Source organism: Allobosea sp., assembly GCF_036675845.1.
Taxonomy (GTDB): domain Bacteria; phylum Pseudomonadota; class Alphaproteobacteria; order Rhizobiales; family Beijerinckiaceae; genus Allobosea.
In genome coordinates, this window is the sequence record NZ_JAKFED010000087.1 from 1 (window position 1) to 44,028 (window position 44,028).

Below are 44,028 nucleotides of genomic sequence, written 5' to 3' on the forward strand. Positions count from 1 at the left end.
AGCGAGGCGAGATGCTCGACCGGCTGGTGCGTCGGCCCGTCCTCGCCGAGGCCGATCGAATCATGGGTCATGACATAGACGACCGGCACGCCCATCAGCGCCGCGAGCCGCATCGCCGGCCGGGCATAGTCGGCGAAGACCAGGAAGGTGCCGCCGGCGGTGCGGAAGCCGCCATGCAGGGTGATGCCGTTCATCGCCGCCGCCATGGCGTGCTCGCGGATGCCGTAGCGGACATAGCGCCCCTTCGGCGTCTTCGGCGTGAAGTCCTCGAGGCCCTTCGCCTTGGTGTTGTTCGAGGGCGTCAGGTCGGCCGAGCCGGAGACCAGCTCCGGCATCACCGGCACGATCGCGTCGAGCGCGAGCTCCGAGGCCTTGCGGGTCGCGACCGCCTGCGGATTGGCGGCGAGCGCCTTCTTGTGCGCGGCGATCGCCTTGCCGAGCCTGGCCGGCGGGGTCAGGCCGAGACGGCGCTCGAATTCGCCGCGCTTGCGCTCCGATAGGCTGGCGAGCAGGCCCTGCCAGTCCTTGCGCGCTGCCGCGCCGGCAGCGCCGAAGCCGCGCCAGGCCTTGAGCACCTCGGGCGCGACCTCGAACGGGCCGCCGGTGATGCCGAGCGCCTTCTTGGCAGCGGCAAGCTCCTCGGCGCCGAGCGGCTCGCCATGCGCCTTGGAGGTGCCGGCCTTCTTCGGCGCGCCGAAGCCGATCACCGTCTTGCAGGCGATCATGGTCGGCTTGTTCGACTTCTGGGCCCGGCGGATCGCGGCCTCGATCGCGTCGGGGTCATGCCCGTCGACGCGCTCGGCCTTCCAGCCGCAGGCCTTGAAGCGGGCGACCTGGTCGACCGAATCGGAGATCGAGAGCGGCCCGTCGATCGAGATGCCGTTATCGTCCCAGAGCACGATCAGCTTGCTGAGCTTGTGATGGCCGGCGAGCGCGATCGCCTCCTGGCTGATGCCTTCCATCAGGTCGCCATCGGAGGCGAGCACATAGGTCCTGTGGTCGACCAGCTTCCTGCCGAACTCGGCGGCGAGCATGCGCTCGGCCATCGCCATGCCGACCGCGGTGGCGAGTCCCTGGCCGAGCGGGCCGGTGGTGGTCTCGACGCCGAGGGTCATGAAGTTCTCGGGGTGGCCCGGCGTCTTCGATTCGAGCTGGCGGAACTTCTTCAGGTCGTCGAGCGCCATGCCGGGCGCACCGGTGAGATAGAGCAGCGCGTAGATCAGCATCGAGCCATGGCCGGCCGAGAGCACGAAGCGGTCGCGGTCGGGCCAGCGCGGCTCGGCCGCGTCGTATTTCATGATGCGCGAGAACAGCACGGCGGCGATGTCGGCCGCGCCCATCGGCAGGCCGGGATGGCCGGACTTGGCCTGCTCGACGCCGTCCATGGCGAGCGAGCGGATGGCGTTGGCCAGTCGCTCGTGCTGGGCGCGGTCGATCGCTTGCGTCGTCATGGGTAGGTTCACTCCGGCGGACGGGATGTTCGCTCATGCGCGGAAGCTGGCCGGCGAACGGGATCGGTTGCAGAAAAAGGCGCGCGTTCGATAGGCCGCCGCCGCGAGCGGAGTCAATTCGACCCGGCCGGAGCTCCTCGGTGCCATCCGCCGCCGCCGGCCTGGCTTGCGCGGGCCGGGCGCCGGACGATTCCTGTGAATCGCCCAACCGTTCAGGACCTTAGGGAGGATTACCTGCGAGAGCCGATCTTTCGGGGTGCGGCGACATGCTCTAGGCTTGCGAATCGATTGAGCCGGCTTGCCCGGCCTGAGAAGGAAGAAACGTGGCGTCTCCGGTACTGGATCACGCCTTGTCGCGCCTCGAAGGCGCGCTCGGCCAGCTCGAAGCGGCCGCCCGCCGGCGGCTCGAAGCCGAGCGCGGCCGCGCCAATCTCGAGACCGAGCTGACGCTGATGCAGGACGACCGCGCCCGCCTCGCCGTCGAGCTCGACGGCACCATGGCGCAGCTCGGCCACGTCCAGGGCGCCGCCGAGGAGGTCGACAAGCGGCTCGACAAGGCGATGGCGGCGCTGAACGAGATGATCGCGCGCGCCGAGACGCCGACGGAAGCCGAAAGCTGAGAAAGAGAAGAGATGCCGCAGGTGAACGTCACCATTGCCGGCAAGGCCTACCGGATGGCCTGCGGCGAGGGCGAGGAGCCCCATCTCGAGGGTCTCGCCCGCCTCTATGACGGCAAGATCGAGGAGATGCGCCAGGCCTTCGGCGAGATCGGCGACATGCGCCTCCACGTCATGGCCGCGCTGATGGTGGCCGACGAGGTCTCCGAGCTGAAACGGCAGATCGAGAAGCTGGAGGGCCGGCTCGAATCGCTGCAGGGCGATGCCGGTTCCGCCGGCCAGCGCGCCGGCGAGCTCGAACAGCGCGCCGCCGCCGCCCTCGAAGCTGCGGCCGAGCGCATCGAGGGCGTGGCGAAGAGCCTGCTGCCGACAGCGACGGGATAAGGACAAGCGCGGGGAACCCTCTCCCGAATGGGAGAGGGGCAGGGGTGAGGGACCGCCGCTGATCATTGGAACGCGGCGTCGCCGCTGCCATCGCTCCGCATCGCGTCTTCTCCCGCCCGCCTTTGCAATTCCTCAATCATGGCCGACTGACGCTCGCAGCTGAACCGAATCGATGAAGGCGGCGACGATGAGCGACAGAGTGCGGGTGGCGGTTCTCCTCGGCGGCAAATCCGCCGAGCACGAGGTTTCGCTGATGTCCGCCGCCAATGTGGTGAAGGCGATCGACAAGGCGAAGTACGACGTCGTCCCGATCCTGATCACCAAGGCCGGGCAATGGCGCGAACTCGAATTGCAGAACGGTGTCCTGCCCGATCCCGTGCCGCAGGACGGCGCCGAGATCTGCCTGCTGCCCGGCGGCGGCGGGCGCCTCCTGCGGCTGCAGGACGGGGCCGCGCCCCAGCCGCTTGCGAAGATCGACGTGCTCTTCCCGGTCCTGCACGGGCTGAACGGCGAGGACGGCTCGGTCCAGGGGCTCGCGGCGGTCGCGGGCGTCCCGCTCGCCGGCTGCGGCATCCTCGGCTCGGCCAATGCTCTCGACAAGGACATCGCCAAGCGCCTGCTGCGCGAGGCCGGCGTGCCGGTCGCGCGCTCGATCACCCTGCGGCAGGGCCAGTCCCTGTCCTTCGAGGAGGCGAGCGCGGCGCTCGGCCTGCCGCTCTTCGTCAAGCCGGCGCGGCAGGGCTCGTCGGTCGGCGTCAGCAAGGCGGCGACGCAGGACCAGTTCGCCGCTGCCCTGGCTACGGGCTTCGCCCATGACCGCAAGCTGCTCGTCGAGGAATTCGTCCAGGGCCGCGAGATCGAATTCAGCGTGCTCGAACAGGCCGGGGGCGAAACCATCGTCTCGCTGCCCGGCGAGATCGTCACGGCGGCAAGCCACGGCTTCTACACCTACGAGGCCAAGTATCTCGACGAGGACGGCGCCACCGTGGTTGTGCCGGCCGATCTGCCTGCCGAGGTCACCGCGCAGCTCCAGGCGCTGGCCAGGCGCGCCTTCGACGCCATGGGCTGCGATGCGATGGCCCGCGTCGACTTCTTCCTGCGGCCGGACATGAGCGCGCTGGTCAACGAGATCAACACGATCCCGGGCTTCACCGACATCAGCATGTATCCGAAGGCGCTGGCGGCCAGCGGCATCCCCTATCCGGACCTGATCGACCGGGTGATCCGCCACGGCCTGGCGCGGGGCGTGTGAGAGCGAGGCGCGCACGAAATCGTCGTGCGTTCGCGCGAACCCGCTGGCGCTTTGCCGGCGCCGGCCCTACATTGTCCAGGCGGGGCTGCCTGGTGCGTGCGAGTTATGTATTCCCGGGCCCATACGACTCCCTAGGGAGCTGTCCCTGACCGGGTCCCTGGACCCGGACACACGGCGCCCACCTACTTTGTAGGTGTCCCGGGATCGAAATCTCCACGGCCAAGGTGGCTCCGCACTCTCATCATGACCGACGCCGCCTTCCCCGCCCCCTCCCCCCGCAAGGCCGCGCTGCGCGCGCAGGCGCTGGCCCGCCGCGACGCCCTCGATCTCGACGACCGGCTGCTCTGGGACGAAGCCATCACCGAGCGGGCGCTGGCACTGCCCGCCTTCCCGCAGGGCCCGGTCTCGGCCTATTGGCCGATGCGCTCGGAGGCCGATCCGCGCCCGATCCTCGAAGCGCTGCATGCGCGCGGCCTGCCGCTCTGCCTGCCGGCGATCGTCGCCGGGCGCATGCTGTTCCGGCGCTGGGCGCCCTGGGAGCCGATCGTCCCGGGCGGCTTCGGCACGCTGGTGCCGCGCGTGGACGAGCCCGAGGTCCGCCCCGCCGTGCTGATCGTCCCGCTCGCCGCCTTCGACCGGCGCGGCTACCGCATCGGCTACGGCAAGGGCTATTACGACCGGGCGCTCACCGAATTGCAGCCGCTCGCCACGGTCGGCATCGGCTATGGCGCCCAGGAGATCGCGGCCGTGCCCGACGAGCCGCATGACCGCAGCCTCGACTGGATCGTCACCGAGAAGGAAACCATCCGCTGCGGTTGATCGGCGCTGCGGTTGATTTGGCGGCGCAATCGCGCCACTGAAGGCGATTGCTGCTGCTACAGAGACCCCGACAATGCGTCTACTCTTCCTCGGCGACATCGTCGGGCGCGCCGGCCGCCTCGCCGTGCAGGATCGCCTGCCGGGCCTGCGCCAGCGCTGGAATCTCGACTGCGTCGTCATCAACGGCGAGAACGCCGCCGGCGGCTTCGGCATCACCGAGGCGATCTGCGACGAGATTCTGGCCGCCGGCGCCGATGTCATCACGCTCGGCAACCATTCCTGGGACCAGCGCGAGGCGCTGGTCTTCATCGAGCGCCAGCCCCGCCTGATCCGCCCCGCCAACTACCCGCCGGGCACGCCCGGGCGCGGCGCCGCCGTGGTCGAGGCCAGGAACGGCGCCCGCGTCCTCGTCGTCAACGTCATGGGCCGCCTGTTCATGGACCCGCTCGACGATCCCTTCGCCGCGGTCGAGCGCGAGCTTTCCGCCTGCCCGCTGCGCGACGTCGCCGATGCCGTCGTGGTCGACTTCCACGCCGAGGCGACCAGCGAAAAGCTCGCCATGGGCTATTTCCTCGACGGCCGGGCGAGCCTCGTCGTCGGCACCCACACCCATGTCCCGACCGCCGACACGCGCCGCCTGCCGGCCGGCACCGCCTACCAATCCGATGCCGGCATGTGCGGCGACTATGATTCGATCCTCGGCATGCAGAAGGACGAATCGATCCGCCGCTTCCTGCAGAAGACGCCGGGCTCGCGGCTGGAAGCCGCCCTCGGCCAGGGCACGCTCTCCGGCGTCGCCGTCGAGACCGACGATGTCAGCGGCCTCGCCAAGGCGGTCTGGGCGGTGCGGATCGGCCCCGATCTCGATCAGGCCTGGCCGACCGCCTGGGATTCGTGAGGGCCCGCCGATGTCGCAGCTGTTCTCGGCGCTCGTTGCGGCTTTCGTCGGCTTTGCAGCCTCGGTCGCGGTGGTGCTGGCGGCGGCGCAGGCGATGGGCGCCACCCCCGGGCAGGCCGTCTCCTGGGTGGCGGGCCTCGCCATCGCCCAGGCGGTCGCCGGCCTGTTCCTGTCCTGGCGCCATCGCATGCCGATCATCTGCGCCTGGTCCACGCCGGGCGCGGCGCTGATCGCCGCGACAAGCGGCATCGACATCGCTGCGGCGGTCGGTGCGTTCCTCGCCGCCGCGGCGCTGATGATGGCGACCGCCGCCTTCCGCCCGCTCGGCGCGCTGGTCGAGCGCATCCCGATGAGCATCGCCTCGGCCATGCTCGCCGGCGTGATCTTCCGCTTCGTCGTCGCGGTCTTCGACGAGATGCGCGTGCAGCCCGTAATGGTGCTGACCCTGCTCGCGGCCTTCCTGCTGGCGCGGCTGTGGAACCCGTTCCTCGGCGTCATCGCGGCCCTGGCCGCCGGCCTCGCGCTCGCCTTCGGCACGGGCGTCGCGACCTTGCCGGCCGGTGCGATGGCGCTGACCGAGCTGACCCTGATCTGGCCGCGCATCGACCTGACGACCATCGTCGGCGTCGGCATCCCGCTCTACCTCGTCACCATGGCGGCGCAGAACCTGCCGGGCTTCGCCGTGCTGCGCGCCTCCGGCTACCAGCCGCCGACGGCGTCCTGCCTGTTCGTCACCGGGCTGATGTCGTTCCTCACCGCGCCGACCGGCGCCCACATGGTCAACATGGCGGCGATCAGCGCCTCGATCTGCACCGGCGCCGACACCCATCCCGACCCCGCCCAGCGCTGGAAGGCCGGGATCTGGTATGCGCTGTTCTACTTCGCCATCGCCGCCACCGCCGGCATGCTGCTGGCGCTGATCGTCGCGATGCCGAAGGCGCTGATCGTCGCGGTCGCAGGGCTCGGCCTCGTCGGCTCGCTCACCGGCGCGCTCGGCCAGGCGATGAGCTCCGACCGCGACCGCTTCGCCGCGGTCGTCACCTTCGCCGTCGCCGCCTCCAGCCTGTCGCTGTTCGGCATCGGCTCGGCCTTCTGGAGCCTGGTCGCCGGGCTTGCGGTCTTGACATTGGACCACGCCACGGGCCGTTTGCGCAGCCGATCATGAGCACGCACCCGCCCCGCACCCGCCTGATGCTGGTCACGCCGCCGATCCTCGATCCCGGCGCGATCTCCTTTCGCCTGATGCAGGCCTTCGCCGGCGGCGATGTCGCAGCCGTGCTGCTGCGGCTCGCCCCGGGCGACGAACGCAGCCTGACCGAGCGCGTCAAGGCGCTGGCCGCGCCGGTGCAGGCGCAGAATGTCGCGCTCGTGGTCGAGGCCTCGGCCCTGGTCGCCAGCCGCGGCGGCGCCGACGGCGTCCATCTGACGCAAGGGCCCGAGGCGATCGCCGAGGCGCGCTCCAGCCTGCGCCAGGAACGGATCATCGGCGTCGGCGGCCTGCGCTCGCGCCACGACGCCATGGACGCTGGCGAGGCCGGCATCGACTATGTCATGTTCGGCGAACCGCGCCCCGACGGCTCGCTGCCGCCTTTGCCGGCCGTGATCGAGCGCGCCTCATGGTGGGCCGAGATCTTCGAGACGCCCTGCATCGCCTATGCGCCGGACAGTGCATCGGTGCCGGCGCTGGTCGAGACCGGTGCCGAATTCCTCGCTCTGGGCGAATGGCTCTTCGCCGAGGACATCGACATCCGCGCCGAGGTCGCCGCCGCCGACGCCGCAATCGCCGAACACGCGGCGCGCAAGGGCGCACGATGAGGCTGCGCGTCGCCGCGTTGGCGCTGCTGGGCTTTGCCTGGGCCCTGCCGGCCCACGCCGCGGAGCCGGACCTCGCCTATGGCGCCTATCAGGCCGGGCACTATCGCCGTGCCCAGTCGGAAGCGCTGAAGCGGCTCGAGGCCGATCCGAACGACGCGGCCGCGATGACCCTGCTCGGCGAGATCTACCGCCAGGGCCTCGGCGTGCGCGGCGACCCCGCAGCCGCCGCCGACTGGTACCGGCTCGCCGCCGAGAAGGGCGACATCAACGCCGTCTTCGCCCTCGGCATGGCGACCCTGGAGGGACAGGGCGTGCCGCGCGACCCGGCCAAGGCGGGCACTCTGCTGGAGAAGGCCGCCGCCGCCGGCCATCCGGCCGCGAACTACAATCTCGCCCTCGCTCTGCTCGCCACCGGCAAGCCCCAGGACGACAAGCGCGCGCTCGCCAGCCTCGAGATCGCGGCCGGCGCCGGGCTCGGCGACGCGATGCACGCCCTCGCGGTCCTCCACAAGATCGGCCGCGGCGTTCCCGACGATGCGCAGAAGGCGGCACAGTGGATGGCGAAGGCCGCCGCCAGCGGCAACCTCGCCGGCCAGGTCGAATACGCCATCATGCTGTTCAACGGCGACGGCGTCGCCAGGGACGAGCGTGCCGCCTCGCAGCTCTTCATCCGCGCCGCCAACAAGGGCAACGCCATCGCCCAGAACCGGCTGGCCAAGCTCTACCAGTTCGGCCGCACCGTCCCGCCCGACCTCGCCGAGGCCGCTGCCTGGCATCTGGCGGCACGCAGCCAGGGCCTCGCCGACGCGACGCTGGACGAGATGCTGGAGCGGCTCTCGCCGGAGCAGCTTGCCCGCGCCGCCCGCCTCGCCGCCGACCGGATCGAGGCCACGGCCTTGACGACGCCGAGCCAACCGAGCAAGTGACGGACTGAATTTCGACCGGCGCCGCAGGCAGCCGGCACTGCGCGGCTCGCCGCCCGAGCCCGTCGCCATGAGGTTTCAAGATGATCCGCTCCCCCCTGATGACCGTGATGACCGACGCCGTGATGAAGGCGTCGCGCTCGCTGAAGCGTGATTTCGGCGAGGTCGAGAACCTGCAGGTCCTCGCCAAGGGACCGGGCGACTTCGTCTCCAAGGCCGACCACAAGGCCGAGCAGATCCTGCGCGAGGCGCTGGAGAAGGCCCGCCCCGGCTACGGTTTCGTCATGGAGGAGAGCGGCGTCGTCGCCGGCACCGACGAGAGCAACCGCTGGCATATCGATCCGCTCGACGGCACCCACAACTTCCTGCGCGGCATTCCGCACTGGAACATCTCGGTCGCGCTGGAGCGCGACAACCAGTTCATCGCCGGCGTGGTCTACGACGCGGCCAAGGACGAGCTCTTCGTCGCCGAGAAGGGCAAGGGCGCCTATGTCAACAACCGCCGCATGCGCGTCTCGGGCCGTCGCGAGCCGGCCGACATGCTGATCGGCATGGGCGTTCCGCATATCGGCAAGGGCGGCCACCCGCTCTTCCTGAGGGAGCTGGCGTCGGTGATGCCGCGCTTCGCCAATGTCCGGCGCATGGGCTCGGCCGCGCTCGACATCGCCTATGTCGCGGCCGGGCGCATGGACGCCTATTGGGAGCGCGGCCTCAACACCTGGGATTTCGGTGCCGCCGCGGTGATGGTCCGCGAGGCCGGCGGCACCTTCGGCACGCTCGACGGCAAGCAGCCGACGGCTGCCAAGGACATCATCTGCGGCAACGAGGCCGGCGAGCCTGCGCTGCGCGCCGCCTTGAAAACGGTGGCCTGAAGCGGGCCATGCCGCTTTCGCGCTTGATCCCGGCGTGGCGGGAGGCGACATTGCCCGGCGCGGAGAAATCGGAACGGAATACCACGCATGGCCAATGACGAAGCGGCCCGGGAGGCCGCGGCGCGGGAGAATCCGGCGGCGCCGCCGATGTCGGCGACGAATTCCGAAGCGCTCCGCTTCTCGCGGCCCTTGCGCTATTTCATTCGCGCGCTGGTCTTCCTGGCGCTGATCGGCTTCCTGATCTTCATCCTCCAGGGCGGCCTGCGCAGCGCCTTCATGACTAATCCGGGCCTGAACGGCCTGATCGTCGGGGCGCTTGCGGTCGGCATCCTGATCGCGCTGCGCGAGCTCTGGCGCGTCGACAGCGAGGCGCGGGCCGCAACGCGGCTTGTCGTCAGCCCGGCCGACGCCGTCATCCGCCGCTCCCAGGTGATCAGCCCGCTCGCCGCGGTGCTGCCGGCGCTGGAGCGGCGCAGCCTCGCCTCCGACCAGGCGGCGACCCTGCTCGAATCGATCGCGGTCAGGCTCGACGACGGCCGCGAGGTCCTGCGCTACCTCGCCGGCCTGCTCGTCTTCCTCGGCCTGCTCGGCACCTTCTGGGGCCTGCTCGACACGGTTTCCTCGGTCGGCAACGTCATCAAGACCCTGCGCACCGGGGCCGAGGCCGGCGTGCTGTTCGACGAGCTCAAGGCCGGCCTCGCCGCCCCGCTCGCCGGCATGGGCCTGTCCTTCTCGTCCTCGCTCTTCGGCATCGCCGGCTCGCTTGTCCTCGGTTTCCTCGAGCTTCAGGTGGCGCAGGCGCAGCGTCGCTTCCGCAACGAGCTCGAGAGCTATCTCGGCACCAGCACCGCCGCGAGCCAGGCGGCCAACCTCGACGGCCTCGGCGAGCGCTTCGACAAGCTCCACGCCGCGATGCAGGATGGCGCCAACAGCCGCGCCGCGGCCCAGGCCATGGCCAATCTTGCCGAGGGCGTCCAAGGCCTGGTCCAGCATATGCGCTCCGAGCAGCAACTGATCCGCGACTGGGTCGAGGCGCAGGCGGCGCGCGAGAAGGACCTGAAGCGCCTGATCGAGCGCCTCACCGCCGACAAGGTGATGGAGCCATGAGCGCGCCGCAGACGTCCGGCATCGACGAGAACTGATCCCAAGGAGCGCTGAGCATGGCCCTGTCCCGCGCCCATCGCCGCGAAGACGTCAATTTCTGGCCGGGCTTCGTCGATGCCCTCTCGACGATGCTGATCGGCATCGTCTTCCTGCTTTCGGTCTTCGTCCTCGGCCAGTTCTTCCTGTCCCAGGAGATCTCCGGCAAGGACACGGTGCTCGACCGGCTGAACCGCCAGCTCTCCGAGCTGACCGACCTGCTGGCGCTCGAACGGGCCGCCGGCAAGGAGGCCAAGGATTCGCTCGCCTTGCTGCAATCGACCCTCACCACCGAGCAGGCCGAGCGCAGCCGCGTCCAGGGCATGCTCGACAGTGTCAACGGCAGCGCTCCCGCCCAGCTCGCCGAGAGCCAGAAGGCGCTCGAGGCCGAGAAACAGCTCTCCGCCCGGGCGCAGGCGACGATCGAGATGGTCAACCAGCAGATCCTCGCCATGCGCCGCCAGCTTGCGGCCCTGGAGGAGGCGATCGGCGCCGCCGAGGCCAAGGACAAGGAATCGCAGGCGCGCATCTCCGATCTCGGCTCGCGCCTCAATGTCGCGCTGGCCCAGCGCGTGCAGGAGCTGGCGCGCTATCGCTCCGACTTCTTCGGCCGGCTGCGCCAGGTGCTCGGCACCAGGCCCGACATCCGCGTCGTCGGCGATCGCTTCGTCTTCCAGTCCGAGGTCTTCTTCGATGCCGGCCAGGCGGTGCTGAAGCCGGAAGGCCGCGGCGAGCTCGACAAGCTGGGAGCGATCATCGCCGATCTCGGCCGCGAGATGCCGCCGGACATCCCCTGGATCCTGCGCGTCGACGGCCACACCGACAACCGGCCGATCCGCTCGGCCCAGTTCCCCTCGAACTGGCACCTCTCGACCGCCCGCGCCGTCGCCGTGGTCGAATACCTGGTCAGCAAGGGCATCCCCGCCGACCGCATCGCCGCCACCGGCTTCGGCGAGTTCCAGCCGCTCGACGTCGCCAACAACGACGAGGCCTGGCGCCGCAACCGCCGCATCGAGTTCAAGATCACCGAGCGGTGACGCGAGCCTGGTGCGTTCGCCGCGCGCCGGGCCGACCGAGTCCGGCGGTTTCGTCTCCGGCGAGGCGCTGGAGATGCCGGACACGGCGATGATGGTGCGGACGCGCGATGGCAATATCTCGATGACGGACGGCCCGTTCATGGAGGCGCCCGAAATGCCCGGCGGTATCGTCACGATTAAGGCGGGGAAGAACCATAGCGACAGGCGCCGCGGCCACCGCCTGCGTTCGATCCGCCTCGCACTGCTATGCCGGTGAGCGGGACCGGCATGCCGATGCTGCCGGATGCCTTCGCCGGCGGATGTGCTAGACCTCGCCGGGCCATTCGCGGCGCGCGAGGCGCCGAAGCTTCAGGGGCACGCAGCATGAAAGATATCCGTATCCTGTCCGACAAGCAGGAGCTCGGCCGCCAGGCCGCCGCGCTCGGCGCGGACGCGATCCGCGCCGCCATCGCCCGCCATGGCGAGGCGACGATCATCGTCGCCACCGGCGCCAGCCAGTTCGAGATGCTGCAGAACCTCGTTACCGCCAAGGATATCGACTGGTCGAAGGTCACCGCCTTCCATCTCGACGAATATGTCGGGCTGAGCGAAGCGCATCCGGCGAGCTTCCGGCGCTATCTGCGTGAGCGCTTCGTCGCGCCGCTCGACGGCAAGGTGACTTTCGTCCCGGTCGATGGCGAGGGCGATCCGCAGGCTGAAGTCGAGCGCCTGAACGCGCTGATCGGCGGGCGGCGCATCGATCTCTGCTTCGCCGGCATCGGCGAGAACTGCCATCTCGCCTTCAACGACCCGCCAGCCGATTTCGAGACGAAGAAGCCCTATATCGTCGTCACGCTCGACGAGGCCTGCCGTAACCAGCAATTCGGCGAGGGCTGGTTCGAGAGTCTTGAAGCCGTGCCCGAGCGGGCGATCTCGATGAGCGTCCAGCAGATCCTGAAGAGCGAGCTGATCATCCTGTCGGTGCCCGATGCCCGCAAGGCGAAGGCGGTCCGCGACGCGCTGGAAGGCGAGGTCTCGCCGCTGCACCCGGCCTCGATCCTGCAGCGCCACCCCAATACGGTGATGTTCCTCGATCCGCCGGCGGCCTCGCTGCTGAAGAAGGGCTGAGCCGGCCATGCCGCGCTCGCCCGGCCTCGTCGACCTCCAGGTCAACGGCTTCGGCGGCGTCGACTTCAACGATCCCGCGATCACCGCCGCCGATCTCGACCGGGCGCTGGAGGCGATGCTGGCGACCGGCGTCACCACCTGCCTGCCGACCCTGATCACCGCCCACCCGCACCAACTGCACGAGCGCTTCCGGGCGCTCGATGCCGCGGTTTCGCAAAGCCGCCTCGGCGCCCTGATGTGCCCGGGCTACCATCTCGAAGGTCCCTTCCTCAATCGGGCGCCGGGCTATCATGGCTGCCATCCGCCCGAGGCGATGACGGCGGCAACGCCGGACCTCGTCACCGAATTGGAGCGCGGGCTCGCCCGCCCGATCCTGATGGTGACGCTCGCGCCCGAACGCGACGGCGCGCTCGCCCTGACGAAGGCGCTTGCCGCAGCCGGCAAGATCGTCGCCATCGGCCATTCGGCGGCCGATTTCGATCAGGTCGCGGCCGCCGCCGATGCCGGCCTGTCGCTCTCGACCCATCTCGGCAACGGCCTCCCGCAGAGCCTGCACAAGCTCGCCAACCCGATCTTCGCCCAGCTCGCCGAGGACCGGCTGATGGCCGGCTTCATCGCCGACGGCATCCATCTTCATCCCAAGGCATTGAAGGCGCTGATCCGCGCCAAGGGGCTGGGCCGCTCGATCCTGGTCACCGATGCCGTGGTCGCCGCCGCCGCGCCCATCGGCCGCTATCATTTCGCCGGCATGGCGGTCGATCTGATGGCCGACGGCTCGGTCCGGCAAGGCGAGGGCCTGCTCGCCGGCTCGGCGCTCTGCCTCGACCAGGCGGTGCGGAACGTCGTCGCCTGGGGCATCGCCACCGCCGAGGAGGCGCTCGCCATGGCCTCGCGCCATCCGCTCGCCGCAATCCGGCCCGCGCTGCAGGCGCATGGCCTGGCCCTTGCGGAGACGCAGGTGGAGTGGTCCGATGATCTCTTCGCCGAGCGGGTCCGGATCGGGCATCTGGAGCGCCGCTACGAACGAGGGCGGTAACCGGCCTCGACGCCATAACAAGACGACAAAGCATAAAGGGGAACACGATGACCGACGATCTCAACGCCATCAGCCGCCGCACCGTGCTCGGCGGCCTCGCGGCTGTCGCCGCCGGCGGTCCGGCTTTCGCCGCTTCGCCGCCGCTGCCGACGAGCCCGGTCGTGATCAGCGTCATGGATGTCGGCGGTGCGCTCGCCTTGATGCAGAAGGCGTTCGAGGATTACCGCGCCGCCAATCCCAAGCTGGTCTCGCGCATCGCCTTCGTGAAGGCGCCGGCGCCCGAGCTCGCCAGCAAGCTCAAGGCGCAGCAGGATGCCGGCAAGGTCGATCTCGACCTGATCCTGACGGGCAGCGACGGTCTTGCCGCCGGGCTCGACCAGAAGCTCTGGCAGAAGATCCTGCCCGACTTCGCCGACAAGTTCCCGAACCTCGAGGCGAACTACGAGCCGGCCGCGCTCAACCTGCACAAGGTCCAGGGCGATGGCTTCGGCGTCGTCGTCAACTACTACCCCTCCGGCCCGCTGCTCGAATACATGCCGGACCGGGTCAAGACCCCGCCGACCACAGCCGAGGAGCTGCTCGCCTGGGCCAAGGCCAACCCGAACCGCTTCATGTATGCCCGCCCGACCAATTCCGGACCCGGCCGCACCTTCATGATGGGCCTGCCCTATATCCTCGGCGACAAGGACCCGCAGGACCCGGTCGGCGGCTGGGACAAGACCTGGGCCTATCTCCAGGAGCTCGGCCAGTACATCGAGTACTATCCGGCCGGCACCGGCGCGACGATGAAGGAGTTCGGCGAAGGCTCGCGCGACATCATTATCTCGACCACCGGCTGGGACATCAACCCGCGCGCGCTCGGCATCGTCCCGAAGGAGGCGAAGATCCAGACGCTGAAGGGCTTCCACTGGGTCTCCGACGCCTTCTTCATGTGCGTGCCCAAGGGTCTGCCCAATGACCGGCTCGCCGTGGTGCTCGACATCATGGCGCATGTCCTGACGCCGAAGATGCAGGCCTATTCCTATGACGAGGGCTATCTCTATCCGGGCCCGGCGGTGAAGAACGTACCGCTCTCGCTGGCGCCGGAGGCGAGCCAGAAGGTCATCGCCGAGTTCGGCCGGCCGGAATATGCCGACCTCATCGCCAACAACCCGATCGAGCTGCCGCTGAAGCCCGACAAGATGGTCGTCGCCTTCCGCAAATGGGACGAGCTCGTCGGCGCCAAGCGGGCCAAGTGAACCGAGGCGTCATTCTCGGGCGGCGCAAAGCGCCGACCCGGGAATCCCAGGACGAGAAGGCGTCGACAGGTGCTCCGGTCGGCCTGAGATGCTCGGGTCAAGCCCGAGCATGACGGCGCAGCAGCGGCGCATTGACTTCCCCTTCGCCTTGCGCTTTTCATCGCCATAGAGCGCATGGGGCGCCACCTGTCCGCGGCAAGGGAGCCTGCTCCCACCCATACCGACTGAAGAAGTCGCGACATCGCTTTCTTCCGGCCTGCTGAGCGGACATCAGGCGCATCTCGGAAGGAAGACCCATGTCCGCTCCCACCCGCGAACTCACGTCCCGCTCCAGCCTCGAAGCCACCCGCCGCCAGGCCAAGCGCTGGCTCAAGGAGATCGAGGCCGGCGACGCCCCGGCGCTCGCCCGTTTGCGCAGCCTCATCCCCAACCATGCCGGCGCGCCGAAGCTCCGCGAAGTCCAGCACGCGCTCGCCCGCGAATACGGTCTCGCCAGTTGGGCGGCACTGAAGCAGGAGCTGGCCACCCGCGCGCTCGCCGCGCGTGGCCAGGCCGCCATCGTCGCGCTCTTCCTGGAAAAATCGGCGCTGCGCTATGGCGTCAGACCGGGCACCGAAGAATGGGGGCAGTACGAGGCCGACCGGCCCGCCCGCGGCGCAATGGCGCAGCGCCTGCTCGAACGCCATCCGGAAATCGCCAGCGACAGCATCGACACCGCCGTTGCGGCGCATGACCTTGGCGCCGTCCGAGACCTCCTCGCCGCCGACTCCAGCCTCGCCGGCAAGCCGAGCGCGTTCGACGGCTGGACGCCGCTGCTGCGCCTCGCCTTCACGCGACTTCCAAGCGATGCCGTGCCCGGCAACGCCGTCCCGATCGCGCAGCTCCTGCTCGACCATGGCGCCGCGGCCAACGCCTTCTGGAGCGACGGCAGCAACCATTTCACCGCGCTGACCGGCGTGATCGGCGGCGGCGAGAACGGCCAGCCGGCGCATCCGCAGGCCGAGGCGCTGGCGCAGCTGCTGATCGCCCGCGGCGCCGATCCGCTCGATGGCCAGGCACTCTACAACAGCTCGCTCGGCGCCGACGAGACCTTCTGGCTCGATCTGCTCTGGGACGAGACGCTGAAGCGCGGTCAAGCTGCGCGCTGGCACGAGCGGTTGCGTGAACTGCCGGCGCCGCCGCTCGACTACCTGCTCGGCAATGCGGTGCCGCGCCAGCCGAGGCGCGCCGCCTGGCTGCTCGCCCATGGCGCCCGCGCCGACGCGGTCAACGCCCATTCGAAGCGCAGCCTGGTCCGGCAGGCCCTGCTCGACGGCCGCGACGACCTTGCCGCCCTGCTGCTCGACCATGGCGCGACACCGGTCGAACTCGGCGAGCGCGAGGCCTTCGTCGCCGCGATCGCCCGCGGCGACGAAGCGGAGGCGGCCCGGCGGCTCCGGTCCCATCCGGAGTTCCGCCTCGATCCCGGCCCGCTCCAGGTCGCGATCCGCCAGGACCGCCCGAAGATCGCGGCGCTGGGGCTGCGCCTCGGCATCTCGCCGGATGCCGAGGCGCGTGACGGCGTGCGCGCCTTGCACGAGGCGGCAGGCGCCGATGCGGCCGCCATCGTCGCCCTGCTGCTCGAGGCCGGCGCCGAGATCGACCCGGTCGAGCGCCGCTTCGGCGCGACACCGCTCGGCTGGGCCCATCACCAGGGAGCAGTTGCGGCGCAGGCCCTCCTCGCCGCGCGCAGCCGCGATATCGGCGCGCTCTGCCGCGCCGGCGAAGGCGAGCGGCTGGAAGCGCTGTTCGCCGGCGACCCGTCGCTGGCCAATGCACCGACGCGCTCCGGCGAGCCGCCCCTGTTCTGCCTGCCGGGCGATGATGCGAGCGCCGCCGACCTCGCCGAATTCCTGCTGACGGCCGGCGCCGACCGGCAGGCGCGCAATGCCGAGGGCCTGACGCCGGCCGAGGCCGCGCGCCGCCAGGGCCTGCTCGACACCGCCACCCTGCTGGAAGCTCCGGCGGAAACCTGAGCCAGTCTCGATCAGGCCGGATCCTCCGGTCCGGTCACGCCACTGAAAATTCATGCCAACGGCCTTTGGATTTGACGCTTGCGCGGGTCTGGCCGTCATTGCGAGGAGCGAAGCGACGAAGCAATCCAGGGGGACGTCGAGCGAGCCCTTCTGGATTGCTTCGCTTACGCTCGCAATGACGGAAAGGGTACCGCACCGGTCAAACGCGACAGCCGTTGTTTCACTCCTCGGCCGCGACCGCCCGCACCTTGCGGAAGGAGGGCAGCAGGATCAGCGCCAGCAGCACCACGGCGACGATGAGCAATGTAATGCTGATCGGGCTGAGGAAGATCGCCGCATTGCCGTTCGAGAGCAGCATGGCGCGGCGCAGATTCTCCTCCATCAGCGGGCCGAGGATGAAGGCGAGGACCAGCGGCGCCAGCGGGCATTTCAGCAGCGAGAAGACGACGCCCGCGAGCCCGAACAGAGCGAGCAGCGTCACTTCGAACACGCTGCTGTTCACCGTGTAGATGCCGATGCAGCAGAACAGCAGGATCGCCGGGAAGAGCAGCCGGTAGGGCACGGCCAGCAGCCGGACCCAGAGCCCGATCAGCGGCAGGTTGATCACCAGCAGCATTAGGTTGCCGATCCACATCGAGGCGATCAGCCCCCAGAACAGCTTGGGCTGGGCGCTGGCGAGGTTCGGGCTCGGCGCGATGCCGTGGATCAGCATGGCGCCGGCCATCATCGCCATCACCGAATTGCTCGGGATGCCGAGCGCCAGCATCGGGATGAAGGAAGCCTGGGCGCCGGCATTGTTCGCCGCCTCCGGCCCGGCGATGCCCTCGATCGCGCCCTCGCCGAAGCGCTCCGGCGTCTTCGATATCTTCTTCTCGATCGAATAGGCGGCGAAGGAGCCCATCATCGCGCTGCCGCCGGGCAGGATGCCGAGCAGCGCGCCGAGCCCGGTGCCGCGCAGCGCCGCCGGCCAGGCCGCGCGGAAATCCGCCCGCGTCAGGCGCAGCGCCGAGACCGCCTGGCGCTGTGCGCCCTCGGCCTGCGGCTTGCCGAGATTGAGCACGATCTCGGCGATGCCGAACACGCCCATCGACAGCGCTGCGATGCCGATGCCGTCGCGCAGTTCGGGATAGCCGAAGGTGAAGCGGTCGAGCCCGGTGTTGACGTCGGCACCGACCAGCCCGAGCAGCAATCCGAGCAGGATCATGCCGAAGGAGCGCAGCAGCGAGCCCTGGGCGAAGACGACGGCGGCGATCAGCCCGAGCACCATCAGGGCGAAATACTCGGCCGGCCCGAATTTCTGGGCGACGGCGGTGAGCGGCGGGCTGAAGAAGGCGATCAGCAGCGTCGTCACCGTGCCGGCGAAGAAGGAGGCCAGCGCCGCCGTCGCCAGCGCCGTGCCGGCCCGGCCGCGCTGCGCCATCTCATAGCCGTCGAGGCAGGTCACCACGGAGGAGGATTCGCCCGGCACCCGCATCAGGATGGCGGTGGTCGAGCCGCCATATTGCGCGCCGTAATAGATGCCGGCGAGCATGATCAGCGCCGCCGTCGGCTCGAGGTAATAGGTCAAGGGCAAGAGCATCGCCATCGTCGCGATCGGCCCGAGCCCGGGCAGCACGCCGATCAGCGTCCCGATCAGCGCGCCGAGAAAGCAGTACCAGAGATTGCCCGGCGTCGCCGCCACCGACAGACCCAGCCCGAGCGACTGCAGCATCTCGCTCATGACGGCCAGACCGGCATCGGCAGCCCCAGCGCGTAGCCGAAGAGCAGCGCGCAGAAGCCGGCGAGCAGCAGGGCGATCACCGGCACCTCGCGCCAGCGGCGCTGCATCTCGGCACCGGAGGCGAGGAAGACCGCGACGAGGCAGGTGACGAAGAGCCCGGCTCGCTCGATCAGCAGCGCGAACGCCACCACCGCCACGCCGATCCAGAACCCGGCGCGCAAGGGAAAGCCCGGCAGGCCGCGCTCGCCGCTCAGCCAGCCGCGCAGGGCGCAGGCGGACCCGACCAGGACGAGCCCGATGGCGACGAGGCGCGGCAGGTAGCCCGGCCCCATATCGCCGGCGCTGCCGGCCGGATAGCCGCGTCCGAGATAGAGCGCGAAGGTGCCGACCGCCATGAACAGGATGCCGGAGAGCAGCTGCGACATGCCCTCGCTCGCCTCGCCCTCCCGCACGGCCGGGCAATCCGGCTCCGTTTTCGTTGGTCGCTCGCTTCCGGCCGCCACGCTGCCTCCTCCCGTCCCATTTTTGGGTGTCGTTACACCGCCGGAGCTGGCCGGCACGGTCATTACCCTATAGGTCAGCTTTATATACTATTGACGCGGCCGCAAGAGGAATGCGATGGCAGTTCCAGGCTTCGGCAGTCCGGGACCACGCCATGACCATCGCCCAGATTCGGACCGTCGCCATTGACCAGGCCCTGACCGATCCGGAATGGCGCTTCGCGCAAGGGCCGCTGACCCGGATCCAGGGCTTCGCCGTCGTCCTGACCAGTGGCGAGGGCCTGTCCGGCCATGGCTATGTCCGCGCCATGCCGCCCTGGACCGAGCCGCTGGCGGCGATGAGGGCGAGCTTCGATCATCTCGCCGAGGCGCTGCCGGGGCAGGACGAGACCGCGATCGGCGAGATCATGGACGGGCTCGACCGGCGGCTCCATGGCGTCCCGACCGTCAAGGGCGGCATCGAATGCGCGCTCTACGATCTCAGGGCGCGGGCGCTCGGCGTGCCGCTGCACGATCTCTATGGCGGCAAGCGGCAGGACAGCTTTGCCAATACCCGCATCATCCCGCTGAAATCCGCGGCGCAGATGGCGGAGGTCGCCGAGACGCTGGTCGCCGCCGGCTTCAGGCATCTCAAGGTCAAGGTTTCCGGCGAGCCCGCGCTCGACATCGACCGTGTGCGCGCGGTCCGCGCCGCGGTCGGCCCCGAGATCCGGCTGATGATCGACGCCAACGAATCCTACACCCCGAAGCTCGCGGTCAGCACGATCAACGCCATGGCCCGCTTCGGGCTCGACCTGGCCGAGCAGCCGACTGCAGCAGCGGATTTCAGGAGCTTCATCGCGGTCGCCCGCGCGCTCGACGTACCGGTGGAGGCCGATGAGAGCGCCCAGGACCTGCCGTCGATCCTGCGCATCGCCGAGGCCGGCACCGTCGAATCGATCAATCTGCGCCTCCTCAATCTCGGCGGGCCGACGAAGACGCGCGAGGCTGTCGCGATCTGCCGGGCTGCCGGGATGGGCTTCCGCTTCGGTGCCGTGTTCGGCTCGAGCATCGTCCATGCCCACACCGTCCACCTCGCAGCGAGCCTGCCGCACCCGCGTTTCCCGCATGAGTTCTCGGAGATGGCGCTGCTGACCGGCGACCGTTTTTCCGGGATCGCCGTGGAGGGCGGCAGGGTCGCGGTGCCGGCCGGAGCCGGCACCGGGCTGGTTCTGGAAGGCTGACGAGCAAGCGCAAGGACAGCACCGCTTATACTCGGAAACACACCGTCATCCCGGACAAGCGGCTTTAGCCGCGCCGCTCCGGGATCCATCGTAAGATGCCGGCGCTCTACGATGGATCCCGGGTCAAGCCCGGGATGACGAGGTGTTTCCGAGCCAAGACCAAATGGGTTTCTACTCGAACTTCAGCCCCGCCTTGGCGATGATCTCGGCATAGATGCCGACATCGGTCTGGACCTGCTTGCCGAAGCCGTCGGCCGCCAGATAGGCCGGCTCGCCGCCGAGCCCGCGCAGTTTCTCCTGCGTCGCCGGATCGGCCATGACGCGGGCCAGCGTCTGGTTGAGCTTGTCGGCGATGGCCTTGTCCATCCCCGCCGGGCCGACGAGGCCGATCCAGGAATGGGCGACGAACTGCGGGAAGCCGCTTTCCTTCATCGTCGGCACGTCCGGGAATTCCGGCGAGCGCTTCTCGTTGGTGGTGGCGAGGATCCTGATCTTGCCGGCCTTGGCGAGTTCGCCGAGCTCGCCGCCGATCATCAGCGCGACATGGCCGGCGGCGATGTCGTTCAGCGCCGGGCCGCTGCCGCGATAGGGGATGTGCTTGATCGGCGCGCCCGAGGCGATCTTCAGGAGCTCGCCGGCGAGATGGCTGTAGGTGCCGATGCCGGAGGAGGCATAGCCCAGCGTGTCGGGCTTCTGCTTGGCGAGCGCGGTGAGTTCGGCGATCGACTTCACCGGCAGGCCGGGATAGGCGCCGATGAAGGTGAAGCCCTCGATCAGCCGCGCCACCGGCGTGAAATCCTTGACCGAGTCATAGGGCAGCTTCTTGTCGACATTCGGCAGGATCGCGAGCACGCCGGCCGAGCAGAGCAGCAGCGTATGGCCGTCCGGGGCCGCCTTGGCGACGAAGTCGGCGCCGATCGCCCCGCCTGCCCCGGCCCGGCTCTCGACCAGGAAGGGCTGGCCGAGATCCTTGCTCAGCGCATCGGCGATCAGCCGCGCCACCGCCTCGACCCGGCCGCCGGGCGCGAACGGAACGATCATCTTGACCGGCTTGGTCGGATAGCTCTGGGCGATCGCGCCGCCCAAGCCCGCCGTCATGCCCGCCGCCATGGCGGCGACGGTCGCCGCCAGCAGCGTCCACTTCCTGAATCCCATCACATCCTCCCCTTCTGCCACTTACCGCCGGGCTCAACATCCATTAGGCTAGCAATATATACTTTAGCGATCAAGCCGCACTCGAAAGCCGGGTCAGGCGTCAAACCGGTGGATTCCGGCGGGGCGTCGGCGAGCGGCGCATCCTGGGCCAATAGGATATGTTATTGGCTTTGAGATTCTCGGGGCTGGCGCCCCGCAACACGGAGCACCCGATGAGCGAGACGGTCGGCGTTCAAAAGAAGGCGGTGGATTTCAGCCGCAGCGCCGTGTCGCGCTATCTCCAGCTCACCACCCTGTTCCGCCGGCGGATCGAGTCCGGGCAATGGCCGGTGGGGCAGCAGATTCCCACCGTCGACGAGCTCGCCCTCGAATGCGGCGTGGCGCGCGCCACCATCCGCCAGGCGCTCGGCGTGCTCGAAGGCGAGCGCCTGATCGAGCGCTTCCGCGCCAAGGGCACCTTCGTCATCCGGCGGCCGCAGGAGGAACTCTGGTGCGAGGTCGGCACCGACTGGTCGGGCCTGCTGACCGCGACGCCGGGCGCGCTGATCGAGATCCTCTCCGACGAGACCGGCGCCTCGCCCCGCAGCCGGATGCACCCGATCGGCGACATCGCCCCGTCCTATCGCCATCTGCGGCGCCGGCACTGGCGCCATGAAGCGCCCTATCTGCTGGCCGACGTCTTCATCGACGAGCGCCTGACCGGCCGCATCCCGGCCGAGGCCTATCGGACCAAATCCGCCTTACGGCTGGTCCATGACATCCCCGGGCTGGAAATCGTCGACGCGCGCCAGACGCTGACCATCGGCACGGCCGACATGGAGACCGCCGAACTGCTCAGGACGCCGATCAACGCGCCGGTCGCCATCGTCCATCGCTCGGCCGTGGACCGCGACGGCAACCTCGTCTTCGTCGGCGAGGGCATCTATCGCGGCGACGTCGTCCGGGTCGACATCAAGCTGAAATAGCGCCGGCTGCTTTTCCCCTCGACAAGCCTGCCGCCGCTCGATAAAGGTCATATACCTAGTTCATTGCATAATAGAGATCGCCTGCCATGAAGCTGCACTGGTCGCCGCGCTCGCCCTTCGTCCGCAAGGTCGTGATCGCAGCCCGCGAGACCGGGCTTTTCGACCGGATCGAATGCGTCCGGACCCGGGTGGCGATGACGGCGCCGAACCGCGATCTCCTGCCCGATAATCCGCTCGGCAAGATCCCGACCCTGGTGCTCGACGACGGCAGCGTGATCTACGATTCGCGGGTGATCTGCGGATATCTCGACACGCAGCATGGCGGGGCCCGCCTGCTCCCCGAGGATGCCGGGGCGCGCCTTCGCGTGCTCTGCCGCGAGGCGCTGGCCGACGGTTTCCTCGACGCGCTGCTGCTCTGGCGCAATGAGCGCGACCGCCCGGCGGAAGCCCGCTCGCAGCCGCATCTCGACGCCTTCAGGCTCAAGAAGGGCGTGATCCTCGACCGGCTGGAGCGCGAGACCCCGACTTTCGCGGCGCTGCCCTTCGACCTCGCCCATATCGCGACGGGCTGCGCCCTCTCCTATCTCGATTTCCGCTTCGCCGACGAGAACTGGCGTGACGGGCACCCTGCGCTCGCCGCCTGGCATGAAGGCTTCGAGGCCCGCGCCTCGGTGCTGGCGACGCCGATCGTCGATGGCTGAGCAAACCATGCCGAGGAGCGCCTGACCATGGCCGGCCCACTCTCCCATATCCGCGTGCTCGATCTCAGCCGCATCATGGCCGGTCCCTGGGCCGGGCAGATCCTGGCCGATCTCGGCGCCGACGTGATCAAGGTCGAGCGGCCGGGCGCCGGCGACGATACCAGGAGCTGGGGCCCCCCCTTCCTCAAGGACCGCGACGGCAACGAGACCAGGGACGCCGGCTATTTCCTCGCCGTCAACCGCGGCAAGCGCTCGATCACGCTCGATCTCGACAAGCTCGAGGGCCAGGCGGTGGTGCGGGCGCTGGCGGCGCAGAGCGACATCGTGCTGGAGAACTTCAAGGTCGGCACGCTCGCCAAGTTCGGCCTGGACTACGACAGCCTGAAGGCGGTCAACGACCGGCTGATCTACTGCTCGGTCACCGGCTTCGGCCAGACCGGGCCGAAGCGCGATCTTGCCGCCTATGACTTCATGATCCAGGCGATGGGCGGGCTGATGAGCGTCACCGGCGAGCCCGACGGCAAGCCGGGCGGCGGCCCGGAGAAGGTCGGCGTGCCGATCGTCGACATCATGAGCGGCATGTATGCGGCGATCGCCGTGCTCGGCGCGCTCGCCCGCCGTTCGCAGACCGGCAAGGGCGACTATGTCGACATCGCCATGCTCGACGTCCAGGTCGGCTTCCTCGCCAACCAGGCGATGAACTACCTGATCTCCGGCAAGCCGCCGCGCCGCACCGGCAATGCCCATCCCAACATCCAGCCGCAGGACGTCTTCGCCTGCCGCGACGGCCATGTCGTGCTCGTCGTCGGCAATGACGGCCAGTTCGGCGCTTTTTGCGAAGCGATCGGGAGACCTGCATGGATCGCGGACGAGCGCTTCGCCCGCAATGGCGGCCGCGTCCGCAACATCGCCGTGCTGCGCCCGCTGATCGCCGAGATCTTCGCGACGCGCGACATGGCCGAGTGGATCGCGCTGCTCGAGCCGGCCGGCGTGCCCTGCGGGCCGATCAACACCGTGCCGATGGCGCTCGACGACCCGCAGGTGAAGCATCGCGGCATGCGCGTCGACATTCCCCATCCGGTCGCCGGCAGCGTGCCGCAGATCGCGAGCCCGATGCGCTTTCGCGAAGCCGGGCTGAGCTTCGAGCGCGCCCCGCCTCTGCTCGGCCAGCATACCGACGAGATCCTCCGCGAACTCGGGCTGGACGGCCCGGCCGACACCGCAATTCCTGCAGGAGCCTGACCTTGGCGCGCATCCCGCTTCCGACGCCGGCGACCATGACCCCCGAGCAGAGGCGGGTCTACGACACCGTCGTCTCCGGGCCGCGCGGCGTCCTGCGCGGGCCTCTGCTCGCGGCGCTGCACCGGCCGGAGCTCGCCGACAAATGGCAGCAGTTCGGTGAATTGCTGCGCTATCGCACCAGCCTGCCACCGCGCCTGAGCGAGCTCGCCATCCTGGTCACGGCGCGGCGCTGGAACTGCCAGCTCGAATGGTACCTGCACGAGAGCGTGGCGCGCGAGGCCGGGCTTTCCGGCGCGATCATCGCCGCCATCGCGCAAGGCCGGCGGCCGGAGGCGGCCGAGCCGGAGGAATACGAGATCCACGACTATTGCGCCGAGCTGCAGGAAACGCGCACGGTCGGCGAGGAGGCCTATCAGCGCGTCCTCAAGCGCTGGGGCACGGTCGGCGTGGTCGAGCTCACCGCGCTGGTCGGCTACTACACCATGGTGGCGATGACGCTGAACGTGCACGAGATCCCGCTGCCCGAGGGAGCGACGCCGCCCTTGTCGCCCTGCGCCGCATGAACGCCGTCGCCCCGCCGCCGCCGCGCCAACCCTCAGGCCCGCGTCATCCGCCGCCGGCCGGCGCGGTCGATGCCCATACCCATATCTTCGGGCCCATCGAGCACTTCGCACCGGTCGGGACGCAGAGCTACCCGCCGCCGCATGCGCCCTATGAAGCGCACGCCGCCATGCTGGCCACGGCCGGGCTCGCCCGCGGCATCGTCGTGCAGCCGGGCGTCTACGGCCAGGATTGCAGCGCGATCCTCGACGCGCTCGCCCGCAGCGAAGGCGCCCTGCGCGGCATCGGCGTCGCCGATGCCGCGCAGCCCGATGCGACGCTGGAAAGCTGGAACCGGGCCGGCATTCGCGGCCTGCGCTTCGTCGAGGTGCCCGACCCACGGACCGGCGGCCGCTGGGCCGGCAGCGTCGGCTTCGACGATCTCGAGCGCATGGCGCCGCGCCTGCGCGCACTCGGCTGGCAAGCCCAGCTCTGGGCCGATTGCGAGACGATCCTCAAAGCCGCGCCGATGCTGCGCCGGCTCGGCATTCCCGTGGTGATCGACCACATGGCCCGGCTGCAGACCGCCCGGGGCGTTGCCGATCCCGGCTTCCAGAACCTGCTGCGCCTGCTCGCCGACGGCGAAATCTGGGTCAAGCTCTCGCTCTGCCGGGTCTCGACGCGAAGGCCGGGCTATGACGATCTGCGCCCCTTCCACGACGCGCTGGTCGCGGCCAATCCGGAGCGGCTGCTCTGGGGTTCCGACTGGCCGCATGTCAACATGGGCGATGCCGCCCCCGATGTCGGCCATCTCATCGACCTGCTCGATGACTGGCTCGGCGACGACGGGGTGCGGCGGGCCATCCTCGTCGACAATCCCACGCGCCTGTTCGGCTTTGGGCGCGACTGAGATGCGCCGGCGCCACGCATTCGAAAGGACATCTCTGTGAGCGAAATCCTGGTCGAAACCCATGGCGAGGTCGTCCGCGTCACCTTGAACCGGCCGCCGGTCAACGCGCTGACCCTCGCGCTCTATGCCGAGATCGCCGACATCTTCGAGGAGATCGGCCAGCGCATGGACGTGCATTGCGCGATCCTGGGTGCAACCGGCGCCAAGGCCTTCTGCGCCGGGCTGGACCTCAACGAGTTCATGGCCGCCAAGGTCGAGGATGACGAGGCGCGCGCCGCGGTCGTCCGCCGCACCTTCAGCGCCATCCGCCACTGCGCCATTCCGGTGATCGCCGCGGTCAACGGCCCGGCGCTCGGCGCCGGCTGCGTCATCGCCTCGGTCTGCGACATCCGCCTGGCTTCCGAGAACGCCACCTTCGGCTTGCCCGAGATCAATGTCGGGCGCTGCGGCGGCACCGCGCATATGGGCCGGCACATTCCGCAGGGCCTGCTGCGGCGGATGTTCTTCACCGGCAAGCCGATCGGCGCCCAGGAGGCCTGGCGCGCCGGCTTCGTCGACAGCGTCTTCCCGCTCTCCGACCTCGGCGACGCCGCCCGGACGCTCGCCGACGTCATCGCCTCGAAGGCGCCGCTCGGACTGCGCCTGGGCAAGGAGGCGCTCAACCGGGTCGAGTTCATGCCGGTCGAGGACGGCTATGCGCTGGAGCAGACCTACAGCACCCGCCTCCTGCACACCGAGGATGCGCGCGAGGCCTCCCGCGCCGCGATCGAGAAGCGCCAACCTGTCTTCAAGGGACGTTGAGACCATGCTGAACCAGCGCATCGAGGGTTTGCGCGACTATCCCTTTCGCCGCCTGGCCGAGTTGATCGCCGGCGCGACGCCCGCCTCCAACCGCCCGCCGATCGACCTCTCGGTCGGCGAGCCGCGGCACCAGCCGCCCGGCTTCGTCAACGAGTTGATCGCCTCGCGCAGCGACAGCTGGAACCGCTACCCGCCGATCAACGGCACGCCGGAATTCCGCGCCGCCTGCGCCGCCTGGCTGACCCGGCGCTACAGGCTGCCGGCCGGCATGATCGACGCCGAGACGATGATCGCGCCCTGCGCCGGCACCCGCGAGGCGCTCTACATGGCCGCGACGGTCGCGATCAATCCGGACGGAGGCGGCCCCAGGCCGCTCGCTTTGATGCCGAACCCGTTCTACCAGGTCTATGTCGGGGCTGCCGTCCTCGCCGGCGCCGAGCCGGTCTTCCTCGCGGCGACCAAGGCCTCGAACTTCCTGCCCGATCTCGATGCGCTGACGCCCGAGACGCTCGACCGGACGCAGATCATGTATCTCTGCACCCCGGCCAACCCGCAGGGTGCCGTCGCCGACTTCGCCTATCTCGAGCGGGCCTTGCTGCTGGCGCGCAAGCACGACTTCCTGCTGGTCGCCGACGAGTGCTATTCGGAGATCTATTCGACCGACACCCCGCCGACCGGGGCGCTCGAGGTCGCAGCCGCGCTCGGCGGCTCGCTCGACAATCTGATGGTCTGCCACACCTTGTCGAAGCGCTCGAGCGCGCCCGGCCTGCGCTCCGGCTTCAGCGCCGGCTCGCCCCAGGCGATCGCCCTCCTGAATCGGCTGCGCACCTATTCCTGCGCCGCGACGCCCTTCGCCACCATGGAGGCGGCGACCGCGCTCTGGCGCGACGAGGCCCATGTCGACGAGACCAGGGCGCTCTACCGCGCCAAGTTCGACATCGCCGAGCGGCTGCTCGCCGGCCGCTTCGATTTCTACCGGCCGCAAGGTGGCTTCTACCTCTGGCTCAATGTCGGCGATGGCGAGGCCGCGACCCGCAGGCTCTGGGCCGAGGGCGGCGTCAAGGTCCTGCCCGGGGCCTATCTGACCAAGCATGGCGACGGCCCCAATCCGAGCCAGGGCTATATCCGCATCGCGCTGGTCTCCGATTTGGCGTCGACCGAGGAAGCGCTGACCCGGGTCGCCGCCTTGCTCTAAATCTTAAAGGTCAGTCTATTGACCTTTCAAGCTTGCGGCGGTAGCCTCCGCTGCCGATGGAACGAGGCCGGCGACGATGCGCCGCCGGCCTCCCCTGTCGAAGATCTCCGAAAGACCGCCGATGGCCATCACCTATGATCTCGTGAAGTCGGTCGCGGCGCAGCTCTACGAGGCGGCGCTGAAGAAGGTGCCGGAGGACACCAAGGACGCGCTGCGGCGCGCCTATGAGGCCGAGACCAAGGAGGTCTCGAAGAAGACCCTGGCCTTCATGCTGAAGAGCGCGATCAAGTCCGAGGAGAAGGACCATCTGGTCTGCTCGGATGCCGGCATCCCGGTCTATTTCGTCAAGCTCGGCAGCAATGCCCGGCTCGGCTTCGACATCAAGCAGGCGATCTCCGACGGCTTCGACCATCTCGTCGCGACGATCCAGCCGCCGATCCTGAAGCACGTCACCAACCCCCTGACCCTGGAGCGCGGCTACAAGGGCAAGGAGATGCCGATCACCACCTTCGACGTGATAGCCGGCGCCGACCATATCGACATCATGTGCTCGCCCAAGGCGCTCGGCTCCGGCCGCTGGGCGGCGCTCGAGATCTTCAGCTTTCCCTCGCTGGAGACGATCGAGACCTATGTCATGGATTGCGTGATGAAGGCCGGCTCGCAGCATTGCCCGCCGGTGGTCATCGGCATCGGCATCGGCGGCACCTTCGACTACGCCGCCAAGCTCGCCAAGGAGGCGACTTTGCGCCCGCTCGGCTCGCTCAATGCCGAGCCGATCCTCAAGGACATGGAGGAGCGCCTGACCAAGGCGGTCAACGCCACCGGCTTTGGGCCGATGGGCACCGGCGGCGACACCACCGCGCTCGCCGTCCACGTCAACTACGCGGCGAGCCACGGCTTCGTGCCGGTCGCTGTCTGCTTCAACTGCTGGATCAATCGGCGCATGGGCGCGCGCATCGGGGCTGACGGCTCCGTCAGCCTCTACGAGTAGCCGTCATGGGACAGACCTACACGCTGACCTTCCCGGTCGAGGAAGCCGATATCCGCAAGCTCGCGCTCGGCGACATGGTCTATCTCGACGGCGAGATCGTCATGACCGCCGGGCTGCCGACGCATCAGCGCATCATGAAATGCCTGGAGGGCGGCACCGAGCTGCCGACCGACCTGACCAATGCCGGCTTCTTTCATCTCGGCAGCTACAACACCGAGGAGAACGGCGCCTTCGACGTGCTCTACCTCAACCCGACGACGAGCACCCGGTTCAACCCCTATATGCCGACGTTGATCCGCGCCTTCGGCCTGCGCGCCGTCGGCGGCAAGGGCGGGCTCGACAGCGCCTGCGCGCAGGCGATGAAGGAGGTCGGCTGCGTCTATCTCTCCTTCCTCGGCGGCGGCTGCACCGTGCTCTCCGAAGCGATCCGCGAGGTCGTCTCGGTGAGCTGGAACGACATGATCTCGCATTACCGCATCGTGAAGCTGCGCGTGGAGCAGCTCGGGCCGCTGACGGTCGCGATCGATGCCCATGGCAACAGCCTCTACGACACGCTCCAGGCGAAGGCCGAGCAGGCGATGCCGGGGATTCTCGACGATTTGCGCGCGGCCCGCGCCGCCTCCGCCAGCACGGACAAGCCATGACCTCTGCCGCCGACACCGTCCTCGTCGTCACCCCGGTGCCGAAGGATCTGCGCGACGCGCTTTCCGCCGACTACCCGTTGCGCGACCATGTCCGCGGCGTTGACGGCGTCTGGCCGCCCGCGCCCGGCATCCGCGTCGCGCTGACGACCAGCATGGCCGGCGCCGACGCTGCCCTGATGGACGCCCTGCCCGATCTCGCGCTGATCGCCTGCCAGGGCGTCGGCCTCGACAAGATCGACCTTGAGGCAGCGAAAGCCCGCGGCATCACGGTCGCGCATACGCCCGACGTGCTGACGCAGGACACCGCCGACTTCGCCATCGCGCTGATCTACGCGACCTCGCGCAACATCGTCCGCGCCGACCGTTTCATGCGCGCCGGGCGCTGGGCGAGCGAGCGCATGGTCCCGTCGCGCCGGGTCTCCGGCAAGAGCTGCGGCATCGTCGGGCTCGGCCGCATCGGCGAGACGGTCGCGAAACAGGCAGCCGGCATCGGCCTGACCGTGCGCTATTCCGGGCCGCGCCCGAAGCCGGGCGCGCCCTATCCCTTCATCGCCGATATCGCCGAACTGGCGCGGCAATCCGACTATCTCGTCCTGACCTGCCCGGGCGGCCCGGCGACGCAGCACTTGGTCGACGCCAGCGTGCTCGGTGCGCTCGGCCCGGACGGCATCCTGATCAACATCTCGCGCGGCTCCGTCGTCGACGAGGCGGCGCTGATCGCGGCGCTGAAGGACGGGCGGATCGCCGGCGCCGGCCTCGACGTCTTCGCGGTCGAGCCGCAATTCGACCAGGCCCTGCTCGCCTTCGACAACGTGGTGCTGCAGCCGCACTACGCCAGCATCACCTTCGAGACGCGCAAGGCGATCATCGGAATGCTGCAGGCCGCGATCGCCGGCACTTTCGGGAACGGGATCTCCAAAGACTAGGCCTTCAACGACAAGAACGGGAGGACAACATGACATCGGCTTTCAAGGTCGCCGCGCTGGCACTCGCGGCGACGCTGCCGGCGCTCGCCGTCTCGGCGGGTACGCTCGAAGACACCAAGGCGCGCGGCTCGGTCAATTGCGGCGTCAGCCCCGGCGTGCCCGGCTTCTCGCTGCCGGACGCGCAGGGCAAATGGAACGGGCTCGACGTCGATATCTGCCGGGCGGTCGCCGCCGCGATCTTCAACGACGCCTCCAAGGTCAGCTTCACCCCGCTGAACCCGAAGGACCGCTTCGCCGCGCTCTCCTCCAGGCAGATCGACATCCTGGCGCGCCAGACGACCTGGACGCTGTCGCGCGAGACCACGGTCGCGCTCGATTTCGGCGCGGTGAACTACTATGACGGCCAGGGCCTGCTGGTCCGCAAGGCGCTGAACGTGAAATCGGCCAAGGATCTGGGCGGCGCCTCGGTCTGCGTCCAGACCGGCAGCACCAGCGAGCTCAACCTCGCCGACTTCTTCCGGGCCAACAGCATCAAATACGAGCCGGTCGCCTTCAATGCCGGCGACGAGGCGGTGAAGGCCTTCGAGGCCGGGCGCTGCGACGTGTTCTCGACCGACGCCTCGGCGCTGTTCGCCTACCGGCTGAAGCTCGCCGACCCGGCCGCCTTCGTCGTGCTGCCGGAGATCATCTCCAAGGAGCCGCTCGGCCCGGCGACCCGCAAGGGCGACGAGCAGTGGTCCGACCTGGTGAAATGGGCGCATTTCGCCATGGTCAACGCCGAGGAGCTCGGCCTCTCCTCGCAGAATGTCGACGAGCAGCTCAAATCGGCCAATCCCGAGATCAAGCGCTTCCTCGGCGTCGACGGCAATCTCGGCGAGGGGCTGGGCCTGAGCAAGGACTGGGCCTACCGGATCGTCAAGCTGGTCGGCAATTACGGTCAGTCCTACGAGGCCAATTTCGGTGCGAAATCGCGCCTCGCCATCCCGCGCGGCCTGAACAACCTCTGGACCAAGGGCGGCCTGCAATATGCCCCGCCAGTGCGCTGAGCCCCGAGGCGCCGCCCTTCTATGTAGCGACCGCCGGCTGGGCGGGCGCGCCCGCCCATTGGGTATGGGGCGGGATCGCCTCGCCCTTCATCACGATGGTGAGGCAGCCGAGCCTCGCATAGTCGCCGATGCTCGTGTCGTAGAGCACCGTGGTCAGCGCCGAGATCGCGCTGCCCTGGCCGATCTCGATGCGCCCGACCTTCATCACCCGGTCCTCGAACAGATGGGTCTGGAGATTGGAGGTCGCGTTGATCGCGGCATGGTTGCCGACGCGGACGCAGTCGAATTCGGTGATGTCGGTGCTGTCGAGGAAGACGCCCTTGCCGACCTTCGCGCCGAACAGCCGCATCGCCCAGGGCAGCATCGGCGTGCCGCGCAGGGCGTTGAGCAGCAGCGCCCCGGCGGTGCCCCAGTAGAGCGTCGTCATCGCCTCGGTGCGCAGCGCCCACCACGACCACAGGCCGTGATTGCCGGGCCGGTAGACCCCCATCATCAGCCATTTCACCGCCAGCACCACGCCGGCCAGGATGAAGGAGCAGGCGACGCAGGTGGCGATGAAGAGCGGCGCGAACTGCGCCCAGCTCTCTGCCTTCCCGAGAGCCGGGAACAGCACGTATTCGGCGGCGAAGGTGCCGAGCGTGATGAACATCATCGTCGGCATCGAGGCGCTGAACAGCTCGAATACCGCCCGCAGCGCGCGCCGCCAGGCCGGCGGCCTGAAGGTCTTGGCGATGTCGGCATCGTCGAAGCGCTGGCGGCCCGGCAGCAGGATCGGCGGGCTGCCGAAGCGCGTCTCGCCCGGCAGCATCGGCTGGCCGGCGGGCGGCTTCGACTTGATGCCGATCAGGGCGCCGTCGGGAATGACGACGCCGGACGGCAGCACGGCATCATTGCCGATGAACACCCGCGAGCCGGTGCGGACATGGCCGGATGTCATCCAGCCGCGGCGGACATCCTCGTCGCCCAGCACCACCTCGTCGGCGATAAAGCAGTGGTCGCCGATCTCGATCGTGTCGTAGCGCCCGGCGAAATTGGTGGCGATCTCGGTGTCCTTGCCGATCCTGGCGCCCATCAGCCGGTACCAGACCCGCATGTAGATGGTCGAGAATAGCGAGCTCAGGCTGTCCAGCATGACATCCGAGGCGAGCGCCACCGTCCATTTGCGCAGGGCGAAGCCGGAATGGATCGATTTCGTCCCGGCCGGCGCGCTCGGCAGCACGATCCAGCGGATCGCCGCCACCAGCAGCACCGTGCCGAGCATCATGATCATCGCCGTCGGCCAGGTCAGCACCGGCAGGAACCAGTGATAATCGACGCCGATCAACGCCTGCAGCACCGTGTCGTAGCGGTCGAACAGATAGAAGGCCGGGAAGATCGGCAGCAGGCCGAGCGCCGGCATCAGCAGCACCATCAGGCCGTAATAGGCGCTCTGCCCCGCCTGGGTGAGCGCCGAGGGCGCCGGCGCCTGCTGCGGCCAAGTAGCGGGGTCGACCGTGCCGACCTGGCGGCCGGGCGAACCGTCCCAGTGCTCGAAGGCGCCGACCCGCGTTCCGGGCGGCAGCGCGGTGAGGTCGGCGAGTTCCGCGCCCTCGCCGATGACGCTGTCATGGCCGAGCGCACAGGAGGTGCCGATATAGGCATCCCGGCCGATCGAGACCGTACCGATGACGAGCTCATCGCCGATCACCTCGGCATTGGCGATGCTGAGCTTGCCGCCGAGCGTGACGTCGTCGCCGATCTCGACGAGGTCGACGGCGCCGGCGTCGAAGCCGCTGAAATAGACCCGGCTTCCGACCTTCGCCCCGAGCAGGCGCAGGACGAACGGCGCCAGCGGCGTGCCCTGCATGCGGTTGAGATGGATGAAGGCGGTGAGCTGCCGCGCCAGCCACCAGCGGAAGAAATACACGCCCCAGACCGGATAGCGCCCCGGCCTGGTGCGCCACAGCACCAGCCGCTTGCCGACGATGCCGGCGACGACCACCGCCAGCGTCACCAGCATGTAGACGCCCATCAGCATCAGGATTTCGTGGAACTCGATCTTCTCGTCGCTCGAGATCAGCTCATAGGTCACGAAGATGGTGAGCCAGGGCCCGGTCAGCGCCAGCAGCAGCAGCGGCAGGCAGGCGAGCTGCGCCAGGCCACAGAGCATCCGGCGCAGCAGCGGCGCCGGCGTGAAGCTGAGGTCGAGCCGCTTGCGCTTCCCGGAAGCCTGCTCGCGCTCGTCGAGGCGGCTGGCGATCGCCCTGAGGCTGCGCAGGCTGTAGATGTCCTCCAGCGTGATGGCCGGCAGGTCCGGATTGCCGCGCACCGCCGCCAGGAAGGTCGCGGCGAGCAGCGAATGGCCGCCGAGATCGGCGAAGAAATCCGCGTCGAAGCCGATGTTCTGGCCCGGGAACAGCGGCTTTGCCGCCGCCAGCAGCGCCGCCTCCGTCGGCGTAAGCGGCTCCTCCTGCTCCTCGCTCTCGGCCGGCGCGCTGAGCGGGGCCAGCTTCAGCGCCTTGCGGTCGGCCTTGCCCGAGGTCAGGCGCGGCAGCACCGCCATCTCCTCGAAATGCGAGGGCACCATATAAGGCGGCAGGGTCTGCTTGAGCGCGCTCCGCAATTGCGAACGGTCGAGCCCGGCTCCGGCTTCCGGCACCACGAAGGCGACCAGCCGGTCGATGCCGTCGTCGCGGCGCAGCACCACCGTCGCCTGGGCGATGCCGGGCAGATCGGAGAGGCGCGCCTCGATTTCGCCGAGCTCGAGGCGGAAGCCGCGCAGCTTGACCTGGTCGTCGATGCGGCCATGGAACAGAATCTTGCCGTTCTCGGCGACGCTCACTGCATCGCCGGAGCGATAGAGCACGGGATCATCGGCCACCGGCCCGAACGGATTCGCGATGAATTTCTCGGCCGTCAGCTCCGGCCGCCCGAGATAGCCCTGCGCGACGCCCGGCCCGCCGATCAGCAGCTCGCCCTCGACGCCGGGGCCGACCAGCCGCATCTGCTCGTCGACGACATAGCAGGTGTAGTTCGGGATCGGCACGCCGATGGTCACCGCCTCCTCGGGCGTGACCTCGTCGACCGTCGCCACCACGGTCGCTTCCGTCGGGCCATAGGAGTTGAAGATCTTGCGGCCCGGGCGGCACCAGCGCTGCTTTACGGAAGGCGGGCAGGCCTCGCCGCCGAGAATGATGATGCGCAGGCTCGGCACGTCCTGCGGCAACATCGCCAGGAGCGTCGGCACCGTATCGAGCACGCTGATGCCGGCCTCGTTCATCAGCGCCGGCAGCCGCTCGACCTCGCCGAGCACCTTGGCGGAGGCGACCCACAGCGTCGCGCCGACCAGATAGGGGACGAAGATCTCCTCCAGCGACAGGTCGAAGGCGACCGAGGCGCCCTGGAAGGAGACGTCGTCCTGCGTCATCCCGTAGATCGAATTGGACGAGCGCAGATAATGGCAGATGTTGCGGTGCTCGATGACGATGCCCTTGGGCTTGCCGGTCGAGCCCGAGGTGTAGATCGCATAGGCCGGCATTTCCGGCGTGACGCCGTCGGCGCGCAGGTCGAGCGGGCCGCCCTCGCCGCCTTCCGCCATGAGGTCGAGGCAGTGGCGCGCCGTTGCCGGCAGCGCGCGGTCGAGCTTTCCGGCGGTCACCGCGTCTGTCAGGATGATTTTCGCCGCGCAGTCGCTCAGGCATTCGCCGATCCGCTCCGGCGGCGCGTCGACATCGAAGGGGATATAGGCCGCGCCGCTCTTCAGGATGCCGAGCAGCCCGATATGCAGGTCGAGCGAGCGCGACATCCACAGGCCGACGAACTGCCCGGGCTTCACACCTTGCGCCCGCAGCGCCCGCGCCACCCGGTCGGCCTGCGCGTCGAGCTCGGCATAGCTGACGCGGCGGTCCTCGAAGACGATCGCGATGCGCTGCGGCGTCCGTGCCGCTGATGCCGCGAAAATCTCGGAAAGCAGCTCGTCCCGCAGCAGCGAGGGATCCACGACGCCACGCAGCACGCCGGCACGGCTGCCGCTTACGGACATGTCCATCGAACCCACCCCCGCGTGCCGGCGCGCACGGCCGCTCCGGCCGCGCCGGTGCAAGGCGGCAATGCGATGCTCCGGCATCGCCGCCATCAGTAGGGGCTGCGGAGTGTAGATTGCGTTATCGCGCGGCGGGAAAAGCGCGGCGATGGCGACGAAAAGGCCGCCCCGGTTCAGTGGGCGGCCAGGTCATGCGTTTTGGCCTCGTTTGACGGCTCAGGCCGAGCGATACCTCGGATAAGCCGGCTAACGACTTTTTCGACTAACCTACTCGCCGCCGCCGATCGCAGTTTTCTCATCCGGTTTCGGATTTGGCTTATCGGCCGACCCGGTGTCCTTGTCGGATTCCGGATTGATCGACACCGAACTCGTCGAATCGTTATCCGGCGCGCCCTGAATCTTTTTTACTTTCCGTTGCTCTTCGGGCGTCAACTTGTTTCCGCTTCCGTCGCGCATGGTGGCCTCCTGTTGTGCCCCCCCTTGCGATTGAACGGCTGGCTTGCTCGGCGGTTCCGTGCCGGTGGTCGAGCCCTTCAGTTTGGCAGCGCCGGCCCGCAGGGGCCGGCGCTGTAAACTACGCGGCCTTCCAGCGTCCTTTGGGGACCGTCTTCACTGCCTTCCTGCCCAACCTGGCGGCCTTGGCTATCTGCGAGCGGGCTTCGGCATAGGCCGGCGCCGTCATCGGATAATCGGGCGGAAGGCCCCATTTGATCCGGTATTCGTCAGGTGAAAGCCCGTATTTACTGGCGATGTGACCTTTCAGAATCTTGAAGGATTTGCCGTCTTCCAGGCAGATGATTGCATCAGGCCTGATCGACTTGTTAATGGGCACAGCAGGAACCAGCTTCTCTGCAGCGGGCGCCGCCGTTTCCTTGCCGAGACTGCTCAGAGCGGCGTGAATGCTCACGATCAGGCTGGGAAGCTCGGACGTGGGAATAGAGTTATTCATAACATACGCAGCGACGATGTCGGCCGACAGGCCAACAACGTTAACGTTGTCATCTGGCATTTGGCTCTCCTAACGGGAATCCGCTCCTTGCGGATGCTATTCAAGATCGTCAGGGGGCGAGACCAGTCGCCAAATCAATTCGTGATTGCGAAAAATATAGGCATCCGCCAAACGGCGGATTCAAAATGTACTCAGACGATTACAGTGATCCATTTAACCAATCCCTAATCCTCGAACCTGGCGGTGGCCAGTGCGTTCGGCGCGTCCACCATGGTCGTGGAGCGCTGGAGCCGAATCCGATCAGATTGAATCAATCTGATCGGTGAATCCGTCTCTAACCTATTGATAGAGAACGCATGATCTGACCAGGTTGCGTAGCAATCTGATCGGCGCGTGCTCTGGCCGGATGCGGTAGGCTTAGAAGTTGGCGTGGCAGCTTAGCGCCAGCCGGCGCGGCATTCGACGGGCTCGACCACCGCCTTGCCCCGCACGATAATAATCCGCTCCTTGACGCCATCGGTACGGAATCGAATGACGCCTTCGCCCCAGACCTCATCCATGACGTAAGCGGGCAAGCCGGCGCGCAGGGTCTTTTCGATCGCACGAGCGCGAAACTGCTTCATCTGCTCTTCGTACATGGGCGGCTCTCCTGCAGTGGGCGACCGAGAAGCAGGCTACGTCGTGACCTCCGCCATGATGGCTAGCGCCGAGAACACAAAAAGAGCGAAGGCGGCCAAGGTTATTTTGGCGTCCATGGGGATATTGTGCATCCATAGGCCTCTCGGTTCAAGGATGCATGCGCAGTAGAAGTCATGGATGACAGTCGAGTGACGCCAGGTGGCTTGAGCGCTGGGGGGCAAGAGCCGGCGGGCGATGTCAGGCCGGCATCGCGGCCATGCAAAAGCCTGATTTTGCCTGCTCTGACCGCAACCGGACCGGAGCAGACCGCAACCGGCTCACTTTTTTGGAAAACGCTGACATGCGCATGACTGCTCTGGCACTCGCCGCGACAACCCTCATCCTCGGCGCCTGCGGCAACACCGTCGAGCAGCGCATCGGCGGGGCAGCTGTTGGTGCCGGCACAGGCGCAATGGTCGCTGGACCGGTCGGTGCCGTCGTCGGCGGAGCCGCCGGCGCGCTCACCGGCCCCTCCGTCACCCGCACGGTACGCCGCGCTTCGCGCTGATCGGCAGATTTGCTGTAGGCAGGGCCAAGCAGCAGCGCTGGGACAGGAAGAGGGAAGAAGCCTTACAGGCTCAGTTGGCGCGAATGGCGCTCCCACGGGGAATCGAACCCCGGTTTTCGCCGTGAGAGGGCGACGTCCTGACCGCTAGACGATGGGAGCAGCGCGGCAAGGCCGTTCGTATAATCGCGCCTCGCGCCCGCCGCAAGCCCTTCCGTGAGCTTGCGGCAGAAAAGCTGCATGGGGCCCGCCGCGCAGGCTTCGCCATCGCTGCGCCGCCACCGGCGCCATCTTCGGCAAGGCTCGCGCCGCCTCACCCCGCCACTGGCGCGCCCGCCGGCCGGCCCAGCGCCGGATAGTCGGTATAGCCCTTCGCGTCGCCACCATAGAAGGTCGCCGCGTCGGGCTCGTTCAGCGGAGCGTCGAGGCGCAGCCGCTCGGGCAGGTCGGGATTGGCGATGAAGAGCCGACCGAACGCGACGAGATCGGCCTCGCCCTTCGCCACCGTCTCGACGGCGAGCGCGCGGGTGAAGCCGTTATTGGCGATGTAGGCGCCGCGGAAAGCTTTGCGCAGGGCCTGGTAGTCGAAAGGCAGGTAGTCGCGCGCCTCGCGCGTCGCCCCCTCGACGACATGGATGAAGCCGATGCCGCGGCGGTCGAGCTCCTGCACCAGATAGCCGAACACCTCCTGCGGATTGCGGTCGCGCGCATCATTGGCGGGGCTCACCGGCGAGATCCGGATGCCGACGCGCTCCTTCGGAAAGACCTTGGTCACCGCATCGACCACTTCCAGCGTCAGCCGGGCGCGGTTGGCGATCGAGCCGCCATAGGCGTCGTCGCGCTTGTTCGAGCCGTCGCGCAGGAACTGGTCGAGCAGATAGCCATGCGCGCCATGAAGCTCGACGCCGTCGAAGCCGGCCGCCTTGGCGTTCTGCGCACCCCGGACGAAATCGGCGACGATGCCGGGAATCTCGTCGAGCCGGAGCGCGCGCGGCTCGGAAACCTCGGCGAAGCCGCTCTCGATATAGGTCTTGGTCTTCGCCTGCAGCGCCGAGGGCGCGACCGGCGGCTGGTTGCCGGGCTGCAGCGAAAGATGGCTGACGCGGCCGACATGCCAGAGCTGCATGAAGATCACGCCGCCGGCGGCATGCACCGCGTCGGTCACCGTCTTCCAGCCGGCGATGTGCTCGTCGCGATAGATGCCCGGTGTCCAGATATAGCCCTGGCCCTGCTGCGAGATCTGCGTCGCCTCGGTGATGATCAACCCGGCGCCGGCGCGCTGGCGGTAATACTCGACATTGAGCGCATTCGGCGCATCATCATGCTTGTTGGCGCGGTTGCGGGTCAGCGGCGCCATCACCACGCGGTTCTTCAGTTCGAGATCGCCGAGGCGGAAGGGCGTGAACAGGGCGGGGAGCGAAGGGCTGGGCAAAGCACCGGAATGACTCATCTTGGCGATCCTTGTCGGGAAGCGGCCGGGCGGCCGGGTGGGACGGGAGCGGCACGCCGGCCTCCTGGCCGGGTGCGCGCCTTCCCGCTTGAGATAGGGCGAGCTTCGCCGATTGTTATGGGCTGGCAAGACCTCCCGGCGAGAAACGAAGATCCATCCTCCAGTCGGGCGCGGGCGGCATGAGCCTTCCGCAAACGCCGCCAGGGACGATGGCAATCCTCTCCGGCCGCGCGCTACACGCCGGCCGGCGCTGGTTCGGTGCCGGGCTAAAAGGCGTCATCGGACTGGTCTATCCGCCGGCTTGCGTCGCCTGCCGCGCCGCCACCGGCGAGGCGCAGGGGCTCTGCGCGCCCTGCTGGGCCGGGATGAGCTTCATCGAGCGGCCCTATTGCGAACGCCTCGGCACGCCTTTCGAGGTCGATCTCGGCGCCGGCCTCTTCTCGCCGGCGGCGATAGCCGACCCGCCGGTCTTCGCAAGGGCGCGCGCCGCCTGCCGCTTCGACGGTACGGCGCGCGAACTGGTGCACCGGCTGAAATATGGCGACCGGCTCGAGCTTGCCCTGATGCTGGGGCGGATGACGGCGCAGGCCGGGCGCGAGCTCGCCGCCGAGGCCGATCTCGTCGTGCCGGTGCCGCTGCATCGCTTCCGCCTGTGGACGCGCCGCTTCAACCAGGCGGCGGCGCTGGCCGAGGTGGTGGCCAGGCAGGCCGGCCTGCCCTGCGAGCGCCAGGCGCTGGCCCGCGTCAAGCGGACGCGGCAGCAGATCGGGCTGACGCGGGCGCAGCGGGCGGAGAACCTGCAGGGCGCCTTCAAGGTCGCGCCCGCCATGCGCGCCCGGCTCGAGGGCAGGCGGGTCCTGCTGGTCGACGATGTGCTGACCACCGGCTCGACCGCCAATGCCGCGGCCCGCGCCTTGCTGCGCGGCGGCGCCAGCGCCGTCGACGTGCTGACCTTCGCCCGGGTCGTGACGGAGGCGTGAGCGATCCCTATATAGCAGCGCAGAGGATGCGAACCGGATCAGGACGATGCCGCCAGTTACGATCTACACCACCAGCACCTGCCCCTATTGCCACGCCGCCAAGGCTCTGCTGAACAAGAAGGGCGTCGCCTTCGAGGAAATCGGCGTCGACGGCAAGCCCGAGTTGCGCCGGGCGATGACGGCCAGGGCCGGCGGACGCACCTCGGTGCCGCAGGTCTTCATCGGCGGGCGCCATGTCGGCGGCTCCGACGATCTTCACGCCCTCGACGCCGGCGGCAAGCTCGACGCCCTGCTGGCTGCATGAACGAGATTGCCATGAGGAGACGGCCATGACCCGCACGAGCTTCATCGCCGCCTGCGTCCAGATGCGCTCGACGCGCGACCCGCTGCGCAACCGCGACGATGCGGTGCGGTTGATCGGCGAAGCCGCCGCCGCCGGGGCGCAGTTCGTCCAGACGCCCGAGGTCACCAATCTCTGCGAGCGCGACACGAAGCGCCTGCGCGAGACCTGCCAGAGCGAGGAGGCCCATGACGTCCTCGCCGGCCTGCGCGAGGCGGCCCGCGACCGGAAGATCTGGCTGCAGATCGGCTCGATCTCGGTCCAGGCCGGCGAGAAGATCGCCAACCGCGCCTATATGATCGACCCCGAGGGCAACATCGCCGCCCGCTACGACAAGGTCCATCTCTTCGATGTCGACCTGCCCAATGGCGAGACCTGGCGCGAGTCGAACACCTTCAGCGGCGGCGAGCGCGCGACCCTGGTCGAGACGCCCTGGGGGCTGGTCGGGATGTCGATCTGCTACGATGTCCGCTTCCCCTATCTCTACCGCGCCGAGGCCGAGGCCGGTGCCTTCATGCTGACCGCGCCGGCCTGCTTCACGCGCCAGACCGGCGAGGCGCATTGGCAGGTGCTGCAGCGGGCCCGCGCCATCGAGAACGGCGCCTTCATGGTCTCGGCCGCGCAGGGCGGCCTGCATGAGGACGGCCGCGAGAGCTATGGCCATTCGATCATCGTCGACCCCTGGGGCCGGGTGCTGGCGGAAGCCGGCAACGAGCCGGGCGTGATCATGGCGGAGATCGATCTCGCGCTGGTCGCCGATGCCCGGGCCCGCATCCCGACCCTGCGGCACACCCGTTCCTTCGCGGTCGAGACCAGGCGCGCCGAGAGCCCGCAGCGCGACGCCGCCGAATGACGCGGCACAGCGGGCTTGGCGCGGCAGGCGCGCGGCCCCATCTCAGGTGCATCGCGCCCAAGCAAGAAACGACATGATCCGCTACGCCCTCATCTGCGACAATGGCCACGGCTTCGAGAGCTGGTTCGCCAGTTCCTCCGGCTTCGACGAGCAGGCGAAGCGCGGCCTGGTCTCCTGCCCGTTCTGCGACAGCGCCAGGATCGAGCGCGGCGTCATGGCGCCGGCCGTCGCACGCACCGACCGCGGCTCGCACCCGGCCGAGGCGGCCGAAACGCCCGCCCCTGCCGCTGCTGCATCCGCGCCGGCTGCGCCGGCTCCGGCCCCCGTTGCGCTGATGGGCGAGAAGGAAGTCGCCTTCCGCGCCATGCTGACCGCCCTGCACGAGCATGTCGCCAAGAACGCCGAGCATGTCGGGCCGCGCTTCGCGCAGGAGGCGCTGAAGATCCATCACGGCGAAGGCGAAGACCGCGCCATCTATGGCGAGGCGACGCCGGACGATGCCCGCATGCTGCATGAGGAAGGCGTCGAGTTCCTGCCGCTGCCGAAGCTGCCGGGCACCCGCAACTAGCTCAGAGCTTCTCCAGCGCCGGCACCTTGAAGGTCTCGACCGTCGAGGCGCCGGCGGCGAGCAGCTTCTCCCATTCGCCCTCGGCCTTGACCCGCGCCAGGCAGGGCGCGAGCTTCGCCTCGGCGAGCGCATGCGGCACGAAGACCAGCCCGTCATCGTCGCCGACGACGAGGTCATGCGGCTGGACCGCGACACCGCCGAAGACCACCGGCCCGTTGACGATGCCGCGCTCCATCGAGGACGGGCCGCGCGGCATGATCCAGCGCGCGAAGAAGACGAAATCGGGCCATTGCGAGACCGGCCCGGCATCGCGCACCGCGCCGTCCACGACGACGCCGGCAATGCCCTTCAGGCGCGCCGCGCCGCCGAGCAGGTCGCCGATCATCGCCGCGTCGCGCCGTCCGTCGGCCGCGACCACCACCACGTCGCCGGCCTGCGCCAGCGCGATGGCGTGGTGCACCGGGCCGTAATCGGCCGGCTCGCACCAGGCGGTGATCGCCTGTCCGACCAGCCGCTTGCCGGGTGCGAAGGGCCGGATCGGCCGGATGCGCGGATCGGCATGGCCGGAGCCGCCGAGCTGGTCGGCGATCACCGAGCTCGGCACCGCCTTCCAGGCCTCGACCAGCGCGTCGGGCAGGCGGGGATTGGCGGGCGTGGCGAGACGGGTCGGCATGGCGATGTTCCCCTGATTTCCGTTGGACTGGTTCGTTGAGACGCGCGTCATCCCGGGCAAGCGCAGCGCAGACCCGGGATCCATCGTAGAGCGGGGAGCCTTCCGATGGATTCCGGCGCTTCGCGGAGTTTATCCTTGGGCCGACCGAAGGTCGGACCCGAGGGCTGCGGCCGGAATGACGGTTGCCTAATGGATCTCGTCAAGCCGCCCGGCCGGGCCGCGCGGCGAGCTGGCGCCGGACCGCCTGCGCCAGCCGGCGCACGCCCTCGGTCAGCACCTCGGGCGCCGAGCGGGTGAAGTTCACCCGCATCGCGCTCTTCAGCGCCCCCTCGGGATCGAAGACGCTCGACGGCACGAAGGCGACCTTCTCCTGCAGGGCATGGGCATAGAGCGCGTCGGTATCGATCTCCGGCGTCCTCGCCCGCATCCAGACGAACATGCCGCCGGGCGGCACCTCCCATTCGAAACATTCGCCCAGATGCTCGCCCGCCGCCGCGCAGAGCGCATCGCGCCGCTCGCGATAGGTCGCGACGATTTGCGGGGTATGCTGCGCCTCGAAATCGCTCTCGATCATCTCCAGCGCCAGCGCCTGCGTCAGCAGGCTGGACGCGATGTCGGTCGACTGCTTGGCCAGCGCCAGCGCCGCGATCATCGAGGCCTCGGCGACGATCCAGCCGACGCGCAGGCCCGGCGCCAGGCTCTTCGACAGCGTGCCGAGATAGATCACCGGCCCGGCATAGGCGCCGTTCGGCTGGCGCGCGGCGTGATGAGCGAGGATACCCGGACCGGCCGGCCCGTCGAATTGCAGCGGCAGGTATGGATCGTCCTCGACCAGCCAGGTTCCCGCCGCCAGCACCTTGTCGAGCAGCGCGGCGCGCTCGGCCTGCGAGACGAGCACGCCGGTCGGGTTCGAATAGTTCGGCACGGCATAGACGAACTTGGCCTGCCGCAGCGCCGCGTCATGGCCGGGCCGCTGCAGGCTCCAGTCGAGCTTCTCATAGCGCGGCGCCCGCGGCCGCCAGGCGTCGAGCGCGCCGAGATAGGTCGGGAATTGCGAGACGATCAGCTCGCCGGGATCGACCAGCACCTTGCCGACGAGGTCGAGCCCCTGCATCGCGCCGGTGGTCAGCAGCACGTTTTCCGGGCCGAAGCGGCGCCCGCTGCTCGCCGAGACCCTTGCCGCGACCGCCGCCCGGAGCGCCGGAAGCCCCTCGATCGGTCCGTATTCGAAGATGGCGGAGCCCCAGCGCGTCAGCGACCGCTCGCTCGCCGCGGCGATGGCCTCGACCGGATAGAGCTCGGCTGCCGGCAATCCGCCGGCAAGGCTGACGAAATCCGCCTGGCCGCCGATCGCCATGAACTGCTGGGTGATGCTGTTGCCGGTGGAGAGCCAATGGGCGAGCGCCGGACGGCCGGCGCTCGGTTCGGAAACGGTCATGCTGCTCCCTGCGACTGCGGATGATCGCCGCGACCCTACAGAGCCTGCCGCCCTCGCGAAACCGCCGCGGGCGCATGGCGCCGCCCCGGCGCGGCAGTGGCCAGCCGGTGCGGGCCGGGGCATAAGCGCGGGAAAAGGGAGCAGAGCAGCATGCGCATCGTTGACGTCCGCGAGATCACGCAGCCGATCGCCTCGCCGATCCGCAACGCCTATATCGACTTCTCCAAGATGACGACGAGCCTGGTCGCCGTCATCACCGATGTGGTCCGCGACGGCCGCCGCGTCGTCGGCTACGGCTTCAACTCCAACGGCCGCTATGGCCAGGGCGGGCTGATCCGCGAGCGCTTCGCGCCCCGCCTGCTAGACGCGGACTGGCGCGAGCTGCTCAACGAATCCGGCGACAATCTCGA

44 protein-coding genes, 1 tRNA gene, 1 other RNA gene and 1 pseudogene are annotated in these 44,028 nt (G+C 68.9%); 35 read left to right on the forward strand and 12 right to left on the reverse strand.

Features of this window, described 5'->3' with window-relative positions; translation table 11 throughout:
- Positions 1–1,451: transketolase family protein (locus V6M56_RS09845; protein WP_332683265.1), on the reverse strand; the 1,451-nt coding region annotated here is incomplete at its 3' end.
- Positions 1,452–1,774: 323 nt separating this feature from the next.
- Between V6M56_RS09845 and V6M56_RS09850 the strand changes: the two genes are divergently transcribed.
- The 17 genes from V6M56_RS09850 to V6M56_RS09930 all read left to right on the forward strand — a co-directional run bounded on the left by V6M56_RS09850 (position 1,775) and on the right by V6M56_RS09930 (position 16,604).
- Positions 1,775–2,071: a DUF4164 domain-containing protein gene (locus V6M56_RS09850; RefSeq protein ID WP_332683266.1), complete on the forward strand. Its 297-nt coding sequence runs from the start codon at positions 1,775–1,777 to the stop codon at positions 2,069–2,071.
- Positions 2,072–2,083: 12 nt separating this feature from the next.
- Positions 2,084–2,452 (forward strand): cell division protein ZapA, encoded by a 369-nt coding sequence (locus tag V6M56_RS09855; RefSeq protein ID WP_332683268.1) that lies wholly within the window; start codon positions 2,084–2,086, stop codon positions 2,450–2,452.
- A gap of 187 nt (positions 2,453–2,639) precedes the next feature.
- Positions 2,640–3,704 (forward strand): D-alanine--D-alanine ligase family protein, encoded by a 1,065-nt coding sequence (locus V6M56_RS09860; protein ID WP_332683270.1) that lies wholly within the window; start codon positions 2,640–2,642, stop codon positions 3,702–3,704.
- A gap of 79 nt (positions 3,705–3,783) precedes the next feature.
- Positions 3,784–3,939: non-coding RNA, 6S RNA (gene ssrS / locus V6M56_RS09865), on the forward strand.
- 8 nt (positions 3,940–3,947) lie between these two features.
- Positions 3,948–4,523, forward strand: coding sequence for a 5-formyltetrahydrofolate cyclo-ligase (locus V6M56_RS09870; protein WP_332683271.1), 576 nt, complete (start codon positions 3,948–3,950; stop codon positions 4,521–4,523).
- 73 nt (positions 4,524–4,596) lie between these two features.
- Positions 4,597–5,421 (forward strand): TIGR00282 family metallophosphoesterase, encoded by an 825-nt coding sequence (locus V6M56_RS09875; protein WP_332683273.1) that lies wholly within the window; start codon positions 4,597–4,599, stop codon positions 5,419–5,421.
- Between the two features lie 10 nt (positions 5,422–5,431).
- A complete protein-coding gene (locus V6M56_RS09880) occupies positions 5,432–6,586 on the forward strand; it encodes a benzoate/H(+) symporter BenE family transporter (RefSeq protein WP_332683275.1) in 1,155 nt (384 codons plus the stop codon).
- The gene (locus V6M56_RS09885) at positions 6,583–7,236 is read left to right on the forward strand and encodes a thiamine phosphate synthase (protein ID WP_332683277.1); all 654 of its coding nucleotides are present in this window, start codon (positions 6,583–6,585) and stop codon (positions 7,234–7,236) included. The genes V6M56_RS09880 and V6M56_RS09885 overlap by 4 nt, the downstream gene beginning before the upstream one ends.
- A complete protein-coding gene (locus V6M56_RS09890) occupies positions 7,233–8,162 on the forward strand; it encodes a tetratricopeptide repeat protein (RefSeq protein WP_332683279.1) in 930 nt (309 codons plus the stop codon). Before V6M56_RS09885 ends, V6M56_RS09890 begins: the two co-directional genes overlap by 4 nt.
- A gap of 80 nt (positions 8,163–8,242) precedes the next feature.
- The gene (locus V6M56_RS09895; RefSeq protein WP_332683281.1) at positions 8,243–9,031 is read left to right on the forward strand and encodes an inositol monophosphatase family protein; all 789 of its coding nucleotides are present in this window, start codon (positions 8,243–8,245) and stop codon (positions 9,029–9,031) included.
- An 87-nt stretch (positions 9,032–9,118) separates the two neighbouring features.
- On the forward strand, positions 9,119–10,138 hold the full coding sequence (locus V6M56_RS09900; protein ID WP_332683282.1) for a flagellar motor protein MotA: 1,020 nt from the start codon (positions 9,119–9,121) through the stop codon (positions 10,136–10,138).
- A 53-nt stretch (positions 10,139–10,191) separates the two neighbouring features.
- Positions 10,192–11,208 (forward strand): peptidoglycan -binding protein, encoded by a 1,017-nt coding sequence (locus V6M56_RS09905; protein ID WP_332683283.1) that lies wholly within the window; start codon positions 10,192–10,194, stop codon positions 11,206–11,208.
- A 10-nt stretch (positions 11,209–11,218) separates the two neighbouring features.
- On the forward strand, positions 11,219–11,464 hold the full coding sequence (locus V6M56_RS09910; RefSeq protein WP_332683285.1) for a YciI family protein: 246 nt from the start codon (positions 11,219–11,221) through the stop codon (positions 11,462–11,464).
- Between the two features lie 107 nt (positions 11,465–11,571).
- Complete coding sequence (locus tag V6M56_RS09915; RefSeq protein ID WP_332683287.1) at positions 11,572–12,315, forward strand: glucosamine-6-phosphate deaminase; 744 nt, start codon at positions 11,572–11,574, stop codon at positions 12,313–12,315.
- A gap of 7 nt (positions 12,316–12,322) precedes the next feature.
- Positions 12,323–13,351 (forward strand): N-acetylglucosamine-6-phosphate deacetylase, encoded by a 1,029-nt coding sequence (locus tag V6M56_RS09920; RefSeq protein ID WP_332683289.1) that lies wholly within the window; start codon positions 12,323–12,325, stop codon positions 13,349–13,351.
- Positions 13,352–13,398: 47 nt separating this feature from the next.
- The gene (locus V6M56_RS09925; protein ID WP_332683290.1) at positions 13,399–14,589 is read left to right on the forward strand and encodes an ABC transporter substrate-binding protein; all 1,191 of its coding nucleotides are present in this window, start codon (positions 13,399–13,401) and stop codon (positions 14,587–14,589) included.
- A gap of 296 nt (positions 14,590–14,885) precedes the next feature.
- Positions 14,886–16,604 (forward strand): hypothetical protein, encoded by a 1,719-nt coding sequence (locus tag V6M56_RS09930; protein WP_332683292.1) that lies wholly within the window; start codon positions 14,886–14,888, stop codon positions 16,602–16,604.
- 220 nt (positions 16,605–16,824) lie between these two features.
- Here the strand turns inward: V6M56_RS09930 and V6M56_RS09935 are convergent, their stop codons facing one another.
- On the reverse strand, positions 16,825–18,324 hold the full coding sequence (locus V6M56_RS09935; RefSeq protein ID WP_332683294.1) for a tripartite tricarboxylate transporter permease: 1,500 nt from the start codon (positions 18,322–18,324) through the stop codon (positions 16,825–16,827).
- Complete coding sequence (locus V6M56_RS09940; RefSeq protein WP_332683295.1) at positions 18,321–18,749, reverse strand: tripartite tricarboxylate transporter TctB family protein; 429 nt, start codon at positions 18,747–18,749, stop codon at positions 18,321–18,323. Before V6M56_RS09940 ends, V6M56_RS09935 begins: the two co-directional genes overlap by 4 nt.
- 230 nt (positions 18,750–18,979) lie before the next feature.
- Here V6M56_RS09940 and V6M56_RS09945 point away from each other — a divergent pair, with 230 nt between their 5' ends.
- Entirely contained in the window at positions 18,980–20,047 is a 1,068-nt protein-coding gene (locus tag V6M56_RS09945; RefSeq protein ID WP_332683297.1) for a mandelate racemase/muconate lactonizing enzyme family protein, read from the forward strand.
- 171 nt (positions 20,048–20,218) lie between these two features.
- Here the strand turns inward: V6M56_RS09945 and V6M56_RS09950 are convergent, their stop codons facing one another.
- Positions 20,219–21,202: a Bug family tripartite tricarboxylate transporter substrate binding protein gene (locus tag V6M56_RS09950; protein WP_332683298.1), complete on the reverse strand. Its 984-nt coding sequence runs from the start codon at positions 21,200–21,202 to the stop codon at positions 20,219–20,221.
- A 212-nt stretch (positions 21,203–21,414) separates the two neighbouring features.
- On the opposite strand from V6M56_RS09950, the gene V6M56_RS09955 reads away from it, so the two are divergent.
- The 11 genes from V6M56_RS09955 to V6M56_RS10005 all read left to right on the forward strand — a co-directional run bounded on the left by V6M56_RS09955 (position 21,415) and on the right by V6M56_RS10005 (position 31,163).
- Positions 21,415–22,167 carry a GntR family transcriptional regulator gene (locus V6M56_RS09955; RefSeq protein ID WP_332683300.1) on the forward strand — a complete coding sequence of 251 codons (753 nt, stop codon included), beginning with the start codon at positions 21,415–21,417 and terminating at the stop codon, positions 22,165–22,167.
- An 86-nt stretch (positions 22,168–22,253) separates the two neighbouring features.
- Complete coding sequence (locus tag V6M56_RS09960; RefSeq protein WP_332683301.1) at positions 22,254–22,868, forward strand: glutathione S-transferase family protein; 615 nt, start codon at positions 22,254–22,256, stop codon at positions 22,866–22,868.
- Between the two features lie 27 nt (positions 22,869–22,895).
- Positions 22,896–24,110, forward strand: a complete 1,215-nt coding sequence (locus V6M56_RS09965) for a CaiB/BaiF CoA transferase family protein (RefSeq protein ID WP_332683303.1) — start codon at positions 22,896–22,898, stop codon at positions 24,108–24,110.
- Between the two features lie 2 nt (positions 24,111–24,112).
- The gene (locus tag V6M56_RS09970; protein ID WP_332683304.1) at positions 24,113–24,673 is read left to right on the forward strand and encodes a carboxymuconolactone decarboxylase family protein; all 561 of its coding nucleotides are present in this window, start codon (positions 24,113–24,115) and stop codon (positions 24,671–24,673) included.
- A complete protein-coding gene (locus V6M56_RS09975; protein ID WP_332683306.1) occupies positions 24,670–25,560 on the forward strand; it encodes an amidohydrolase family protein in 891 nt (296 codons plus the stop codon). The genes V6M56_RS09970 and V6M56_RS09975 overlap by 4 nt, the downstream gene beginning before the upstream one ends.
- A gap of 36 nt (positions 25,561–25,596) precedes the next feature.
- Positions 25,597–26,361 (forward strand): enoyl-CoA hydratase-related protein, encoded by a 765-nt coding sequence (locus V6M56_RS09980; protein ID WP_332683307.1) that lies wholly within the window; start codon positions 25,597–25,599, stop codon positions 26,359–26,361.
- Between the two features lie 4 nt (positions 26,362–26,365).
- Entirely contained in the window at positions 26,366–27,556 is a 1,191-nt protein-coding gene (locus tag V6M56_RS09985) for an aminotransferase class I/II-fold pyridoxal phosphate-dependent enzyme (protein ID WP_332683309.1), read from the forward strand.
- Between the two features lie 121 nt (positions 27,557–27,677).
- Positions 27,678–28,547, forward strand: coding sequence for a fumarate hydratase (locus V6M56_RS09990; protein WP_332683311.1), 870 nt, complete (start codon positions 27,678–27,680; stop codon positions 28,545–28,547).
- A 5-nt stretch (positions 28,548–28,552) separates the two neighbouring features.
- A complete protein-coding gene (locus V6M56_RS09995; RefSeq protein ID WP_332683312.1) occupies positions 28,553–29,191 on the forward strand; it encodes a fumarate hydratase C-terminal domain-containing protein in 639 nt (212 codons plus the stop codon).
- The gene (locus V6M56_RS10000; protein ID WP_332683313.1) at positions 29,188–30,117 is read left to right on the forward strand and encodes a 2-hydroxyacid dehydrogenase; all 930 of its coding nucleotides are present in this window, start codon (positions 29,188–29,190) and stop codon (positions 30,115–30,117) included. The genes V6M56_RS09995 and V6M56_RS10000 overlap by 4 nt, the downstream gene beginning before the upstream one ends.
- A gap of 29 nt (positions 30,118–30,146) precedes the next feature.
- Positions 30,147–31,163, forward strand: coding sequence for an amino acid ABC transporter substrate-binding protein (locus tag V6M56_RS10005; RefSeq protein ID WP_332683315.1), 1,017 nt, complete (start codon positions 30,147–30,149; stop codon positions 31,161–31,163).
- 19 nt (positions 31,164–31,182) lie between these two features.
- On the opposite strand, the gene V6M56_RS10010 is transcribed toward V6M56_RS10005, so the two are convergent.
- The 4 genes from V6M56_RS10010 to V6M56_RS10025 all read right to left on the reverse strand — a co-directional run bounded on the left by V6M56_RS10010 (position 31,183) and on the right by V6M56_RS10025 (position 36,771).
- Positions 31,183–35,190, reverse strand: coding sequence for a Pls/PosA family non-ribosomal peptide synthetase (locus V6M56_RS10010; RefSeq protein ID WP_332683317.1), 4,008 nt, complete (start codon positions 35,188–35,190; stop codon positions 31,183–31,185).
- A 261-nt stretch (positions 35,191–35,451) separates the two neighbouring features.
- Entirely contained in the window at positions 35,452–35,640 is a 189-nt protein-coding gene (locus V6M56_RS10015) for a hypothetical protein (RefSeq protein WP_332683319.1), read from the reverse strand.
- A gap of 118 nt (positions 35,641–35,758) precedes the next feature.
- Entirely contained in the window at positions 35,759–36,193 is a 435-nt protein-coding gene (locus tag V6M56_RS10020) for a Ros/MucR family transcriptional regulator (RefSeq protein ID WP_332683321.1), read from the reverse strand.
- A gap of 377 nt (positions 36,194–36,570) precedes the next feature.
- Positions 36,571–36,771: a hypothetical protein gene (locus V6M56_RS10025; protein WP_332683323.1), complete on the reverse strand. Its 201-nt coding sequence runs from the start codon at positions 36,769–36,771 to the stop codon at positions 36,571–36,573.
- A gap of 341 nt (positions 36,772–37,112) precedes the next feature.
- On the opposite strand from V6M56_RS10025, the gene V6M56_RS10030 reads away from it, so the two are divergent.
- Positions 37,113–37,319 (forward strand): hypothetical protein, encoded by a 207-nt coding sequence (locus tag V6M56_RS10030; RefSeq protein WP_332683325.1) that lies wholly within the window; start codon positions 37,113–37,115, stop codon positions 37,317–37,319.
- A gap of 84 nt (positions 37,320–37,403) precedes the next feature.
- Here V6M56_RS10030 and V6M56_RS10035 read toward each other — a convergent pair.
- A tRNA-Glu gene (locus V6M56_RS10035) sits at positions 37,404–37,478 on the reverse strand.
- Between the two features lie 151 nt (positions 37,479–37,629).
- Positions 37,630–38,766 (reverse strand): alkene reductase, encoded by a 1,137-nt coding sequence (locus tag V6M56_RS10040; RefSeq protein WP_332683327.1) that lies wholly within the window; start codon positions 38,764–38,766, stop codon positions 37,630–37,632.
- A 179-nt stretch (positions 38,767–38,945) separates the two neighbouring features.
- On the opposite strand from V6M56_RS10040, the gene V6M56_RS10045 reads away from it, so the two are divergent.
- From V6M56_RS10045 to V6M56_RS10060, 4 genes are all read left to right on the forward strand, one after another.
- On the forward strand, positions 38,946–39,746 hold the full coding sequence (locus tag V6M56_RS10045; protein ID WP_332683329.1) for a ComF family protein: 801 nt from the start codon (positions 38,946–38,948) through the stop codon (positions 39,744–39,746).
- A 46-nt stretch (positions 39,747–39,792) separates the two neighbouring features.
- Positions 39,793–40,050 (forward strand): glutaredoxin 3, encoded by a 258-nt coding sequence (gene grxC / locus V6M56_RS10050; protein ID WP_332683331.1) that lies wholly within the window; start codon positions 39,793–39,795, stop codon positions 40,048–40,050.
- Positions 40,051–40,075: 25 nt separating this feature from the next.
- On the forward strand, positions 40,076–40,939 hold the full coding sequence (locus V6M56_RS10055) for a carbon-nitrogen hydrolase family protein (RefSeq protein ID WP_332683333.1): 864 nt from the start codon (positions 40,076–40,078) through the stop codon (positions 40,937–40,939).
- Positions 40,940–41,012: 73 nt separating this feature from the next.
- Positions 41,013–41,507, forward strand: coding sequence for a DUF1178 family protein (locus V6M56_RS10060; RefSeq protein ID WP_332683335.1), 495 nt, complete (start codon positions 41,013–41,015; stop codon positions 41,505–41,507).
- A gap of 1 nt (position 41,508) precedes the next feature.
- On the opposite strand, the gene V6M56_RS10065 is transcribed toward V6M56_RS10060, so the two are convergent.
- Both V6M56_RS10065 and V6M56_RS10070 read right to left on the reverse strand, forming a co-directional pair.
- Complete coding sequence (locus V6M56_RS10065) at positions 41,509–42,180, reverse strand: RraA family protein (RefSeq protein WP_332683337.1); 672 nt, start codon at positions 42,178–42,180, stop codon at positions 41,509–41,511.
- A gap of 199 nt (positions 42,181–42,379) precedes the next feature.
- Positions 42,380–43,618: an aminotransferase-like domain-containing protein gene (locus tag V6M56_RS10070; RefSeq protein ID WP_332683339.1), complete on the reverse strand. Its 1,239-nt coding sequence runs from the start codon at positions 43,616–43,618 to the stop codon at positions 42,380–42,382.
- A gap of 150 nt (positions 43,619–43,768) precedes the next feature.
- On the opposite strand from V6M56_RS10070, the pseudogene V6M56_RS10075 reads away from it, so the two are divergent.
- Positions 43,769–44,028, forward strand: a pseudogene (locus V6M56_RS10075) (mandelate racemase); the annotation flags it as partial.

Coding starts and splice junctions, on each gene's coding strand:
- V6M56_RS09885 (WP_332683277.1), top strand. CDS start 6,583: ATGAGCACGCACCCGCCCCGCACCCGCCTGATGCTGGTCACGCCGCCG.
- V6M56_RS09860 (WP_332683270.1), top strand. CDS start 2,640: ATGAGCGACAGAGTGCGGGTGGCGGTTCTCCTCGGCGGCAAATCCGCC.
- V6M56_RS10070 (WP_332683339.1), bottom strand. CDS start 43,618: ATGACCGTTTCCGAACCGAGCGCCGGCCGTCCGGCGCTCGCCCATTGG.
- V6M56_RS10020 (WP_332683321.1), bottom strand. CDS start 36,193: ATGCCAGATGACAACGTTAACGTTGTTGGCCTGTCGGCCGACATCGTC.
- V6M56_RS09895 (WP_332683281.1), top strand. CDS start 8,243: ATGATCCGCTCCCCCCTGATGACCGTGATGACCGACGCCGTGATGAAG.
- V6M56_RS09925 (WP_332683290.1), top strand. CDS start 13,399: ATGACCGACGATCTCAACGCCATCAGCCGCCGCACCGTGCTCGGCGGC.
- V6M56_RS09995 (WP_332683312.1), top strand. CDS start 28,553: ATGGGACAGACCTACACGCTGACCTTCCCGGTCGAGGAAGCCGATATC.
- V6M56_RS09890 (WP_332683279.1), top strand. CDS start 7,233: ATGAGGCTGCGCGTCGCCGCGTTGGCGCTGCTGGGCTTTGCCTGGGCC.
- V6M56_RS10010 (WP_332683317.1), bottom strand. CDS start 35,190: ATGGACATGTCCGTAAGCGGCAGCCGTGCCGGCGTGCTGCGTGGCGTC.
- V6M56_RS09930 (WP_332683292.1), top strand. CDS start 14,886: ATGTCCGCTCCCACCCGCGAACTCACGTCCCGCTCCAGCCTCGAAGCC.
- V6M56_RS09955 (WP_332683300.1), top strand. CDS start 21,415: ATGAGCGAGACGGTCGGCGTTCAAAAGAAGGCGGTGGATTTCAGCCGC.
- V6M56_RS10000 (WP_332683313.1), top strand. CDS start 29,188: ATGACCTCTGCCGCCGACACCGTCCTCGTCGTCACCCCGGTGCCGAAG.
- V6M56_RS09880 (WP_332683275.1), top strand. CDS start 5,432: ATGTCGCAGCTGTTCTCGGCGCTCGTTGCGGCTTTCGTCGGCTTTGCA.
- V6M56_RS09875 (WP_332683273.1), top strand. CDS start 4,597: ATGCGTCTACTCTTCCTCGGCGACATCGTCGGGCGCGCCGGCCGCCTC.
- V6M56_RS09870 (WP_332683271.1), top strand. CDS start 3,948: ATGACCGACGCCGCCTTCCCCGCCCCCTCCCCCCGCAAGGCCGCGCTG.
- V6M56_RS09935 (WP_332683294.1), bottom strand. CDS start 18,324: ATGAGCGAGATGCTGCAGTCGCTCGGGCTGGGTCTGTCGGTGGCGGCG.
- V6M56_RS09975 (WP_332683306.1), top strand. CDS start 24,670: ATGAACGCCGTCGCCCCGCCGCCGCCGCGCCAACCCTCAGGCCCGCGT.
- V6M56_RS10015 (WP_332683319.1), bottom strand. CDS start 35,640: ATGCGCGACGGAAGCGGAAACAAGTTGACGCCCGAAGAGCAACGGAAA.
- V6M56_RS10025 (WP_332683323.1), bottom strand. CDS start 36,771: ATGTACGAAGAGCAGATGAAGCAGTTTCGCGCTCGTGCGATCGAAAAG.
- V6M56_RS09855 (WP_332683268.1), top strand. CDS start 2,084: ATGCCGCAGGTGAACGTCACCATTGCCGGCAAGGCCTACCGGATGGCC.
- V6M56_RS10040 (WP_332683327.1), bottom strand. CDS start 38,766: ATGAGTCATTCCGGTGCTTTGCCCAGCCCTTCGCTCCCCGCCCTGTTC.
- V6M56_RS09950 (WP_332683298.1), bottom strand. CDS start 21,202: ATGGGATTCAGGAAGTGGACGCTGCTGGCGGCGACCGTCGCCGCCATG.
- V6M56_RS10030 (WP_332683325.1), top strand. CDS start 37,113: ATGCGCATGACTGCTCTGGCACTCGCCGCGACAACCCTCATCCTCGGC.
- V6M56_RS09990 (WP_332683311.1), top strand. CDS start 27,678: ATGGCCATCACCTATGATCTCGTGAAGTCGGTCGCGGCGCAGCTCTAC.
- V6M56_RS09940 (WP_332683295.1), bottom strand. CDS start 18,749: ATGTCGCAGCTGCTCTCCGGCATCCTGTTCATGGCGGTCGGCACCTTC.
- V6M56_RS10045 (WP_332683329.1), top strand. CDS start 38,946: ATGAGCCTTCCGCAAACGCCGCCAGGGACGATGGCAATCCTCTCCGGC.
- V6M56_RS09915 (WP_332683287.1), top strand. CDS start 11,572: ATGAAAGATATCCGTATCCTGTCCGACAAGCAGGAGCTCGGCCGCCAG.
- V6M56_RS09945 (WP_332683297.1), top strand. CDS start 18,980: ATGACCATCGCCCAGATTCGGACCGTCGCCATTGACCAGGCCCTGACC.
- V6M56_RS10065 (WP_332683337.1), bottom strand. CDS start 42,180: ATGCCGACCCGTCTCGCCACGCCCGCCAATCCCCGCCTGCCCGACGCG.
- grxC (WP_332683331.1), top strand. CDS start 39,793: ATGCCGCCAGTTACGATCTACACCACCAGCACCTGCCCCTATTGCCAC.
- V6M56_RS09920 (WP_332683289.1), top strand. CDS start 12,323: ATGCCGCGCTCGCCCGGCCTCGTCGACCTCCAGGTCAACGGCTTCGGC.
- V6M56_RS10055 (WP_332683333.1), top strand. CDS start 40,076: ATGACCCGCACGAGCTTCATCGCCGCCTGCGTCCAGATGCGCTCGACG.
- V6M56_RS10060 (WP_332683335.1), top strand. CDS start 41,013: ATGATCCGCTACGCCCTCATCTGCGACAATGGCCACGGCTTCGAGAGC.
- V6M56_RS09985 (WP_332683309.1), top strand. CDS start 26,366: ATGCTGAACCAGCGCATCGAGGGTTTGCGCGACTATCCCTTTCGCCGC.
- V6M56_RS09905 (WP_332683283.1), top strand. CDS start 10,192: ATGGCCCTGTCCCGCGCCCATCGCCGCGAAGACGTCAATTTCTGGCCG.
- V6M56_RS10005 (WP_332683315.1), top strand. CDS start 30,147: ATGACATCGGCTTTCAAGGTCGCCGCGCTGGCACTCGCGGCGACGCTG.
- V6M56_RS09900 (WP_332683282.1), top strand. CDS start 9,119: ATGGCCAATGACGAAGCGGCCCGGGAGGCCGCGGCGCGGGAGAATCCG.
- V6M56_RS09960 (WP_332683301.1), top strand. CDS start 22,254: ATGAAGCTGCACTGGTCGCCGCGCTCGCCCTTCGTCCGCAAGGTCGTG.
- V6M56_RS09965 (WP_332683303.1), top strand. CDS start 22,896: ATGGCCGGCCCACTCTCCCATATCCGCGTGCTCGATCTCAGCCGCATC.